This window comes from Frankia sp. CpI1-P (assembly GCF_001421075.1).
GTDB lineage: Bacteria > Actinomycetota > Actinomycetes > Frankiales > Frankiaceae > Frankia > Frankia torreyi.
Genome location: NZ_LJJX01000011.1, coordinates 113,137 through 169,139 on the forward strand (window position 1 = coordinate 113,137; position 56,003 = coordinate 169,139).

Here is a 56,003-nt window from a genome sequence, read left to right on the forward strand (position 1 = left end):
CCGCCGCCCGGCTGGGGATCCGTGCGGGTGAGATCCATTCCGGCAATGTCACCGAGTGGGACGAGGTCTACGCGGCGTTGCGCGCCGGCGACCTCGACGTGCTGCTCGTCGGGCCGGAACGGCTGAACAACCCGACGTTCCGCGACGACTATCTGCCCGAGCTCGCCGCGACCACCGGCCTGCTCGTGGTCGACGAGGCGCACTGCATCTCCGACTGGGGGCACGACTTCCGCCCGGACTACCGTCGGCTGCGGACCCTGATCGCCGGGTTGCGCCCGCAGGTCCCGGTCCTCGCCACCACCGCGACCGCCAACCAGCGGGTGGTCGAGGACGTCAGCGAGCAGCTTGGTGCCGGTGCCGGTGCCGGTGCCGGGGCGGGGGCCGGGTTGGAGTCGGAGCCAGGGACAACCCCGGGCACGCTGGTACTGCGCGGGTCGCTCGACCGCGAGAGCCTGCGGCTCGCCGTCGTCGACCTGCCCCGGGCCGAGCACCGCTTCGGTTGGCTCGCCGAACGGCTGGGTGAGTTGCCCGGCTCCGGGATCGTCTACACGCTGACCAAGGCGGCGGCGGAGGAGCTGACCGCCTTCCTGCGCGGCGAGGGGTACCCGGTCGCCTGTTACCACGGGGGCACCGAGGCCGCCGAACGCATCGCCGCGGAGGAGGACCTGCTCGCGAACCGGGTCAAGGCGCTCGTCGCCACCAGCGCGCTCGGGATGGGCTTCGACAAGCCCGATCTGGGCTTCGTCGCGCACGTCGGGGCGCCGTCGTCGCCGATCTCCTACTACCAGNAGATCGGCCGGGCCGGCCGGGCCGTCGAGACCGCCGAGGTCGTTCTCCTGCCGGCGGCGGAGGACCGCGCCATCTGGCGCTACTTCACCGACACCTCCTTCCCGCCCGAGCGCGTGGTCCGTGCGGTTCTCGGGGTGCTCGCCGACGCCGGCCGGCCGATGTCCACCCAGGCGCTGCTGGCCGCCGTCGACCTCGGCCCCANCCGACTCGACCAGATGCTGAAGGTCCTCGACACCGACGGCGCGGTCCGCCGGGTCAAGGGCGGCTGGACGGCGACCGGAGCGCCATGGTTCTACGACGAGGCGCGCTACCGGCGGGTCGCTGCCGCGCGGGCCGCCGAGCAGCAGGCGATGCTCGACTACATCGCCACCCCCGATTGCCGGATGGAGTTCCTGCGCCGCCAGCTCGACGATCCCCACGCCGCCCCCTGCGGGCGGTGCGACCGATGCACCGGCCGCACGTGGCCGTCAGCCGTCTCGACGGCGGCCAGCACGCGGGCCCGTGAGGAGCTGATGCGCCCGGGGGTGGTCATCGAGCCGCGCCGGATGTGGCCGACCGGCATGAACCGGCTGGGCATCAGCCTGTCCGGCCGCATCCCGCCGACGGCCGGCGCCGAACCCGGACGCGTGGTGGCGCGGCTCGGCGACATCGGCTGGGGCAACCGCCTGCGGCCGATGTTCGCCGCCGGACCGGCATCCGGCCCCGACTCGGGGCCCACCGGCGGCCCCGGGCGCGATGCCGGGCTCGACAGCGGGGCCGGGCTCGACAGCGGGGGCGACGGCCCGTTGCCCGCGGAGCTGGTGGAGGCGGTCGTGGGCACGCTCGCCCACTGGGACTGGACGCGCCGGCCGGCCGCGGTGATCGCGATCCCTTCGCGCAGTCGGCCCCGGCTGGTGGCCAGCCTCGCCGAACGCATCGCCGCCATCGGCCGGCTGCCGCTGCTCGGCCAGTTGGACCGGGTCGGCGGCGGCCCGCACGCGGGCCAGGTCCACAACAGCGCCCACCGGCTTGCCGGTCTGTGGGAGGCGTTCGCCGTCCCGCCGGGCCTGCACGGCGCGCTCGGCGCGGTCGACGGCCCGATCCTGCTCGTCGACGACCGGATCGTCACCGGCTGGACGATGACGGTGGCCGCCCGCCTGCTGCGCAAGGCGGGGGCGCCCGCGGTGCTGCCGTTCGCACTCGCCGTCGACACCACCTGACGACGCCCTGGCCCCCCGGCGGGCAGCATCGCGCGGGGCGGCAATCGGGTCGGAGACCGGCGCAAAGGGAATGTTCCCACCAATGACGTTTCGGCAGCCGGTTTGGCACGCTGTGCGCACACCGAACATCACGCCGGCAAACGGTGTGACATCGAGGTGAAATCGGCCGGCTGACCATGGACATCCCCGGTATTCGTCCTAGCCTTGGCTCGCGGGGATTTCGGGACCGGCCGATCGGTGGGCGGACGAGACGGAGAGNGGGCACTGATCAAAATGTGGGAAGGCGACCGTTGCACCGCGATGGTGATGGGGGGCGGGCGGGGCTACGTCGCCCACCGGTGTGGCAAACGAGCGATCGGGAAGGACCCGGACGGGCTGTGCCGGACCCATCGCCTGGAGCGGGCGGGCGCGCAGGACACCGACGTCGGCGAGCGGAACTGGCTGCGGGACAGGGAGACCGAGCGGCGGCTGAATGAGCTCGCCCGCCACCTCGACGACTTCTACAGCCTGCCCGTCCGGCTGGAATACGCCGATTCCTCGCCGACCCGCCCGCCGACAGGGCGACTCCTGATCGATGCCGACGATCTGCTCCGGGTGCTACGCGCCCAGGACCTGATGCCGCGCCGCGCCGTCTGACCCGTACCTGCCAGCTCCGGCAGAACACGGGGAAACGTGAAGGCTCCCGGGAATCTGGCGGTGGATCGCGGATTTCCCGCGCGCGCCGGTCTCGGTCGATCAGAGGCGGCGGAACAGCAGGGCCCGCTTGACCTCCTGGATCGCCTTGGTGACCTGGATACCCCGCGGGCAGGCATCCGTGCAGTTGAAGGTGGTCCGGCAGCGCCAGACGCCCTCACGCTCGTTGAGGATCTCCAGCCGCTCGTCGGCGCCGGCGTCGCGGCTGTCGAAGATGAAGCGGTGCGCGGCGACGATNGCCTGCGGCCCGAAGTAGTCCCCGTCGTTCCAGAACACCGGGCACGACGTCGTGNAGGCCGCGCACATGATGCACTTGGTGGTGTCGTCGAAGCGTGCCCGGTCCTCGGGGGACTGAAGCCGTTCCCGGGTCGGCTCGTGGTCATCCGTGATCAGGTAGGGCTTCACCGCCCGGAAGGCGTCGAAGAACGGTTCCATGTCGACGATCAGGTCCTTCTCGACCGGCAGGCCCTTGATCGGTTCGATGGTGATCTCGGGCCCGAGGTCCTTCACGAGCACCTTGCAGGCGAGCCGGTTCACGCCGTTCACCCNCATCGCGTCCGACCCGCACACNCCGTGGGCGCAGGAGCGGCGCAACGCCAGCGAGCCGTCGACGTTCCACTTCACCCACATGATCGCGTCGAGCAGGCGATCGCTGGGATCGAACGGCACCTGGTAGCTCTCCCAGCGTGCCTCCGCGGCGAACTCCGGATCGAAGCGACGGATCTTGAGCGTGACGGTCACGGGCGCCGGTCCGGTCGCGGCCGGACCCGGGGCCGCGGCGGGCCGGGAGTCGACGACGGTCATCAGTACTTGCGCTCCATCGGCTCGTAGCGGGTGACGACGACCGGCTTGTAGTCCAGCCGGATGTCCGCCTCCGGCGAGGCGGCGGCCAGCGGTCCCGACCGGTAGGCCATCGTGTGACGCAGGAAGTTGACGTCGTCCCGGTTCGGGTAGTCCTCCCGCGAGTGGCCGCCGCGGGACTCGTTGCGCGCCAGCGCCCCCACCACCAGAACCTCGGCGAGGTCGAGCAGGAAGCCGAGCTCGACCGCCTCCAACAGCTCGGTGTTGTAACGGCGGCCCCGGTCGGACACGCCGACCTGCTGGTAGCGGATCTTCAGCGCGGCAATGTCGCTGAGCGCCTGCTTGAGCGTCGCCTCGGTGCGGTAGACCGACGCGTTGACGTCCATCGACTCCTGCAGCTCGGCGCGGATCGCGGCGGCGTTCTCGGTGCCGGCACCCGCGCGCAGCCGGCCCAGCATGTCGTCCACGAACGACGCCGGGTTCGTCGGCAGGTCGACGTGGTGCGGGGTGGCGCCTGCGTACTCGGCGGCGGCGATGCCCGCCCGCCGGCCGAACACGTTGATGTCGAGCAGCGAGTTGGTCCCCAGGCGGTTCGCGCCGTGCACGGACACGCAAGCCACTTCGCCGGCGGCGTACAGGCCGGGGACGACGGTGTCGTTGTCCGCGAGGACCTGCGCGTCGATGGTCGTCGGGATGCCGCCCATCGCGTAGTGCGCCGTCGGCTGGATCGGAATCGGGTCGTCGTACGGTTCGATGCCGAGGTAGGTGCGGGCGAACTCGGTGATGTCCGGCAGCTTCGCGTCGAGCTGCTCCGGCGGCAGGTGGGTGAGGTCGAGGTACACGTGGTCNGCGTCGGGGCCACAGCCCCGGCCGGCGCGGATCTCGGTGTAGATGGCCCGGGCCACCATGTCGCGGGGGGCGAGGTCCTTGATGGTCGGCGCGTAGCGCTCCATGAACCGTTCGCCGTCGCGGTTGCGCAGGATTCCGCCCTCGCCGCGGGCGCCCTCGGTGAGCAGGATGCCCATCTTCCAGATGCCCGTCGGGTGGAACTGGAAGAACTCCATGTCCTCCAGCGGAATGCCGCGGCGAAACGCCAGGCCCATGCCGTCACCGGTCAGTGTGTGCGCATTCGACGTGACCTTGAACACCTTGCCGAACCCGCCCGTGGCGAAGACCACCGACTTGGCCTGGAAGACGTGAATCTCGCCGGTCTTCAGCTCGTAGGCGACCACGCCGGCCGCCGCGCCATCCTGCAGCAGCAGGTCGAGGACGTAGAACTCGTTGTAGAACTCGATGTCGTGTCGGACGCACTGTTGGTAGAGCGTCTGAAGGATCATGTGGCCGGTGCGGTCGGCCGCGTAGCAGGACCGGCGGACCGGCGCCTTGCCGTGGTCGCGGGTGTGGCCGCCGAAGCGGCGCTGGTCGATGCGACCCTCCGGGGTGCGGTTGAACGGCAGCCCCATCTTCTCCAGGTCGAGGACGGCGTCGATGGCCTCCTTCGCCATGATCTCGGCGGCGTCCTGGTCGACCAGGTAGTCACCGCCCTTGATCGTGTCGAAGGTGTGCCACTCCCAGTTGTCCTCCTCGACGTTGGCCAGCGCGGCGCACATGCCGCCCTGGGCCGCGCCGGTGTGCGACCGGGTCGGGTAGAGCTTGGTGAGCACGGCCGTCCGGCAGCGCTGCCCCGCCTCGAGGGCGGCGCGCATGCCGGCTCCGCCCGCGCCGACGATGACCACGTCGTACCTGTGGAGCTGCACGCCTACCTCCTTACAGGTCCGGGGTCACAGATCGGGGTCGAAGGTGAAGATGACCAGCGTGCCGAGGGTGACGACCAGGAACGCCGAGGTGTAAAGCAGCATCTTCAGCCAGAATCGGGTCTGTGCCCGTTCGGCGTAGTCGTTGATGACGGTCCGCAGGCCGTTGGTGCCGTGCAGCTCCGCGAGCAGCAGCATCACCAGGTCCCACGTGCGCCAGAACGGTGATGCCCAGCGGCCCGCGACGAAACCGAAGTTCACCCGCTGCACGCCGCCGTCGAGAACGTTCATGATGAACAGGTGGCCGAGCACCAGGAAGAACAGCAGCAGGCCGCTGATCCGCATGAACACCCAGGCGTAGAGCTCGAAGTTGCTGCGGGCCTTCGCGGCGCCCGGCTTCGTCCGCCGCCGCGGCGAGCGCGGGGTGGCCAGCTCCGGCGCGCCCCGCTCCGCCGGCACCGCCGTCGTCGCCATCAGGTCGCGCTCCCGAACAGCGTCTCGGCGGTGTGCAGCAGCATCCGGTAGGCCGCGGGGACGAGCAGCACCACGAACAGCACGAGTTCGATGTACAGCATCTGCTTCTGGTACTTCGGTCCGGACTCCCAGAAGTCGATCAGGATGATCCGTATGCCGTTGAGNGCGTGGAACAGCACGGCGGCGACCAGGCCGACCTCGAGCAGGTTCACGATCGGGCTCTTGTAGACCTCGATCACCTCGTTGTACGACGAGGGCNAGACCCTGACGAGTGCCGTGTCAAGCACGTGCGCGAACAGGAAGAAGAAGACGAGGACGCCCGTGATCCGGTGGGCGACCCAGGACCACATTCCCTCTCGACCGCGGTACAGCGTGCCCGCTGGTGCCTTCGGCAATGAAAGCTCCTCCGGATCGGCCCAGCCGCTCGGCCAGAAAAGATCACGTCAGCGACGCCCGCGGCGCCTCGGGGTCGGCGATGCGTCGCCGGGACGGCACCGCGCGCCTTCGGCCGATGCTAGTGCCGGGCCTGGTCAGCGGCGGGTCCGGGCCCGGCGCCGGCGGGTGAACTATGCCACAGCGCGCCCGGTCGCCGCCGTCACTACGCCGCCGGTGGCGGGCCGGTCGACGGCGGCGGTGCCGGTGCGGTGGCCGGCGGTGTCCTGACGGGCGGGGTCGTCGCGGGGGTGGTCGGCGCCGGCTTGGTCGGGGGCGGCGTCGTCGGCGGCGGCTGCTGCTGGGTCGGCGACGGCGTCGGTGTGGGCGCGGCGGTGCTCGGCTGCGCGCTCGGTGGGGCCTCGGTCGCTGGGGGCGTCGTCGACCGCGGGCGAGGGGAGCGGTGCGGCGTCCCCGGGGCCACCACCGTGGGGGAGGTGAACTCCGGGGTCGTCGCCGGTGGCGAGGTGGGCACGGCGGTCGCGGGCGGGGCGGTCGTCTTCGGCGCCGTCACGTCGGTCGGCTTGGCCGGCGAGCTACCCCCGGACAGGCCCAGGGTCAGGGCGATCGCCGCGCCGGCCAGGACGACGACCGCAGCGGCCGCGATCGCGATGGTCCGTCGCCGCCGCTCCCCGTCGCCGCCGGCTCCCCGGCCGTGGCCGTTGCCGTCGGGACCGCGCTGGTGCGCCGCCTCGGAGCGTCGGCGGGCCTCGTCGAGCGGGACGAGTCCGGCGGCATGATCGTCGTCGAACAGCCCGAGGCTGGCCGTCGACGCCACGACGGGCACGACGCCGATGCGGGTCTCGTCGTCGTCCCCACCGTGCGTCGGCCCTGTCGCCTGGGCAGGCGGCCCGATCCTGGTCTGGGCATCGTGATCGGCCTGGGGTCGGGTCCGGTTCGGCGCAGTGGGTCGGACCGGCTCGTGCCGGGGTGGTCGGGGGCCACCACCGGTGGCGGGCGAGATGGCGGTCTCGTCCAGCGCCCCGAGGACGGGATCCGCGGTGATCTCGCCGTCGGCGGACTCGGCTGGCCCGCGGGACGAGATGGGGCCGCCGACGGGCGGTACCGGACCACCCGTGGTGCGTGGGCCGGTGCCGCTGGGCTGGCCGGACGCGGCGGCGCCCGCCAACGGCCCGCTCCACGTCGAGGGCCCGGTCCGGCCGCCGGGACGCCCCGCTGCCGACCCGCCGCCGTCGATCGAGGCCGAGGGCGGCGGGGCCGCCGGTTCGTCGAGGTTCTCCAGACCGACGTCGGCAGCGCTCGCACCCGCGTCGTCGTCCTCGGAGCGCGGCCGGGCGTGCATGACGGAGGCCGGCACCGGGTTGGCGTTGCGGGCCACGGGAATCAGCCGCCGGCGGATCTCCGTGACGTCCGGGCGTTCCTCCGCCGGACGGTCCATCAGGTCGCTGAGCAGGTTGCGCAGGGGACCCGCCAGCCGGAAGGCGCGGCGGCGGCCCTCGACCACGGCGGTCAGCACCGCGTAGGTCTCCGGGCCCTCGAACGGCGGCTGGCCCTCGACCGCCGAGTACAGGGTCGCGCCGAGGCCCCACAGATCGCTCGCCGGGCTGCCCGAGGAGCCGCGGACCCGTTCGGGGGCGATGTAGGCGGGGGAGCCGACGAGCGCGCCGGTCCCCGTCAGGGTCACATCACCCTCGGTCGCGGCGATGCCGAAGTCGGTGAGCCGGACCCGGCCATCCCGGCCGAGCAGGACGTTGCCGGGCTTGACGTCGCGGTGCAGCACGCCGGCGGAGTGCGCCGCGGCGAGTGCGTCGGTCAGCGCCAGCCCGATCGCCGCGACCTGGTCGAAGGGCAGCGGGCCGTGGGTACGGATCACGTCGCCGAGGCTGTCCGCGTCGACGAGCTCCATGATGATCCAGTGCCGCTGGTGCTCCTCGACCACGTCGTACACGGAGACGATGGCGGGGCTGTGCAGGCGGGCCAGCGCGCGGGCCTCCCGCAGCACCCGCGCCCGGATCGCGTCGCGCTCGTTCTGCGCCCCGGCCATCGGGACGAGGATCTCCTTGATGGCCACCGGCCGCTGGAGTAGTTCGTCCTCACCGCGCCAGACGACGCCGGCTCCACCACGCCCAATGGGCGTGTCGAGACGGTAGCGCTGAGCTACGTAACGAGGCGTGCCGTGCCGAGAGGTGTCCGGGGGCACGCTTGCCGATTTGGCCATCGTGTCAAGTCTGACAGACGGATGGATCCGCGCGCCCGACGGTCGGCGTGTTTCCGGCCGCCGGGAGAGTCGGAAACCCGACGAATGCTGACATCACGGACCGGGCCGGAAGGCGCCGAAGAGCTGGTGCATCAATGCTTGATCCTGCAACCACAGATCCTCCCGGGTATGCCAGTAGAGGGCATATCCGTGGCCGTTGCGAATCNCGCCCCGGTTGAGCACATGCACCATGACCCCGTCCGACCTGCGATACCCGAACTCCCAGTCGGCCTGCTCGGTGCCGTCCCCACCGTCGCTGGGAGCCAGCCGTACGCGCCGATAGTCCTGCACACTCCGAACGAAACCGGCCTCGTTGTGTTGCCAGTCACCGATCGCGGAGGTGTTTGCCCGACTGACGCTACCGACCCGCAGGAACGCTCTGGTAGCCGGGTCCACGAAATCGACGTTTCCGGGGCCGCCGGGGCCCTGCTGGCGCTGCCAGGTCGACGGGTAGGCCACCGACCAGCCGCCCTCGGGATCCACATAGGAGACCCAGCCCGGGGGTGCGGTGGCCGGGGTGGTGTCCCGGGCCACCGGATCGGCGGCTCCGGCCGGCGGGTCGGCCGGGCGGACGCTGGCCGCGCCGCTCGCCGCCGCGGTCCCCCGGCCTCCGGGTGTCCCGGCGGTGGCGCCGGGGCCCGGACCGGTCGACCCCACGGGTGCGCCGGCCCCGCCGCGCCCGGCGGCGACACCGGTGGCCCCGGAGCTCCCCCCGCCGCTGATCAGGACCAGGATCGCGATGATGATCGCCGCGGCCAGCACGGCGAGCGCCGACACAGCGACGAGGCGGCGGCGCGGATCGGCTTCGCGGCCCGCAGTCCGACTGCCACCCGCCGGCCCTGCCGGCGTGGACTGCCCGTCGCCCGGGTCGCCCGCCCTGCCGGCCGCGGGGCTGCCGGGAGACGCGGGGCTGCTGGGAGACGCGGGGCTGCCGGGAGACGACGGCGCCGCGGGGACGGCCGGCGCCGCGGGGGAGACCGGCGCCGCGGGGGAGACCGGCGCCGCGGGGGAGACCGGCCTGATCCGCTGCGGGATGCCTCCGCCGGCCGTGCGGGTCCCGACCCCCTCTGCGGCGCCGGCCGGCCCCACCGGCCTGATCGGAGCAGCGGGCCGGGCGGTCGTCGGGGCCGTCTGGGCGCCGCGCCGCGCCGCCGCCGCGGGGGGCGCGGAATCGGTCGCGAGGGCGGCGGGGCCGGCCGCGGTGCGCGGTCGGGTCCACGGCTGGCCGAACCGTCCGCGGCGCGTCGCGGCGACGGGTGCGGTCGGAGCCGTCGCCGCCCGGCCTGCGCCCGCGTTCCCGGCGGCCGCGCCGTCGGACGTCGTCGCAGCCGCGAGGCCAAGGCCCGGGGAGGTCGAGAGCGGATCATCACTCGCGCCGGGCGTACCACCGGCGGCAGCGGCGGTGTCCCAGGGTTCCTCGTGTCCGGCCTCGGCCCCACCAGCGGACTCAGTGCCGGCCCCGGCACCGCGACCGACCAGTCGCGCCCGCGCCGGGATCCCGCCGAGCGCCCGCATCCGGTCCATCGAACGCATGCGCTCGAGCGGGCTGGTCAGGCGAGTCCGCATCGGCTGCGCGCGCACGGGTGCGGGGGAGGCGGCCGCCACAGGTCCCGGCAGCGGTCCCACCGACTGCACCGGGGCCGCCGCTGGTGGGGGATCCTCGGCCGGACCGGGCGTCGGCGCCTGCCCGGCGGCGCCGGGCGGTAGCGTCCCGGCTGAGCCCGAGGGGTCGGCGTCGAGCGCAGGCCGGGTCGCCGGGACCTCCGCCGGTCCGGTCTCGGCTGGTCCGGTTCCGGCCGTGTCGGTCGGTGGTCCCGTGTCGGTCCGTCCCGCCTCGGTCCGTCCCGCCTCGGTCCGTCCCGCCTCGGTCGGGGCTGCGCCGGTCCGGGTTGTCTCAGTCCCGGCTGTCCAGACCTCGGCGAAGCCGGTTCCGACGGGCTTCAGCCCGTGGGTCCCGCTCGCGAAGGTCCCGCTCGCGAAGGTCCCGCTCGCGAAGGTCCCGCTCGCGAAGGTCCCGCTCGCGAAGGCCTCGGTCGCGAAGGTCTCGGCCGGAACGGTGTCCGTGCCTGCGCCGGGCGGGTCGGCGGTGCCGCCCGCAGGCGCGGAGAGCGGCACGGCGGCCGATTCGATGATTCCCGCGGAGGAGACCGTCGGTACGCCGATCACCGATGCCGGGGGCGCCGATGCCGCGGCCGTCAGTTCGGAATACCCGGGGACGGTGGCGCCGGTCGAGGATCTCACGGGCGTCACGGTCGAGGCGGGCGCGATGGATTCCGCGACATCGGGGNGTTTCGTGGCCTGCGTCTCGCCAATCTCGTCCCGATGGCTTTCGGCCGCGCCGTGTTGCTCGACTGCGATGCTTTCATCGTCAGTGCTGTGTTTTTTGGTTGCTTTCGATCGTTCGCGAGGGGGACCGGTGTCCTTGCCGGGAGGGTGGGGCGGGTCGTCGCCGGGAGCCTCGTCGATCAGCGGCCGCGAGCCGTGGCCGGGTGAATCATCGCCGTCACCCGGCTCATCCAGGGCGCGTGCATCGTCCCCGTCGTGGGCATGACCCGCATCATCGGGATCGGCTCGGCGGTGCGGATCGTCCGTGCCCTGCGGGATGGTCTCCTCGCGGAGTCCGTCGACCGTGTCGACGGACTCGCGACGGTCGGCCGGGTCGGGCGGCGTGGGCAATAGCGGCGTGGTGGGGGCGGTGCGGGCCGGTGGGCGCGGCCGGGCGGGGCGCGTCGGCCGGCCTGTCCGGGAGGAGCGCCGCTCGCCGCCGCGCTCCAGGATTTCGCGCAGCCGCTTGCGCACGATGGACAGCGGGGGACGGCTCAGCCCGTGCGGCGCCATCAGATCGTCGATCACCGGCGCCAGCGGGCCGGCGAGGCGGAAGGGCTGGCGCCGTCCCTGCATGAGCGCGGCGAGCACCGAGATCGGGTCGCCGCCGGCGAAGGGTGGACAGCCCTCGACCGTGGTGAACAGCGTGGCGCCCAGCCCCCACCGGTCACCGGCGGCGTTGCCCGCGTCCCCGCGGGCCCNTTCGGGCGGCAGGTAGGCCGGCGAGCCGAGCACCATCCCGGTGCTGGTGAGCCGGGGATCACCGTGGCTGACCGCGATCCCGAAGTCCGTCAGCCGGGCCCGACCGTCGGGGGTGACCAGCACGTTGCTGGGCTTGACATCCCGGTGGACGATCCCGAGTCGGTGCGCCGCCTCCAGCGCGTAGGCCAGACTGATGCCGATTCGGCAGGCCTCTTCGACCGGCCTCGGGCCGTGGTCCGCGATGATCCGCGACAGGGACTGACCCTCTACGTATTCCATGACGATCCACGGCAGGTCGCCGTCGTCGATGACGTCGAGCACGGAAACCGCCCCCGGGTGGTGCAGCCGTCCGGCGGCGCGCGCCTCGCGCAGCACCCGTTCCCGCGCTCGGTCGCGTTCCAGACCACTCTCGGTGATCGGTAGCCGGACCTCCTTGACCGCGACAACCCGCTGGAGCAGCTCGTCAGTGGCCCGGTGCACGACGCCGAAGCCGCCCTGCCCGAGGACGCCGTCGAGCCGGTAGCGCCCTCCGACGAGGGCTACCGCCTCGGCCGGACCTGGGTCGTCCGGGGACTCGCCTGCCATCCCTTCGTCCCTTCCCGATCGCCAGTGAGGCTCGCGTCCATGGGATCACACAGGTGCCGGCCCGCGAAGGTCGGGCATGNTGGCGTCAGCGCCCGATCGGACCACGGACTCCGACGAGAACACGAGGTGGCGAGATCAAGGGGTGCGGCGAGACCGAGGGATGTCGCGAGACCGAGGGGTGTGTCGAGACCGAGGGGTGCAGGGACATGGGGTGGAGTGTGGACGACAGAAGCTGGGAACGGCTGCGGAACGCCGCTGTCCGTGTCGCGCAGAGTGCCTACGCTCCGTATTCGGGCCTGCGGGTCGGCGCCGCCGCGCTGGTCGTCGACCGCCCGGACGCCGACGGCCGCACCACCGGGGACGAGCCGTGGATGGTGGTCGGCTGCAACGTCGAGAACGCCTCGTACGGCCTCACGCTGTGCGCCGAGTGCGGCCTCGTCTCGGCGTTGCACGCTCGGGGCGGCGGCCGCCTGTTGGCGTTCGCGTGCGTCGACGCGGACGGGCGGCCGCTGGCGCCCTGCGGTCGCTGCCGTCAGCTCCTCTACGAGCACGGCGGTCCGGATCTGCTGGTGGCCACCGCCGGCGGGATACGCCGGCTGGCCGAACTACTTCCCGGCGCGTTCGGTCCGCTCGACCTGCCGGACCCGCCCGATCTGCCGGACCCGCCCGATCTGCCCGACCCGCCCGACCTGCCCGACCCGCCGGAGCCCGCGACCGCGGCCGACGCGCCACCGCAGGCCGGCTCCCCCGCCGGTGCCACCCCGTTCGGCGGATCGGGGGCGTCGTGAGCGCCGACTTCGACGTCGTCGACCTCATCCGGGCCAAGCGTGATGGCCGCTCGCTGCCGCTCGAGGCCGTTGACTGGCTCATCGACGCCTACACCCACGGCTGGGTCGCGGACGAGCAGATGTCGGCCTACCTGATGGCGGTGGTGTGGCGCGGGATGTCCCCGGCCGAGCTCGATCGCTGGACCGCCGCGATGATCGCTAGCGGCGAGCGGCTGGACCTGACGGGGGTCGGCCGTCCCACCGTGGACAAGCACTCGACCGGCGGGGTCGGCGACAAGGTCTCGCTGGTGCTGGTTCCGCTGGTCGCCGCGTGCGGCGTCGCCGTCCCGCAACTGTCGGGACGGGGCCTCGGGCACACCGGCGGGACGCTGGACAAGATGGAGTCGATCCCGGGCTGGCGTGCCGACCTGCCGGTCGAACGGATGCGCCGCCAGCTTGCCGAGGTGGGCGCGGTGATCTGCGCCGCCGGGGCCGGGCTGGCTCCCGCCGATCGCCGGCTCTACGCGTTGCGTGACGTCACCGGGACGGTCGAGTCGATCCCGCTCATCGCCTCGTCGATCATGAGCAAGAAGATCGCCGAGGGAACGTCCGCGCTGGTCCTCGACGTGAAGGTCGGCTCGGGTGCGTTCATGACCTCGCTGGACGACGCCCGGGAGCTGGCGCGGACCATGGTCGGGCTCGGCGCGGCCGCCGGCGTCCGGACCGAGGCGGTGCTGACCCGCATGGACCACCCGCTGGGGCGCACCGCCGGCAACGCGCTGGAGGTCACCGAGGCGGTCGACACGCTGCGCGGCGGCGGGCCGAAGGACCTGGTGGAGGTCACCGTCGCCCTGGCTCGGGTGATGATCGAGCTGGCCGGCGCGAGGCGGGCGGACGGAGCCGGCGGGGCGCCGACGGCCCGTGATCCGGCCGAGGTGCGGGCGGCCCGCGATCCGGCCGAGGTGCTGGCGGCCGGGGACGCCTACCCGGTGTGGCGGGCGATGGTCGCGGCGCAGGGCGGCGATCCCGACGCGGTCCTGCCGCGGGCGACCCACGTCGAGACCGTGCCCGCACCCGCGTCCGGCTACCTGGCGAATCTGGACGCCCGGGCGGTCGGCATCGCGGCCTGGCGGCTGGGCGCGGGGCGGGCCCGCAAGGAGGACGCGGTGTCCGCGGCGGCGGGCGTGCGCTGGCGGGCGGGCATCGGCGACCGGGTCACCGCCGGGGAGCCGCTGCTGGAGCTGCACACCGACGATCCGAAGACCCTCGGCCGCGCGCTGGCCGCACTCGCCGGCGCGGTGACGGTCACCCCGCAGCCGCCGCCTCCCACCCCGCTCGTCCTCGACCACCTCCCCGCCTGAGCACGTCGGCGGAGGCGGAGGCGACCCGGCCAACGCGGCGTCGCGGTTCTGTCGGACCCGTGGCCTACGGTCGGCGCAGGAGACGGAGGAGCCGATGACGAACGACGCACCGCCCGGCCCGATCACGGTCGACGAGATCCNCCGGGTGCCGAAGGTCCTGCTGCACGACCACCTCGACGGCGGGCTGCGGCCGGCCACGGTGGTCGAGCTCGCCGACGAGACCGGCTACCGGGACCTGCCGTCCACGGACGCGCACGCGCTGAGCACCTGGCTGCGGGGAGGGGCGCACAGCGGCTCGCTGGTGCGCTACCTGGAGACCTTCAGTCACACCGTCGGCGTGATGCAGACCCAGGAGGCGATCCGGCGGGTGGCGCGCGAGTGCGCCGAGGACCTCGCGGCCGACGGTGTCGTCTACGCCGAGGTGCGGTTCGCTCCCGAGCTGCACGTCGAGCGGGGCCTGTCGCTGGACGCGGTCGTCGAGGCCGTCCTCGACGGCTTCCGCGCGGGCGCCGCCGGTACGCCGCTGCGCATCCGCGCGCTGCTCACCGCGATGCGTCACCAGGCCCGTTCGCTGGAGATCGCCGAGCTTGCGGTGCGCTGGCGGGACGCCGGGGTGGTCGGTTTCGACATCGCCGGCGCCGAGGCGGGCAACCCGCCGACCCGGCACCTTGACGCCTTCCAGTACATCCAGCGGGCGAACGGGCACTACACCATCCATGCGGGCGAGGCGTTCGGGCTGCCGTCGATCTGGGAGGCGGTCCAGTGGTGCAACGCCGACCGGCTCGGCCACGGGGTGCGCATCGTCGACGACATCACGGTCGATCCGGACGGTAAGGCGATCCTCGGGGATCTCGCCAACTACGTGCGCGACGTCCGGGTACCGCTGGAGATGTGCCCCACCTCGAACGTGCACACGGGCGCCGCGCCGAGCATCGAGCGCCATCCCATCGCCCTGCTGCGTCGGCTGNACTTCCGGGTCACGGTGAACACGGACAACCGGCTCATGAGCGACGTGTCGCTGTCGAGCGAGTTCGCGACGCTCGTCGACGTCCACGGCTACGACTGGTCGGACATCCGCTGGCTCACCCTGAACGCGATGAAGTCGGCCTTCCTGCCCTTCGACGAACGTCTCGACCTGATCAACGATGTCATCAAGCCCGGCTACGCGCCCTACGTCCGTGAGGAGCTCGCCCGATGAGCACGAGCGTGGCAGGAACCGAGCCGCCCGGCACCCAGGCGGCGCCGGCCGGCCCGATCCCGAACCGGCCCGCCCCCGCGGCCCCCGCGGCCCCCGCCGCCCCCGTGGCCGCCGTGGCCGGAGCCGACGGCCGGGCGCGTTGCCCGTGGGGCCTGTCGGCGCCGGAGTACGTCGAGTACCACGACCAGGAGTGGGGCCGCCCGGTCCGGGACACGGTGGGCCTGTTCGAACGCCTCACCCTCGAGGCGTTCCAGTCCGGGCTGTCGTGGTTGACGATCCTGCGCAAGCGGCCGGCGTTCCGGTCGGCCTTCGCCGGGTTCGACCCGGGGGTGGTCGCCGGGTTCGGGGCCGCCGACGTCGAGCGGCTGCTCGGCGACGCCGGCATCGTGCGTAACCGCCGCAAGATCGAGGCCACGATCGTCAACGCCCGGGCGGTGCTCGCCCTCGACCGGCCGCTGCCCGAGCTGATCTGGTCGCACCGGCCGCCGCGGCGAGCCAGGCCGGCCACCCTCGCCGACGTCCCGGCGAAGTCCGCCGAGTCGGTGGCGCTGGCGAAGGGGCTGCGCGCGGCCGGCTTCGTGTTCGTCGGCCCGACCACCGCCTACGCGCTCATGCAGGCCTGCGGTCTCGTCGACGATCACCTGGCGGACTGCTGGGTGCCGCACGTGCCCGAGTAACCACATCTCGGGGTGGGGTCGGCCCGGGTCGGATCAGGTGGGGAAGCCGGCGAGGACGTCGGCGGAGGCGGACAGCCCGAGGCGGGTCGCGCCGGCCTCGATCATGGCCATCGCCTTCTCCGCCGTCCGGATGCCACCGGAGGCCTTGATCCCGAGGCGTCCCCCCACCGCTTCGGCCATCGCCCGCACCGCCCGCACGCTGGCTCCCCCGGNCGGGTGGAATCCGGTCGACGTCTTGACGAACTCGGCCCCGCCGGCCTCCGCCGCCCGGCAGGCCGCGATGATGTTCGCATCGGGCAGCAGCGCCGTCTCCAGGATCACCTTGAGGATCACGTGCGGCGGCACCGACAGGCGGACCTCGGAGATCTCGGTCTCGATCGCCCGCCAGTTCTCGTCCATCGCGTTGGCGATGTCGATGACCATGTCGATCTCGGTCGCGCCGTCCGCGACGGCCCGACGGGCCTCCTCGGCCTTGATGACGGTGAGATGCGTGCCGTGCGGAAAACCGATCACCGAGGCGACGGCGAAGGCGGGCTCGGCTTCGCGGCTGCCGCGGTACGTGCTCGCCGCGGCGAGGTAGACGTGGGTCGGGGCCACACAGACCGCGCCGACGCCCAGCTTGGCGGCCTCGGCGCACAGCGCGAGCACCTCCTCGTCGGTCGCGGCCGGGGCCAGCAGCGTGTGGTCGATCAGCCGGGCGACCTCGGCCCGCCGCAGGGTGGGCCGGGCGCCCTCGGCCGAGGTGGGGGAGCCGTCCCCCGGTTCCTCGGCGGGACGGTCGGGTCCGGCGGGATCGGTTGTCATACGTTGCATCATTGCCGATCCCGTCCCGCGCTCGAGGAGTCAGTCCGTGCATCTGCACGTCGTGGACCATCCCCTGGCGGCCTCGTCGCTCACCGTGCTCCGTGACGAGCGCACGCCGCGCTCCCGTTTCCGGCCGACCCTGCACGACCTCGCCACGATGCTGGTCTACGAGGCGACGCGGGCGCTGCCGACCATGCCCGTGACGGTGACGACGCCGCTGGCGNCGACGACCGGGGTGCGGCTGGCCGCCGAGGTGGTCCTCGCCCCGGTGCTGCGCGCCGGCCTCGGCATGCTGCCCGCGGCGCTCGACCTGCTCCCCGACGCCCACACCGCCTTCATCGGCCTGGCCCGGGACGAGACCACGCACCGACCCGCCGTCTACCTGGAGGCGGTGCCCGCCGACCTGACCGGCCGGCCCGTGCTGCTGCTCGACCCGATGCTCGCCACCGGCGGTTCGGCGTTGCACTGCCTGCGGCTGCTGCTCGACCGCGGGGCGCGGGGCATCACGGTCGTCGCGGTCGTCGCGGCGCCGGAGGGGCTGGCGGCGCTGGAGTCCGGCCTGCCGGCCGCGGCGGCGGCGGAACTGACGGTGGTGACCGCGGCCGTCGACGAGCGGTTGAACGACACCGCCTACATCGTCCCCGGGCTCGGCGACGCCGGCGACCGGATCTACGGCGAGATGTGAGGCGCTGTCGGCGGTCGGCCTGGGAGCGCGATGCGCGGTCCGGCGGTTATCCGAGGCGGGCGATCAGATCATCGATGGCAACGGTCAGCTCGGCCAGCCGGGACCGGGCCCGCTCGCGGGCCGCCGCGACGGCGGTGGCCGCGCCGGCCGCCACCGGCTCGACAACCTCGAGATACACCTTCAGCTTCGGTTCGGTCCCGCTCGGCCGGAAGGTCACCCGGTCGTCGCCGAGGAACAGGACGAAGACATCGGCCGCCGGCAGGACGCCCTCCGCCGGCAGGACGCCCTCCGCCGGCAGGACGCCGTCGCTGAGCAGGTCGCGCCGGCCCGTCACCGCGCGGTCCGCGAGCCGCGGCGGGGGCTGCGAGCGCAGCCTCCGCATCGCCGTGGCGATCCGGGTGACGTCGGTGAAGCGGACCGAGCGCTGCCCGGTCTCGTGCACGCCGATCCGCGCCGCCAGCTCGTCGAGAAGATCCAGCAGGGTCCGGCCGCGCCGCTTCGCGGCGGTGGCGATCAGCGCGACGGCCAGCGCCGCGGTGATGCCATCCTTGTCCCGCACCAGATCCGGGACGAGGGCGTAGCCGAGCGCCTCCTCGTAACCGAAGACGAGCTCCGGATCCGCTCGCATGATCCACTTGAAGCCGGTGAGCGTCTCGCGGTAGGTGACACCGGCGCACCGCGCCAGCGCGCGCAGGCCGGACGAGCTGACCAGGGTGGTCGCCACCGGGCCGGGCCGGCGGCGGAGCACCTGATCGGCGAGGAGCAGGCCGATCTCGTCGCCGGTGAGCAGCCGTCCGCCCACCGCGACGGCGCAGCGGTCCGCGTCGGGGTCGGTCGCCAGCACCAGATCCGCGCCGATGCGTTCACCGAGAGCCAGCGCCCGGTCCATCGCGCCCGCCTCCTCCGGATTCGGCCAGGGGACGGTCGGGAAGTCCGGATCGGGCGCGGCCTGCTCGTCGACGAGTGTGGCAGCCGCGAGCCCGGCGGCGGCGAAGACGGCGGCGAGGGTCTGGGCGCCGACCCCGTGCAGCGGGGTGTACGCGACGATCGCCTGCACGGGTTCGGGCTCACCCGGGTCGGCCGTCGGCGCCGAGTCGGCCGTCGGTGCCAGGTCGAGGACCGCCGCCACGGCGGCGTGGACGTAGTCCTCGACGATCCGTCCGTCGAGCCGGCGCCAGGTCTCGGCCAGCGGGATCGCGGCGGCCGGACCGGCGGCGGCGATGCGCCGTTCGATGTCGGCGTCGGCAGGGGCGACGAGTTGCGCGCCGCGTCCCGGGTCCGGTTCGGCGCCGCCCAGGTACACCTTGTAGCCGTTGTCGGCGGCCGGATTGTGGCTGGCGGTGACCATCACACCGGCGTCGGCCCGCAGGTGACGCACGGCGAAGGCCAGTACCGGTGTGGGCAGCGGCCCGGGCAGGACCAGGGCCCGCAACCCGGCCCCGGCGACGACCCGCGCGCTGTCCAACGCGAACGCCTCGCTGCGGTGCCGGGCGTCATAGCCGATGACGACCAGGGCAGCCGCGGCCGGGTTGCCGCCCCCCGCCCCTGGCCCCGAGCCCGTCGCCGCCCCTGAGCCCGCCGCCGTGGCACGCAGCCAGGCGGCCAGGCCTGCGGCGGCCCGGCGCACCACGGCCGTGTTCATTCCGCCGGGCCCGGCGCGCAGCGGCCCGCGCAGCCCCGCCGTCCCGAACCGCAATGGCGCCCGAAACCGGTCGTCGAGTTCGTCGAGCGCCGCCGGGTCGCGGACGGCCTCGGCGCACAGCCGGGTCAACTCGGCCCGGTCCGCGGCGTCCGGGTCGTCGGCGAGCCAGGCCCGGACCCGTCCGGCCAGCGGATCGGGCAACTCCGGCGGCAGGGCGGTGGCCGGCACCGTCACGATCTCGCCGTCCCTAGAGGCGGGCAGCGACGTCGGCGAGCAGGACCCCCATGCGCTCCGCCGCAGCCGCCCCGGCGGCCAGCACCTCCAGGTGGTTCAGCGGCTCCCCGGTCATGCCCGCCGCGAGGTTGGTCACCAGTGACACGCCCAACACCTCGGCGCCGGCGGCCCGGGCGGCGATCGTCTCGTGCACCGTCGACATGCCCACCAGGTCGGCGCCCAGCACCCGCAGCATCCTGATCTCCGCGGGCGTCTCGAAGTGTGGTCCGGGCAGGCCGGCGTAGACGCCCTCGGTCAGCGACGGGTCGACCTCGCGGGCCAGGGCGCGCAGCCGTGGCGAGTAGGCGTCGGTCAGATCGGTGAAGGCGGGTCCCACCAGCGGTGACCGCCCGGTGAGGTTGAGATGGTCGGCGATGAGGACCGGCTGGCCGATGGTCATGTCGGCGCGCAGCCCGCCGGCCGCGTTCGTCAGCACGATCGTCGACGCGCCCGCGGCGCAGGCCAGCCGCACTGCGTGCACCACCCGCGACAGTCCGTGGCCCTCGTACGCATGTACCCGGCCCAGGTAGACGAGCAGCCGGCGGCCGTCGAGGCGCAGCGAGTGGGCGACCGCCCGATGACCGGGCACCTCGGTGCCCGGGGGGAAGCCCCCGAGCTCGGCGAAGGTGACCTCGGTGACCTTCTCCGCCCGCCGCGCGAGCACGTCCGCGGCCGGGCGCCACCCCGAGCCCAGCAGAATCGCCACGTCGTGCCGCCCGGCCCCGGTCAGCTCCGCCAGCCGCGCGGCCGAGGCCGCCGCGTTCGGTTCCTCCGCCTGCTCCCGCACCCGGCGACTGTACGGGGTGCGTGGGGGAGACTGGCCTCCGTGCCCCTGTTGCCGTCCCACCGCCGGCTCCCGTCCGTGCCGCTGGAGTCCGGTGAGTTCACCGAGGTCGTGTTGCGTGGACGGCTGACCGACCCCGGCGGGCCGGGGCGGCTGACGTCGAAGGTGGAGACCTTCGTCGGCCACCGGGTCGGCGCCTCCCGGTGGATCGTGCTCACCGACAGGCGGCTCCTCGTCGTCGCGCCGTTCCCGCGAGAGGGCGACTGGTTCGACGTCGTGTTCGACCGTCGCGAGGTGAGCGCCTCCCGCGGGGTCAAGCATGGCGACGTCATCACGGTGGAACTCAGCACGCCCCGCGGACGCCAGGTCCTGCGCGTCCCGGCTCGGCTGCGGACCGAGGCCGGCCGCTTCATCCGCGCGCTGCGTCGCTAGTCGGTGGTTGCGCGTGCCGGACGACCGGGACCACCTTCTCGCGTGGGTGCGCGACCTGACGCGAGGCGCGGCGGCCTGACCGGACCGTGGCGACGCAGCGGCCGATAGGGTCGGGACGGGATCCCGCGGCGGGCGTGACGATATCGCCACAGCACAGGCGTGACACCGCGCCCGGTGGGCCGAACCGGACAGCGATGGGAACAACGGACCGATGACTACAACCCAGCCGGCCACCGGCAAGCTACCGATCCCGGAGCCGGGGGTCTCCGCGGCCAGTGGGCAGCGTACGGCCATGCGCACCCACCTGTGCGCTGACCTGCGGGCGGATCACGTCGGCCGGACCGTGTCGGTGTGCGGCTGGGTGGCGCACCGCCGCCAGCACGGGCAGTCGCTGACCTTCGTCGACCTGCGAGACCACTCCGGCCTCCTCCAGGTCGTCGTCGACGGATCCGTCGACGTCCGCTCCGAGTACGTGCTGCGCGTCACCGGCACGGTGGCCATCCGGCCGGAGGGCACGGCGAACCCGGCGCTGGCGACCGGGGAGGTCGAGCTGCGCGACTGCGCGGTCGAGGTCCTGTCGGTCGCCACCCCGCCGCCGTTCCCCCTCGACGACCGGGCCGACGCCGTCGACGAGTCCACCCGGCTGGCCTACCGCTACCTCGACCTGCGCCGGGAGCGGATGCAGCGCAACCTGCGGACGCGCTCCGCGGTGCTGGGCGCGATGCGCACCGTCCTGGCGCCACTCGACTTCGTCGAGGTGGAGACGCCGCTGCTGATGCCGTCGACGCCGGAGGGCGCCCGGGAGTTCATCGTCCCGTCCCGGCAGTTCCCGGGGAGCTTCTACGCCCTGCCGCAGTCGCCGCAGTTGTTCAAGCAGTTGCTCATGGTGGGCGGGACCGACCGCTACTTCCAGTTCGCGCGTTGCCTGCGGGACGAGGACCTGCGCGCCGACCGGCAGTACGAGTTCACCCAGCTCGACCTCGAGATGAGCTTCGTCGACCAGGACGACGTGCTCGACGTGATCTCCGCCGCGGTGCTGGCCGCGGCGCGGGCGGTGCGGACCGACGCCGTGCCGCCGATCGAACGGATCACCTGGCACGAGTCGATGAACCGCTTCGGTGTCGACAAGCCGGACCTGCGGTTCGACCTGGAGCTCGTCGAGCTCACCGCGATCTTCGCCGGCAGCGGCTTCAAGGCGTTCGCCGGCGCCGAGGCGATCAAGGGCATCCGGGTGCCCGGTGGCTCGGCCGCGCACAACCGGCGCCGATTGGACGATCTCACCACGCGGGCCAAGTCGCTGGGGGCCAAGGGCCTGGTGTGGATGCGGGTGGGCGCCGGTGGCGCGCTGGAGTCGCCGGTGGCGAAGTTCCTCTCGGCGGACGAACTCGCCGGGATCGTCGCCGCGACCGACGCCGTCGAGGGCGACCTGCTGCTGCTGGTCGCCGACGAGTGGGCGACCACCTGCGAGGTGCTCGGGCAGCTCCGCAACGACCTTGGCCGCCCGCCGGCCGGGCAGGGGCCGCTGCGGTTCGTGTGGGTGGTGGACTTCCCGCTGTTCGTCGGCATCGACCCGGCCACCGGGCGGCCGAAGCCCGGGCACCACCCCTTCACCCGCCCGCATCCCGACGACATCGCGAAGCTCGAGAGCGAACCGCTCGCGGTGCGCAGCCGCGCCTACGATCTGGTGCTCAACGGCTGGGAACTCGGGTCCGGTTCGATCNGGATCCACGAGAGCGCCCTGCAGCAGCGCATCTTCGGCCTGCTCGGGATCACCCCCGAGGAGGCGAACGCACGGTTCGGCTTCTTCCTCACCCCCTTCGGCTACGGCGCGCCGCCGCACGGCGGTTTCGCGGTCGGCATCGACCGGTTGGTCGCCATCCTGGCGGGTGAGGAGAACATCCGTGAGGTCATCGCCTTCCCGAAGACCCAGTCCGGTCTCGACCCCCTGACCGGGGCTCCCACCCAGGTGACCGACCGTCAGCTTCGTGAGCTGGGCGTACGGGTGATTACCCCGGCCACCCCGGCCACCCCGGCCACCCCGGCCACCCCGGGCGGTGATCGGGGGTAGGAACGGCTCGAATGGGTAATCAGCTCCTGCTGTCCGTGAGCCGAGCGGAACGGTGACGGCTGCCCGACACCGGCATCGGCCCCGATCCGAGGAGCCCAGGTGCAGATTCCCTTCTCGTCCTCGACGAGCTCCAGTCTCGGCATCGAGTGGGAACTGCAGCTCGTCGACCAACAGTCCCGCGAGCTGCGCGGGGAGGCCACCGTCATCCTCGACGAGCTGCGGGCGAAGGCCGGCGAGCGGGAGGCGGCGAAGGCGAAGCACGAGCTGTTCGAGTCGACCGTCGAGGTCATCACCGGAGTCTGCGGATCGGTGGGGGAGGCGACCGCCGACCTGGCCGGCACGGTGTCGCTGCTGCGCGACCTGGCGGAGCGGCGCGGGGTCGGCCTGATGTGCAGCGGTACCCACCCCATCAGTGACTACGCCGGGCAGCGCATCACCGACGACAACCGGTACTCGCGGCTGGTCAGCCAGATGCAGTGGCTGGCCCGCCGGCTGCTCATCTTCGGCGTCCACGTCCACGTCGGGGTCCGGTCCCCGGACAAGGCCATGCCGATCATGAACGCCCTGATGGTGTACATCCCGCACTTCCTCGCCCTGTCCGCGTCGTCGCCGTTCTGGCTGGGCGGGGACACGGGCCTGGCCTCGTCGCGATCCCAGGTGTTCGCCAGCCTGCCCACCGCGGGCCTGCCCTACCCGCTGGAGGACTGGCCGCGGTTCGAGTCCTTCATGGAGACGCTCATCGCGGCGGGGACGATCGAGACGATCCGGGAGGNCTGGTGGGACATCCGGCCACATCCCAACTTCGGCACCGTCGAACTGCGGATCTGTGACGGGCTGCCGACGCTGCTGGAGGTCGGGGCCGTTGCCGCCCTCGCGCAGTGCCTCGTCGACCGGATGAACACCCAGATCGACCGCGGGTACCGGCTTCCCACGCCGCAGCGGTGGCTGGTGCAGGAGAACAAGTGGCGGGCGGCCCGTTACGGCCTCGACGCGCAGATCCTGATCGACGGTCGCGGCGGGGTGCGGTCGGTCCGCGACGACCTCGTGGACCTCGTGGAGGATCTGCTCCCGGTCGCCCACCGGCTGGGCTGCGCGCAGCAGCTCGCCGACGTCCTGGTGATCCTCGAGACCGGGGCGAGCTACACCCGGCAGCGGGCGGTGGCCCGGCGGGCCGATGGAGATCTCACCCGAGTCGTCGATACCCTGCTGGAAGAGATGAATACCGGCCGTCCGGTCGTTGACCGCTAGGTGCGTCGGCGCGGCCCCGACGGCCCGGTATCCGCACACGGCGCGCGTCAGGGCCCGCGCGACGCCCGCAGGGAGGAGCCCGGCCGGCAGATGGAGGCCAACGAGACCGCGGCGGTCGCCCGCTGGGTGACCGCGCATGAATCCGAGCTGGTCGCGTTGCGCCGTGACCTGCACGCCCATCCCGAGCTCGGCCGGCAGGAACAGCGTACGGCCGGGCAGGTGGAGGCGAGGCTGCGCGCCGCGGGGTTGTCCCCGCAGCGGTTGCCGGACGTGCCCGGGCTGTGGTGTGACATCGGGGTCGGGGCGGACCGCGATCCGGCGGCCCCGGTGGTGGTCGTCCGGGCCGACCTGGACGCGCTTCCGCTGCCGGACGTCAAGGACGTCGCGTACCGCTCGACGGTGCCAGGNGTGGCCCACGCCTGCGGGCATGACGTGCACACCACCGTGGTGTTGGGCGTCGGTCTGGCCCTCGCCGAGTACACGCGCACGACCGCGCTGCCGGGCACCGTGCGTCTCGTCTTCCAGCCGGCCGAGGAGCTCATGCCCGGCGGGGCCCTGGACGTGATCGACGCCGGCGTGCTGAAGCCCGCCTCGGCGGCGATCGCCGTGNACTGCGATCCCGCGCTGGACGTGGGCACCATCGGGCTGCGAACCGGGCCGATCACCTCCGCGGCCGACGCCATCGAGATCACGATGGCGGGGCCGGGTGGCCACACCTCGCGACCGCAGAACACGGTCGACCTGGTGTATGCCCTCGCCCGGCTGGCTGCCGACATGCCGGCCGCGCTCGGCCGGCTGGTCGATCCACGGTCGGCGTTGTCCCTCGTCTGGGGGCAGGTGCAGGCCGGCACCGTCGCCAACGCCATCCCCCGTACCGGGCAGCTACGCGGGACCATCCGCACGCTGTCCCGGGAGACCTGGGAGTCCGTTCCCGCCCTCGTGACCCGGGTCGCCGAGCAGCTCGTCGCCCCCTACGGCGCGCAGATCGTGGTCGACTACCGGCGCGGTGTGCCTCCCGTCGTCAACAGCGCGGACGTCGTCGACGTGTTCCAGAGCGTCGTCGACCGCACCCTCGGCCACGGCGCGTCCACCACCGTCGCCCAGTCCCTGGGCGGGGAGGATTTCGGCTGGTATCTCAACCACGTGCCCGGCGCGCTGGCCCGGTTGGGTACCCGCGTTCCGGGGGGCCCCACCTACGATCTTCACCAGGGTGCCTTCGACGTCGACGAGCGCGCTGTCGGCATCGGGGTGCGGCTGCTGGCCGGCGCCGCCCTGGAGCTGCTACGCCGCCCACCGGCCTCCTCCTGACCGCGCTCTGCCGGCTAGGCCGTCGGCCGGGAGCGGAGCTCCTTGACGTAGTCGGCGGGAGCCCCTGCCTTCTCGGCGGAATCGGCGATCATGTCGAGGTACCACCGGGAGGGCAGGCCACCCTCGTAGGAGTTCAGCACATAGGTCCAGGCGAGAGCCTCGCCGTCCAGAGTGGACACCCTGACGCGGATGCGGGTGTACAGGCCGGTGTCCGCGCCCTCCCACACGTCGAGCCGCTCCAGGTCATAGCGGTCGAGGTCGTACAGCAGCACGTACGCATGGCTGCCGGGGGACTCGACGATCGTGGCCAGCGCCCCGTCCCAGCCCACGTTCTCACCGCCGAAGGTCAGGCGCCAACCGTTGATCCATCCAGTGCCGGTGACGGGCGAGTGGGGGGCCCNCTCCTTCATCTGCGCCGGGTCGAGATTGCCGGCGTACGCCGCGTACAAGGTCATCGTCGTCTCTCGGGGTGACGGTGCGTGGCTATAGCTGCTATTTCCGTTTCAAAGTCGGAAGAAGGGTGTCTCGTGGACTTCGCGCCTGTCGGCATCCGTCTGTGATCCTACGGAGCTCTCCGCACCGGGAGGAGCGCAGCCGTCGGGGCGGGGGAAGATGAAAGGAGAAGATGTCGGATCGGGAGGGCACGTGACGCGCATCGTCATTCTCGGTGGAGGGCCTGGCGGCTATGAAGCGGCGCTCGTGGCAGCGTCGCTGGGCGCGACGGTCACGGTCATCGACTCGGATGGGATCGGCGGCGCCTGTGTGCTCACCGACTGTGTTCCTTCCAAGACGCTGATCGCGACGTCGGAGACTATGACCAATCTCGCACTGGCGCCGGGGCTCGGTATCCGCCCGCACGGACTTGGTGCGGGGACCGAACCGGTGCTGCCCGCGGTGGCGTGGGGCATGCGAAGCGGCCTGGACGCGGGTGTCCCCCCGCTCACGCCGCCGGAGGTCGTCAGCGTCGATCCGGAACAGGTGTACGAAAGGGTCCGGGAACTCGCCAAGGCGCAGTCCCTGGACATCGAACGCCGCCTCGAGCGGGAAAAGGTCGAAGTGGTGCACGCGGCCGGCCGGCTGGTCGGGCCNCATGCGATCGAGACGAACACCGGTGAGACCTTCGTGGGCGACGTGATTCTTATCGCAACGGGGGCGAGCCCACGGGATCTTCCGACCGCCCGCCCGGACGGTGAACGCATCCTCACCTGGCGCCATCTCTACGATCTCAAGGAGATTCCGGAGCATCTGGTCGTCGTCGGCTCCGGCGTCACCGGCGCCGAGTTCGNCAGCGCCTACCGGGCGATGGGCGCCGAGGTCACCCTCGTCTCGTCCCGCGAACGGGTCCTGCCCGGCGAGGACCCGGACGCGGCGCGCGTCATCGAGGATGTGTTCGTGCGGCGCGGCATCGAGGTGCTCAACCGCTCGCGCGCCGCCTCGGTCCGCCGCATCGGCGACGGCGTGATCGTTGAGCTCACCGACGGCCGCACCGTCACGGGAAGCCACGCTCTGATGGCAGTCGGGTCCGTTCCCCGCACGAAGGGGCTCGGCCTGACCGATGTCGGTGTTCGCCTCGGTCCCGGCGGGCACGTGAACGTCGATCGAATGTCGCGCACCTCCGTGCCCGGCGTGTATGCGGCAGGCGACTGCACCGGCGTTCTGCCGCTCGCGTCGGTAGCCGCGATGCAGGGCCGGATAGCAATGTGGCATGCCCTCGGGGAGGCGGTGAGCCCGCTGCGACTCGGGACCGTCTCCTCCAACATCTTCACCGAGCCGGAGATCGCCACGGTCGGAGTCACCCAGGTGATGAAGGACACGGGTGCCGTCGCGGCAGAGGTGACCACTGTGCCACTCTCGCGTAATCCTCGCGCGAAGATGATGGGGATCGAGGACGGTTTCGTCAAACTGTTCTGCCGGCCGGGTAGCGGCAGTGTCCTCGGTGGTGTGATTGTCGCCCCGCGCGCGTCGGAGCTCATCCTTTCTGTCTCGCTAGCGGTCGAACATGGTCTCACCGTCGACCAGATCGCACATACCTTCTCCATCTACCCCTCNTTGTCCGGCTCGATCACCGAGGCCGCCAGGGTTCTGCGTCCTCGGGACTTCTTCGCGGGCTTCGACAGCGCAGGGTGAAACCGACCTCGGCCGGCGTCGACCTTCGGTGGAGTGATGGCCGCGGCGGCTCCGGCCGGCGCGTCATCGGCCGGCGCGTCACCGGCCTGCGTCAGCCGTGCTTCCGGCGAGCTACCCGTGGCAGGTGGCGCAGTGTATTCGTTTGCTGAATTCTGGAAGGCGAATGATCCGGGCGGAGGATCCGGCGGGGCAAAGGACGCTGATGCCCCGGATCCGGCTGCCGCGGCTGCGGCTGCGGGCGTGCCGAGGCCGGCATACTGGAATCGCCGTTCGTGCCCTGGGTGGCGGATCTCGACGCGAGTGACTGCCTACGGCTCGACGTACAGATCGCGCGGGAGATCGCGCGCTGGGAGGCCGCCCGGCTGGTCATCCGGGCGAGCCCGGAAGGGCGCACATATCAGGTCGGCCCGGAGCNCCATGACCAGGAATGATCAGTTGCGGGCGCCGATCAGGCGGGGAACCGAGCGGCGTCGATGGCTACTCGTCATCTTCCTCATCGTGCGGCGGAAACACCGGTGGGAAGCCGTGTTGCTCCAGCCGCCGGTTCCGGAAGAATCCGCTGGTGGCGAAGCCCAGCCCCGCCCCGGCGACCAGGAGGAACGCGACCGTCGCCGCGCGGACGACCGCCCCGCCCGGAAGCAGGGCGAAGATCACGGCAAACGGCAGCATCAGAACGAAGGGGCGTGCCGCCTGCCGCATCCGCCAACCAGGGCCGGTCAGATCCCGGGAGATCCACGCGTTGTAGGTGGGAGGAAGCGTCCCACCGAGGAGATAGTGGACACGGCCCGTCAGCGGTGGCTGTTGCGCCACCGCCGGCGGCGCTGCCGTCCCCGTGTCCTGTCCGCGCACCGTTGCGCTGTCTTCACCGCCGTCCATACCCGCAGCTTACGAAGTCGACGGCCGGCAGGAAGACAGCCGACGGGCGGAGAGCCAGATCAGTCCTTGATCTCACAGAGGACGGCACCACTTGTGACCACCGCACCTACGGCAGCGGCCAGACCGGTGACAGTGCCGCCGCGGTGAGCGTTGATCGGCTGCTCCATCTTCATCGCTTCCAGCACGATGATGAGGTCGCCGGCGGCGACCGTGTCGCCGTCGGCGACAGCAACCTTCACGATGGTGCCCTGCATGGGACTGGTCAGGGCGTCACCGGTCACCTTGGCGGCCGCTGCGCCGCGGGCCGACCGTTTGGGCGCGGCGCCACGCGACGCGGTCGACGTCGAAGTGGCGCCGAGCCCGGCCGGCAGCACGACCTCGAGACGCTTGCCGCCCACCTCGACGATGACCGCCTCCCGCGGCTCGGGGGTGGTGTCGACGTCCGTGCCGCCGCTGAAGGCGGGGATGGTGTTGTCGAACTCGGTCTCGATCCAACGGTTGTGGATGCGGAACGGCTCCGCGGCGTCGTCGGGAGCGAAGGCCGGGTCCCGCACGACCGCACGATGGAACGGCAGCGCCGTGGCCATGCCGTCGACAACCATCTCGTCCAGCGCGCGCCGGGCACGCTCCAGCGCCTCCTGGCGGGTGGCGCCGGTGACGATGAGCTTGGCGAGCAGGGAGTCGAAGGCGCCCCCGATCACGCTGCCGCTCTCGACTCCGGAGTCGAGACGCACGCCCGGACCGGCCGGTGAGACGAACGTGGTCACCGTTCCCGGAGCAGGAAGGAAGTTGCGGCCCGGGTCCTCACCGTTGATCCGGAACTCGATGGCGTGGCCGCGGGGAGCGGGGTCGGTGAAGTCGAGTGNCTCACCCTCCGCGATCCGGAACTGCGCGCGGACGAGGTCCACGCCGGACACCTCTTCGGTCACCGGGTGCTCGACCTGGAGCCGGGTGTTCACCTCGAGGAANCTGATCATGCCGTCGCGGGCGACCAGGAATTCCACGGTCCCGGCGCCGACGTAGCCGGCCTTCTTGCAGATCGCCTTGGACGCCTCGTAGAGGGAGGTGAGCTGCTCCGCGGAGAGGAACGGCGCCGGCGCCTCCTCGACGAGCTTCTGGTACCGCCGCTGCAGCGAGCAGTCACGGGTGCCGACGACGACGACGTTGCCGTGGCTGTCCGCGAGGACCTGCGTCTCCACGTGCCGGGGCTGGTCGAGGTAACGCTCCACGAAGCATTCGCCCCGGCCGAAGGCGGCGACCGCCTCCCGGACCGCGCTGTCGAACAGTTCGGGCAGTTCCTCCGTGGTCCAGGCGACCTTGAGCCCGCGGCCACCGCCGCCGAACGCGGCCTTGATGGCGACCGGCAGGCCGTACTGCTCGGCGAAGGCGACGACTTCATCGACGCCGGCGACGGGATCCGCGGTGCCCGGTGCGAGCGGCGCGCCGACGGCCAGCGCGATGTGGCGGGCCGCGGTCTTGTCCCCGAGGCGGCGAATGGCTTCGGGCGGCGGACCGATCCAGGTGAGGCCGGCACCGATCACAGCCTCGGCGAAATCCGCGTTCTCCGAGAGGAAGCCATAACCAGGATGAACCGCATCGGCCCCGGACGACTTGCAGGCATCGAGTATCTTGTCGATGCGTAGATAGGAGTCGCCAGGGGTCGTACCACCCAGCGCGAATGCCTCGTCGGCGACGCGCACGTGCAGTGCGTCGATGTCCGGTTCGGCGTATACTGCGACGCTCGTGTATCCGGCGTCGCGGCATGCACGGGCCACCCGAACCGCAATCTCTCCCCGGTTAGCAATGAGGATCTTACGCACGTTGCTCCCGTCCTCGTCCGGCCTGCCTGAAGTCTAGGCGAGTCGGGCCGCACAGTTCGCTCTCGTTGTGCCCGGATGTGATGCCACAGACATCCCGGCGTCATCTATCTGTTCGGTTACCAGCCAGCCCGGGTGCGTACACCCGGGCTCATCCCGGAGCGTCGCCACGAACCCGCTCCGGTGGCGAGTGGGCGACGCAGTGCCTGAGTGGGATCCGCCCAGGCCGAGCGGACGGGAGACGGACTTTCCACCGGGACCGCGCGNGCTGCCAGAAGCGCGACCACCGCGGCAATCTCTTCGGGTGTCGCGTTCCCACGGATCAAACGCAGCCGGGGCGGGCTGGCCTGTCCGTCGTCGTCCTGGGTCACGGTCCTCTCCTCACTCGACTTCCGGCCACGCGCCGTGCGCGGCCTGCCGTCCATCGTCGTCCCTCGTCGCTCGTCGCGTCGCTCGTCCAGCGGGTGCGCACGTGGGAAGCGGACCGACTGCGTGCCGGCGAGAGTCCGGGGCCGAACTACAGCGGGATGTTGNCGTGCTTCTTCGGCGGCAGGGACTCGCGCTTGGTACNCAGCAGGCGCAGGGCCCGAATGATCTCTCGGCGAGTCTCGGACGGGTTGATCACCGCGTCGAGGTACCCACGTTCCGNCGCGATGTACGGAGTCGCGAAGTGATCGTTGTAGTCCTGGATGAGCTCCGCCCGGCGGCTTTCCGGGGACTCGGCCTTGGCCAGGTCGCGCCGGTAGATGATGTTCACAGCCCCGCGGGCACCCATGACGGCGATCTCGGCGGTCGGCCAGGCGAGGTTGATGTCGGCCCGTAGATGCTTCGACCCCATCACGTCGTACGCGCCGCCATACGCCTTCCGGGTAATGACGGTGACCTTGGGAACGGTCGCCTCGGCGTAGGCATAGATCAGCTTGGCGCCTCGACGGATGATCCCGTTCCATTCCTGGGAGGTACCGGGCAGGAAGCCGGGCACGTCGACCAGGGTCAGCACCGGGATGTTGAAGGCGTCGCAGGTCCGGACGAAACGGGCGGCCTTCTCGCTGGCGTCGATGTCGAGGGTGCCGGCGAACTGCATCGGCTGGTTCNCCACGACCCCGACCGATCGGCCGTCCACCCGCCCGAAGCCGACGATCAGGTTCTGGGCGAACTGAGCGTGGACCTCGAGGAAGTCCCCGTCGTCGACCAGACGCTCGATGATCTGGTGCATGTCGTACGGGGTGTTCGGAGAGTCCGGGATGAAGGTGTCGAGCTCGGGATCGATCTCGGCGGCCGGATCGTCCACCTCGTCGTAGCTCGGGGCGTCGTCGAGGTTGTTCGACGGCAGGAACGACAGCAGCGCCCGCGCGAGCTCCAGGCACTCCGTCTCGTCGGCGGCCTGGAAGTGCGCGACTCCGCTGCGTGAGTTGTGGGTGGCGGCGCCACCCAGCTCCTCCATCCCGACGTCCTCGCCGGTGACCTCTTTGATGACGTCCGGGCCGGTGATGAACATGTGGCTGGTCTGGTCGACCATCAGCGTGAAGTCCGTGATCGCCGGGGAGTACACGGCGCCGCCGGCGCACGGGCCCATGATCAGAGAAAGCTGTGGGACGACGCCCGAGGCCATGACGTTCCGATAGAAGATCTCGCCGTAGAGGCCGAGCGAGACGACGCCCTCCTGGATGCGAGCCCCGCCGGAGTCGTTGATGCCGACGACCGGGCAGCCGGTCTTCAGCGCCAGATCCATGATCTTGACGATCTTCTCGCCGAAGACCTCGCCGAGGCTCCCCCCGAAGACCGTGAAGTCCTGGCTGAACACGCAGATCTGGCGGCCGTCGACCGTGCCGTACCCGGTCACCACGCCGTCGCCGTACGGACGGTTGGCCTGGACGCCGAAGTCGTGCGCCCGGTGCCGCGCGAACGCGTCGGTCTCCACGAACGAGCCCGGGTCGAGGAAGGCCTCGATCCGCTCACGCGCGGTCATCTTGCCCTTGGCGTGCTGGGCGTCTACCGCCCGCTNAGACCCGGCATGGACCGCGTCTTCGTTCACGCGCCGCAGTTGAGCAAGTCGCCCTGCGGTGGTGTGCGGGTCGGGAGCAGAATCCTCGGCGGACGCGGGAAGAGCCATAGGCCGCAGCGTACGACCCCTGTGGGCTCACGTGCGCGACTGTTGTGGAGTTGATCTCATCGATTCGCCGGAATCTGGGGCTCGCCTCCGGTGGGCCGTATCGAAGGTCACAGCACCCCACTTCTGGTACCCCCGGTCGGGTAGTCGGAGCGCCCAGCACGTCGTCGCACTGGCCGACTCGTGGCATCCGGCGCAGATCGGNCGGAGTGAGCTTCGTCTCGCATCGTCCGGACCACAGTGGTGCCGATGCGCGCCCGGCGCCTGCGCGAGCGGGGCGGACCGCTCTGGCAGGCTGTCTGGCGTGAGCTCGACGCCGGACTCCGCTTCCGCGCAACCGCCCCAGAATTCAGCCGTGCCAGCCGTCGATGCCTTCCGAGGCCGGTCACCGAGCGCGGCTGGCGACCGGGGTCCCCTCGATGCCGCGCGGCTGACGGCCGCCGCGGCGGCGGCCGGGCTGGACCTGACCGTGATCCAGGAGATCGACTCGACCAACGCGGCCCTGGCCCGGATCGCGCGGGGGGAGACCAGCGATCCGGCTCTGGTCGGGCTCTCGCGGCAGTGGCGCGAGAGCCCGGGGCCCGGCCTCGCCCCCCTCGGTCGCGCCCCCCTCGGTCGCGGTCTGGTCCTCGCCGCGGAACGGCAGACCGCCGGGCGTGGGCGTCTCGACCGCTCCTGGGTGTCCCGACCAGGCGCCGGTCTGACCGTCTCCCTGCTCATCCGGCCGCGGACCGCGGTTTCCCGGCTCGGCTGGCTGCCGATGGTCGTCGGGACGTCGCTGGTTTCCACGGTCCGAGCCGTCGCCGGAGTGCCCGCCGTTCTCAAGTGGCCCAACGACGTCCTGGCCGAGGGCGGGAAGCTTGCCGGCATTCTGGTGGAGGTCGTTCCGGTGCCGGCGTCCGCGCCCTCGGTGGTCATCGGATTCGGGCTCAACGTCAACGCGGAACCGGACGAGTTGCCCGACCGGTCCACGAGCCTGCTGCTCACCGGCGCACACCCGGCCGCCCTGGACCGGACCGAGCTACTCGCGCGGATCCTCGACGGGCTCGTCAACGCGCTCGCCGCCTGGGAGGCCGATCCCCAGGCGGCCCGCGCCGCCTACCTGGCGGTGTGCGCGACGATCGGCCGGGAGGTCCGCGTCGAGCTCCCGGACGGCTCGGCCGACACCGGCAGGGCAACGGATGTCGATCTCGAGGGACGGCTTGTGGTGGCCGGTCGTGCTTACAGCGCCGGGGACGTCGTCCACCTGCGGTGACCGGCGAGGAGGGCGTGTTCCGACCGCCTGCCGACGGCCGGTGACGGACCCGGGTGTGGCCTGTCGGTGCCGGATGCGACGATCGTCACCGTGGCGTTCCCCGACGACATCCTCACCCAGGACGAAGAGGTTGTCCTGCATCTGCACCCGCACTGGGTCAGCCTGATCGTTCCGGCGCTCTGGACGGTGGTGGCTCTCGTCTTCGCGGTGCTGGGCGTCTTCTTCGCGCCCGGTGGCGTGCTGCAGAAACCCGTCCAGTACCTGGTGCTGCTCCTCNCTCTCGGCGCGATCGCCTACCTCGGGGCGCTGCCCTGGCTGCGCCAGCTCACCACCCACTACGTCGTCACCAGCCACCGGCTCGTGATCCGGGAAGGCCTGATCACCCGCGCCGGGCGGGACATCCCGNTCGCCTGGCTGGTCGGTGCGACGGTGCAGCAGAACGTCATCGACCGCATGCTGGGGTCGGGCAGTCTGATCGTCGAGACGGCCGGTCAGCGCGGCCGGGTCGTTCTGGCGTGCATGCCGCACGCGGAGCGGGTCCAGGAGACCCTCGCGGAGCTCTCGGCGCCGTACCGGCCGCGGAGCTACCCCGACTACTGAGACCACCTCGCCGACCACCTCGCCACAGGTGTTCCTCAGATCGGGTCGTACTCGCGCCACCAGGCCAGGAGCCGGCCCGCATCGGGATCCTCGGTGGCGAAGCCGATCAGCTCGTCGTCCACGGTCCAGAACACCGCGAACCGGCCCGCTGCGGCCGAGCAGAGGAAGGTGCCGCGGCGCCGCGCGCTGTGGGCCCAGCGTTCGACGCTGGTCTGACCCCGGGCGCAGTCCCCGGCGTCGGTGAGCTCCGCCGACCGACGTGCGACGTCGCCCCGCAGCGCAGCGGCGTCCCGGTACCGGAGGACCGACAGCCGTGCCGGCGCCGGGGCCTCGGTTGCGACCCCGGGTGCGCAGGTCAGCGCCGCCGCCACCCCGTCGCCGTCACGGGAGGCGGCCCGGCAGTCGGTGACCGCGAACGGCCGTAGCGAGGCCAGCAACCGGGCGTCCGCCGGATCGAGCGTCACGCTCGGCGCCGGGCTCCCGACCGTGCCGCCGCCGGAGCGGCCGGAACTCGAACCGGCGGTGCTCGGGGCGGGCCGGACGGTCGTGGCGTGATCCGAGCCGCCGCTCACCAGCAGCCCGACGGCGACGCCCGCACCGATGACGATCGCGCCGGCGAGGCCGCCCACAACGGCTCGCCGCCGGCCGCCACCGGTGCCCGCAGCGCGGTGATCCCCGCCCTCGACCGGCGCCCCCCCCGGGTCGTCGACCGGTTCCGGCGAGGTGCTCTCGTCGGAATCCTGCATGCGGCCCGCCCTCCCGAACCCTGTCACTCGGCGACGCTGTCAATCAGCGGCGCAGCGGGTCGAACGAGTGCCACCAGTCGTTCATGCGGGCAGCCGTCGGATCGTCGGCGGAGAAGGCGATGAGGTGGTCGTCGTACGTCCAGAACTCGTAGAACCGGTTCGCGAAGAAGTAGCAGAGGCGGTTGCCGCCGGTGGCCTCGGCCGGCGAGCTCCACCGTTCCGAGCTCTGCTGCCCGTCGTCGCAGTTTCCCTCGTCGGTGTAGAACGTCTCCCGGGCACCGATCTGTCGGTCCAGTGCGGAACGGTTCGGGAAGTGGAATGCGGTGACCTCCATCCCCGAAGGCGTCTTGCAGAGGAGGGTGGCGTCAGCGTAGGCGCTGTCGCTGCGCCCCGGATCGGCGCAACCGGTCATGACGGCGGGATTGAGCAGCGACCGCAGGACGTCCCGCGGATTGCCCCCGGCCCGGCCCGCCGTGCCCGGTGCGGCGGTGGCCGTCCCGGCGCCCGCGGGGCGTCCCTGGGCGGCGGCGGTGACCGACTCGCCGCCGCTGCCCTTGCCCCCGGTGAAGGCGAGGACTCCGAACACGATCACCAGGGCCAGCAGTAACCCGCCGCCCCCGATCAGCAGACGCCGGTCGACCAGCACCTTGTTCCGGTCGGCGTTCCGGTCGGCTCCGGTCCGGTCGGCTCCGGTCCGGAGGGCGCCCTCCCCGGCCCCGCTGGTCGCAGGCTCGGAGCTGTCGGCGCCCTGCGGCGGCAGTCCGGGCAACAGACCCGGCAGGGACGCCGAACGACCCCTGTCCGGGGCCGGCGCGGTGAGGGCGTTGGGAACGGGAAGGGCGTCATCGCGGCCGGGTGCCGCGACCGGGGGAAACCCGTTCGTACCGGCTTCCGCCGGGAACGGGCCGAACGACGCGGGACGGTGGCCTGGCACCGGACGGTACCCGCCGCCAGCCGGCGGCGGGTACCCGCTGATCGGCCCGGGCGGGGGAAAGCCGCCCGGGGGACCGCCGCCGCCCCAGGCAGCGCCGGCGGTCCTGGAAGCGTCGAACGCGCTCGCCTCAGGAACCACCGTCCCGGCAGCGCTGGGCGCCCCCGGGGCGGGGCCTGGGCCGGCCGGCGTGTCGTGGGCGCCGCCGGTGGGTTCGGTGGCCCCACCTCGAGCCCCGAACGGCCCGAGAAAGGCCGTGTCGCCGTCGCCGCCCGGGCGCCCCCCAGGAGCGTTTACCAGGGGGACGGGCCCGGGCTGGGGGCCGGCGGGCGGCCGGACGCCGGGGCGTCCGGGGGAGGTCGAGCCGGGTGGGGTCAGACGGTAGGCGAGGTCGCTGTCGCCCTCCCAGGGCGGGGCCGCGCCACCGGGACCGGGCCCTGGCGGAGCGCCGGCAGGGCCCGGTCCGCCAGGGCCGGAGGCTGGTGCGGGGGCGGCTCCGGGGCCGGCGGGGAACGGCCGTGCCGTGAAGGCGGGATCGGCCGGCGAGGTGGGGCTCCCGGGAAAGCCGACCGGCGGGGGGCCGGGCGTGGACGTCCCGGGCGCCCCTGCCGTGCCGGGTGGGATGGAACCGGGCCTGATCGGTGGAGCGTAGTAGAGCGGACCGGGTGGTCCGGCCAGGCCGCCGGGCGGACCCGGGGGAGCCGGTGGCCCGGGCGGGGGGAAGTCTGTCGGGGCGACCGGCCCGGCCGGACCGGTCCGGGGTGGGGCGGCGGGCGGACCCGGCGGCGACGGCCAGGCGGAGGCTGCGGAGGTCGGCGGACCCGGTGGACCGCCCGGACCGGTCAGGCCACCGAACCGGGGCGGTGCCGACGGGATGGGCGGGCCGGGAGGTTGGACCGGCCCGCGCGTGACGCTGTCGGCTGCTGGGCCGCCGAGCGGAGAGCCGGGCCCCGTGTAGGGCGGCGGCCATGAGACATGCCCGGGCCCGGGGCCCTGCTGCAGCGGGTCCGGGGCCGCGCCCGGCCGGCCCGCGCCGCTCGCCGGGTCGGCCCCGAAGCGGTCGCCGGGTCCCGCCAGGGGAAGCTGCCCGGGAGGGAGGGTGAGTTCGGCGTCGTCGAGGTCCGGGCCCGGGTCCGGACCGTCGCCGAGGCGCGGCCCCGGCGGCGACTGCTCGGGTGAGCGCGGCGTCTCGTCGTCGCCAAAGCCGGGGCTCGGCACGGTTCCTCCCGAGATGGGTGACGGGTGCGGTCCCCAGAGTAGGCGTACCACCCTGCGAATACCGGTGGTATTGGGCTACTGCGCAACAAATGCGGCCCTATCGCTACCCGCCCGGACGCGCGGCAGCAGGCTTGCGGCGCGACGGGGGATCCCGTCAACCGGCCACGCCACGTGCCGTGCTCCGGACACCCCGTTCACGGCCGCCCTCACCGGCGGTCTGAGCTGGGTATACGTCCCGGCCGGATCAGCTCTGCGGCACCGGGTCGAAGCCGCTCCACCATTCATACAAAGCGACGCCGTCGGTTCCGGTCGCCATGAACGAGACCAGCTTGTCGTCGTAGGACCAGAAGATGAAGTGGCTGCTCTGCCGGACTGTGCAGACGGCGGTGCCCTGGGTCTTTCCCTGGTCGAAGTTCCAGGTGAAGACCTCGCTGCCACCGTCCTTGCACGTGCCGCTCGGCGTGGTGACCAGCGCCTTGCGGACATCGACGTCGCTGGTGAGGTCGCCGGCGGTGGCGTAGGCGTAGGCGGCGACGACCTTGCCGTCGTCGGAGTCGCAGTACAGCGCGGCCACGATGCGGTCGCTCTCCGCGTCGCTGTTGGGCTTGCAGTCGGTCATCGCCGACGAGTCGAGCTTGGCGAGCAGCTCGTTCTCGGCCGGGGTGAGCGCTGCGGAGGCGCTCGGTGACGGGCTCGCCGAGGACGTGGCGGACGGGCTCGCCGGCGCGGTCGGCCGGGCGCTGGGAGAGACCGAGGCGGCCGCCGCCGGCTTCCCGTCGTCGGATCCGCCGGTGAGCAGCACGACCGGGATGACGATGAGGAGCAGCACGGCGACGACGGCCGCGCCGATGATGATCGCCCGTCGGCGACCGGAGCCGCCGGGCCGAGGCCCACCCGCGGGTCCGCTACCAGGAGGCGAGTATGCCCCGTACGCCCCGGCCGGCGGGTAGCCCTGCTGGTAGCCACCGGGCGTCGGATAACCCTGTTGCTGGTAGCCCTGCTGTTGGTTGCCGGGCCCCGGGTAGCCCTGCTGTTGGTAGCCGGGCCCCGGGTAGCCCTGCTGCTGGTAGCCCTGGTCGTAGCCCGCAGTCGGTTGCGGGTAGCCGCCTGGCGGCGGGTAGCCGGTGGGCGGGTAGTCCGGTGAACCACCGTAGCTGCTGCTGGCCGGACCGCTCGGGCCGCCGGCCCCCGGCGCCGCGCCGTATCCCCCCGCCGGCGGATAGGCGGCGGTCGGCGGGTACTCCTCCGGACCCGGGTTCCGGCTCTGCCCGCCGGACGTTCCGGGCGGGTATCCACTGCCCGCACCGTCGGGAAGTATCCGCGTCTGCACCTCCTCGCCGTATTGGTCCCCGCCGCCATAGGGACCGCTGCGACCGTAGGGGTCCGCGCCACCGTAGGAATCGTCACGTCCGTAGGGATCCGCCTGGCTGCGGGGATCTGCCTGGCTGTAGGGAGCCGTCTGGCTGTAGGGGGCAGCCTGGCCATAGGGATCCGCCTGGCCGTAGGGATCGTTGAGCGGCCGGCTCGCCACGACGGGCGGGAATCCCGGGCCCGCGGGCGGCTGGCCGACCGCTGGCCAACCACCGGCCTGGCCCGGTCGTCGGTTGCCGGCATCGTCGCCGACCAGGCGGGTTCGCTCCGCGTTGTCGTACGGCTCGGCGCTGCCCGGGTCGACCGGGTCCGGGCGGGAAGCGGCCGGTGTGCCGTGCACCCGTTGGGTTTCGGCGTCCGGGTCCTGGGGGCCTGGGCCCGGTGACTGCATGAGGTCCTCCTGTGCCGCGCGAAGGCGCCCCTGCCGCCGCGCCCCGTCCCTGCCCGCCCGGTGGCCGGGACGGCCTTGCGGTGGCGGGTCGCCCCGCTCCGCCCGCGCCCGGGACTGGATAAACCGCGTCTTCCGTCCCAGATCGGGCCCGCTGCTGATGGTAGGGCCTTTGCTGCTGGAAGGAAGGGGGGGTCGCCTTCTCGACACGCCTGCGGGGTCGGATCATCGCGTCCGACCCCCGCGGCCGCGGTTGCCGCCGGCGGCAGTCCGCCCGGCCGCGGGGCTCCGCACCGGTCCACACCGGCCGGCCGGTGTGGACCGGCGGTGCCGGCGGAGCCATCGCGCGTTGCGGGGGGGGGGGGGGGGGGGGGGGGGGGGGGGGGGGGGGGGGGGGGGGGGGGGGGGGGGGGGGGGGATCAGGCGGCGTAGCGGATGACGATGTCGTCCACGATCGATTCCAGGAACACCCGGTCGATGGGTTCGCCGGTGAGCAGTACGCGCTGCAGGATGATGGCGGTGCCGATCTCCATGAGTATCGCGTGATCGACGTCCGGGCGGANTTCCCCACGAGCGATCGCGTGCTCGACGATGGCGTGGGAACTCGTCTCGCGTTGCGTCCAGAGCCCGCCACGCAGCGCGTCCCGCAGATCAGGATTGCGGGGCATCTCCGAGATCAACTCAGCGATGATCCGCCCGCGGCCGCCCCGGATGGCCTCGTGAAAGGAAGTCAGGAACTCGATGATGTCCAGGCGCAGTGAGCCCGTGTCCGGAGTCGGCATGCGTTCCTCGGCGAAGGCGTTGATCGCGTCCATCACCATCGCCAGTTTCGACGGCCAGCGCCGATAGATCGTGGCCTTGCCGGCGCGGGCGCGGGCGGCCACCCGGTCCATCGTCACGCCGTCGTAGCCGAGTTCGGCGAGCAGATCCAGGGTGGCCGATCGGATCGCGTGATCCCGGCTCTCGTCGCGAGGCCGGCCGCCCGGGCGCGGCGACGCGAGCGAGGGCTGGGTCACGAAGCATTCTCCCGACGGCTGCGGGGCGGCCGGCGCCTNCCGCGTGCGTTCCGGGAGTCGAGGAGTGACGCACGGTGGATGACCGCGAACGCGTAGCACCGGTTGGGCCCGCAGAGCGTAACTCACCGGGGATACTTCGAGTACGGGTTGGCATGTGAGCGGATAGAGCTTCCCGGTGTCCGGACGGGACCAGACGCGCCCACCACACGGGCGGCCAGCCTGCGACGTTCATACGTTTATGGGGCCGACCGGACGCGCGGGTGGGCTGCGTCGGCGCTGATGAGGCGGGTCCGGATTGGGGTGCCCATCGGTGTGCCGTCCTGGGCCGAGCCGGCGGCCCGGAGCCGAGCCGGGGTTGTCCCGCCGCGACGCGTCCGGCGGGCGGCGGAGATCCTCGCCGTGATCAACTCTGGCCGGCGGCGCCAGGTCACGGGCGGCCCGTGGGGCGCCGCGGTCCTGGCGGTGACGCCTGGCTGCCGCCCCGGGGGCAGGCTGGATGTCGCGGCGGGACGACGGTCAGATCCGGCCGGCGTGCTCCGGGATCGGACGGTGGTTCTCCTGGCTGGCACCGGTGTTCACGACGGCCTTGGGGTCGTCGGGGTGCAGGAACACCCACTTCTTGTAGGCCCAGAAGCGGAACACCGTGCCCAGCCCGGTGCCGATGACGTTGCCGAACAGGTTGAAGGCGAGCACGCCTCGCAGGTCCAGCACGTAGCGGGCGAACCCGAGGCAGCCGAGCGCGATCAGCAGGCCGACGGTATTCAGGATCACGAAGAGGGTGTACTCGCGGCGCAGACCGGTCCGGGCGCGGTGGTTGAAAGACCACTGCCGGTTTCCGATGTACGAAAAGGTGGCCGCAACCACCGTGGAGACGGTCTTCGCGCTGAGCGGACCCATTCCGAGGAGCGTGTGACACAGGTTCGAAACCAGAAAGTCGATGGCATAGCAGACGCCGCCGACCAGCCCGAACTTACCCATCTCGTGGATGAGTACCTGCATCGGCGAGCGTGTCTGCCGGTGCCTCACCACACGCGACCTCGTTCGATTCTTACCACTCGTGGAGAGTACCGGCTGCCTCCGCCCCGGCTCGGGGCCACCCCCTCGGATGGGGCTGGCGGTGCGATCGCTGCCGCAACCGGGGCCGAGACCTCGACTGCGGGCAGTAATGTAAATCTTACCGAGGTGTGGTCGGGTCACCGGGGAGGTGTTCCCCGATCTACGATGAGTGATGCGACCGTTCCGTTGCGGCCGGCAACGTGAGTGGCGCAACCTAGCCGAATGTGGGGAACATCGACGAAGGTGGGTAGGGGGGCGGCATCCNGACAACACGGGAGCCGACAACGCGGGAGCACGGTCACCATCGAACGGGAGGATGGACCACCATGATCTCCTTCACCAGTCGGTCGGGCGGCTGATGTCGACGTCGACCGAGTACCAGAGCCCGGCCGAGGCGGCCGCCGACGCGCACGCCGACCGGGTCCGCCCGGCGGGGCCGGTGGGCAGCACGGCCACCGTGACGGAGCTGCTGCTGACCCATGCGGCCGGTAACCCGGCCCGACGGCAGGAGGCCGGGCTGCCCGCCTCCCCGGCCGCGCGGCCGCGCCTGGGTGTCGCGGTCGTCGCATGCATGGATGCCCGGATCAACGTCGAGTCGCTGTTCGGCCTGACCGAGGGGGACGCGCACATCCTGCGCAACGCCGGCGGCGTCATCACCACGGACGTCGTGCGCTCGCTTGCGGTCAGCCAGAATGTGCTCGGCACCACGGAGATCATCCTCCTGCACCACACCTCGTGNGGTCTGGAGCAGATCACCGACGACGGCTTCCGCGACCAGTTGGAGCGGGACACCGGCGTGCGTCCCGAGTGGTCGGTCCAGGCGTTCGCCAACGTGGAGGACGACGTGCGCCTGTCGCTGCGCATCCTGCGCTCCTCGCCGTTCCTGCAGGCCACGACCTCGGTGCGCGGCTTTGTCTACCAGGTCGAGACGGGTGGGCTGGTGGAGGTCCGGGCCTGACCGATCGGTGCGGCCGCACCGATCGATGCGGTGTGGTCGATCGGTGCGGTGTGGTCGACCGTTGGAGGCGATCGATCGGGGCGAAGTGATCGGCCGGTACGAGGCGATCGGCCACGGTCATCGCCGCGGCCGGCCCAGGGCCCGGTAGGTCCAGCCGGCCGTCCGCCACCGCTGGGGATCGAGGGCGCCGCGGCCGTCGATGACGATGGGCCGCGCGACGTGTGGTCGCAGCACGGCCGGATCGAGCTCCCGGAACTCGTGCCACTCGGTGAGCACGAGCACGACCTCGGCGCCGGCCACCGCGCCGACCACCGAGTCGGCGAAGCACAGGTTCGGGTGACAGGCCCGCGCGTTCTCCGCCGCGGCCGGATCGTAGACCGACACGTGGGCCCCGGCCCGGCGCAGCGCCTCGGCCACCTCCAGGGCGGGCGAGTCGCGGATGTCGTCGGAGTTGGGTTTGAACGCGGCCCCGAGCACACCCACCGTCCGGTTCGCCGGTGAGCCGCCCAGAGCCTCCCGGGCCAGCGCCACCGCGCGCGCCCGCGCCCGGATGTTGACGGCGTCGACCTCGCCGAGGAACGTCAGGGCCCGGCCGACCCCCAGCTCGTCCGCGCGGGCCTGGAACGCCCGGATGTCCTTGGGCAGGCAACCACCGCCGAATCCGATGCCGGCCTGGAGGAAGCGGCGCCCGATCCGAGCATCATGTGCCAGTGCGCTGGCCAGTTCGACGACATCGCCGCCGGTCGCCTCGCACACCTCGGCCATGGCGTTGATGAAGGAGATCTTGGTGGCGAGGAAGGCGTTCGCGGCGACCTTGACGAGCTCGGCGGTGGTGTGGTCGGTGACGACGACCGGGACACCGTCGCCGATCATCTGGGCGTAGACCGCCCGCAGCCGCCGCTCCGCCGTGCCCTCCGGGGCGACCCCGAAGACCAGCCGGTCCGGCCGCAGGGTGTCGTCGACGGCGAAGCCCTCCCGGAGGAACTCGGGGTTCCAGGCGAGCTCCGCGCCGGGCACGCCCGCGGCGAGCTTCGCCGCGAGGCGGGTGGCCGTGCCCGCGGGCACCGTCGACTTGCCGACCACGAGGTCGCCCGGGCCGAGCCCGGCCGTGATCAGCCCGCTCACCGCCGCCTCGACGTGGCGCAGGTCCGCCGCGCCGCTGTCGGGCTGCTGGGGCGTGCCGACACAGACGAAGTGCACGTCGGCCCGCTCGACCGCCTCGGCCAGCGAGCCGGTGAACGTGAGCCGGCCGGNCTCGAGGTTCTTACGCAGCAGTGCCTCGAGACCAGGCTCGTAGAACGGCACCTCCCCGGCGGACAACCGCCGGATCCGGCCGGCGTCGATGTCGACGCCGGTGACGTCGAAACCCAGCTCGGCCATGCACACGGCGTGGGTCGCGCCGAGGTAACCCGTGCCGATGACGCTGATCCGCGGATCGGTGGACCTGCTCACGATCGGCACCTCCGCTGCGCAGGGGATCGGCGTGGATCCCCTGCGCCCCGTCGCCGCGCACCGGGAGCCACCGGCTTGGCGAGAGTAGTCACTACCCTCCGGCGTCGGCTGCCACGTCGGCCCGATCGGGCATCACCCGAGGCGGGGGAGGCGCAGCGTCCGCACGCCCGGGCCCGCGAGCGCGAGCGGGTCGACCGCGTCGTTGGCCGCGTCGTTGGCGGCGTCGTCACTGCCCGTCGCACCCGGTCCGCCGGCCGCAGCGGGCGCGGCGGCGATGGCGGTGATCCGCTCGGCCTCGATCCGGCGGGTGAGCGCCCCGGGGTCGAGATGGCGGCAGAGCACCATCGACGCGCCGGCCACCAGCGGGGCGAGCAGCCCACCGAGGAGCCCCTCGGCCGTCGCCGGCGGCGCGGTGGACAGGACCCGGTCCGCGGGCCCCAGTCCCCAGGCCGCAGCGACCCGCGCGCCGGCCCGCAGCAGCTCGACCTGCTCGGGCGGGGGCGGCGGCGGGGTGAACCGGTCGCCGTGCGGGGGGACCTCGGCGGAGTAGTCCAGCACGCCGGGAACGGGCCGCAGCATCCGGCCGCCCAGCGGGCGCAGCGACAGGGCCACCGTCTCGTCGACAACCAGCTCGGCGGTCGCGTCGAGCCGGTCCTCAGCCACGAACAACGCGCCGAGGCGGGTCGTCGGTGGCAGCGTCGAGCCCGCGGCCACGGCGAGCGCGCCGGCACCGCCGTTCTCGCCGGCGTCGGCGAGGACGACCTCCAGCCCCGCCAACCAGCCGGCGAGCGGGATGACCAGGCCCAGCCAGTGGGTCGGCAGGTCGACCCCGATGCGGTCGCCGGCACCGAGCCCGAGGGTGTCGACGAGCATGTTCGCGGTCTTGGCGATCCAGTTGTTCAGCGTGGTGGCAGAGAACTCCACCCGCTCGCCGGTCGCGTCGTCGTAGAAGGTCACCAGCGGCCGGGCCGGGTCGGTGGCGAGCCGGCGGGCGAGCAGACCGGCGATACCCCGCAGTCCCGCGGGAACGTCGCCGTCCGGCGCGCCGCCCGCGCCCGCCGGTCCCAGCAGTCGGACCGCGGGTACCAGCCGCGGCGGCACCCCGGTCACGGCGTGCAGGAGGTGTCAGCGGGCATCGGCGTGGCCGTACCGACCGCGCCGGTGCCCGTCGCCGTGGCACCCGTCGCCGTCGTGGTGGTGCCCGTCTCCACGGCCGACGAGGTGGCGATGCCCGCCGTGCCGCCCGTCGCGGTGGTGGCGATGGCCGTCGACGGTTCGCCGGCTGGACCTGCCGCCGCGCCTGGACCTGCCGCCGCGCCTGGACCGGGGGCGGCCGCCAGGCCGGCGAACGCGGTGCCGAGGACGACGACGAGTCCGTCCCCCGTCCGGGCGGGGTCCTCGACGGGCAGTCCGCCGGGCAGCCGGGCGGCCAGGGCACGTGCCGCGGCCTGCTGGCCCGGGGGATAGTGGATCTCGGTCAGTTCCTGACCGGTCGTCGTCGCCGTCGTCATCGCTCCAGTGAATCCGAGCGACCNCAGCGCGTCGACCGTGGCGGCGGCGAGCCCCGTCCGCCCCGAGGCGTTGCGGACGGCGGCGACGCTGACATCGGCGCGTCCGACCGTGGTTCCGGCGGGCTCGGGGGGCGCCGCGGCCGGCCGGGCGGTGCCCGCGGGCCGCAGCGGCGCCAGCACCTGGGCGAGGCCGGCCTGGTCGGCGACCAGCACGGCGCCGTGCGGCGGGATCGTCCCCATTCCGTCGACGGCGCCGTCGACGGGCAGGGCCACCCTGGTGGGGACCGTGACGAAGCGGATTCCGCCCGAGCTCAGCCCGCTGGCCCGCTTCGCGAGGGTGAGTAGCGCGGTCTGGTCGAGTCCCTGGTCCACCCTGAGTGCTCCGCCGACCGCGCCGAGCAGCGCGGTGATCTTCGCCGGATTGGTGAGCACGCCCGCGCCGGTCGCCGTCGCCAGGAGCTTGGCGAGGAACTGCTGCTGGCGTAGGACGCGCAGCCGTTCGTCACCGAGGGCGTAGCGGGTGCGGACGAAGGCAAGCGCCTGATCGCCGTTCAGGCGGTTCTCCCCGAGGTGGCCGTTCCAGCCGGACATCGTGTCGTGCAGGTTGCGGGTGCTCCCGTCGGGCAACGGCGTCACGCAGACGGTGACGCCGCCCACTGCGTCCGTCATCGTGCGGAAACCGGCGAGATTGATCGAGATCGTGTGATCGATCTTCAGGCCGGTGAGCGACTCCAGCGTGCTGACAAGGCCGGGCACGTCGGCGAGCTGGAGCACCTCGGTCAGCTTCGCGCGGCCGTCCCNGGCCGCGGCCCGCTCGGGGGGCACGACGCGCACGAGCATGTCGCGGGGGAAGGACAGCAGGGTCGCGGAGCCGTCCCGGGCGAAGTGGGCGATGATCGTCGTGTCCGACCGCACCCCGTCGACGACGCCGTACTCCCCGCCGGTGCCCTCCCGGCTGTCGTCGCCGAGCAGCAGGATGTTCTGCTCGCCGGCCGCGCCCGCCGGCCGGGCACCGTCGATGTTCCAGTCCACCCGGGTGATGGCGCCGTCGAAGTGCCGGTAGGCGGCCCAGCCCAACGAGCTCAGCGCCAGGACGAACACGGACAGCAGCCCGGTGGCGGTGAGCGACAGCCGACGCAGGAACGAGCGGTGCCGGCGCGGCCGGCGGGGATCGAGCTCGGGCGGCAGCGGCAGCGGCCGCTGCCGTGTGGGCCGGCCGCGTGGGCTGTTCGGGCGGTACAGCCCGTCCGGCCGGACTGGGCGCGGCGGTGCTGGCTGCGGCGGTGCTGTGCGCGGCGGTGCTGGCCGTCGCGGCCGAGCGGGCGCCGCGCGTGGTTCCGGCGCCGGTGCTCTCTCGCGCCAGTGCCACAGGTCGGGCGGAGTACTCGGGGTAGGTGGCGTCGACGCCGGACGGGCGTGGGGGCTCACGGGGTCGCGGACCCTCCTCGGTCAGGCGGTCCTCGTCGTTGATGCCGTCGGAATGCGCACCGCGGCCGTTGCAGGTGATGCGGCCGTTGCAGGTCATGTGGTCGCTGCAGGTCATGTGGTCGTTGTGGTGATGGCGTGTGGTGATGGGGATCGGTGCCGTTTCCATCTGTTAAGACGTCCGCGGCGCGCGGGACGTTGCCAGGGTGAACACCAGTGGGCCCGACAGGGGGAGGAGTGCGGGGCCGCACGTACTCCGGGTCGTACGTGGTCCGGGCCCGCGCACGGCGACCGACGGTCGGCCGCCGAGCCGAGGACCAGGGCGGCGATGNCCGGGGCCGTCGGGACCGGCCGGCGAGGTCGTTATCCTGGCGTCAATCATGGATGAGCCGGAGACGACGACCACCGAGAGCACCGACACCGCCGAGCCGGCCGTCGACGCGGCCGGCCAGACGCCGGTGGAGATCCGTCCCGTCCCGTCCCAGCCTCGCCCGTCGCGCGAGTCCCGGCTGCCCGAGCACCCGTCCCCGGCAGCCGGGACCGGGCCCGTGACACCCGGGATCAAGTCCGCGGCACCCGGGATCGAGTCCGCGGTGGCGGGAACGGTGGGCGGCGGCGGGCGCCTCGCCCGCCGGGTGCGGCGGGGGCCGCTGCTGCTGGTGCTCATCACCGCGGTCCACCTGGCGATGTTGCTCAGCTACGCCTTCGTGTACCCCACCTGGACGGGCTACGACGAGGCCCAGCACGTCGACATGGTCTATGGACTGCAGCACGGCGCCGGCTGGCCCGCCCCCGGTGAGAAGATGATCGCCACCGGGGTGGCGGCGACCTCGGACGACTTCGATCGCGGCCGCTATCAGGACATGTTCCAGGCCGGGGGAAAGCGGCGCGGGGCCGCGCCGTTCGCGGAGATCGACCCGACACCGCGCGACCAGCGGAGGTCCTTCAACGCCCTCGGCGGCCCGACGCCGGTCGACGACGGGCGCCTGTCCAACCAGATGGTGCAGCACCCACCCCTGATCTACGCGGCTGGGGCGGTGCTGTTGCGCGCCCTGCCCGGCTCCGGCGACTGGGCCTATGACCAGCAGGTCTTCGTGCTGCGTCTGCTGAACATCCTGGTCGTCGCGCCGCTGCCGCTGCTGGCCTGGCTCGCCGCCCGCCGCTTCGGTCTCGGCGAGCCCTCGGCGTTCGCCGCGGCCGCCCTGCCGCTGGCGATCCCCGGGTTCACCCGGGTCGGCGCCACCTTCAACAACGACGGCATCCTCATGCTCGCCACCGGTGGGCTCACCGTGGTCCTGGCCGGGGTGCTGCGGGGCGACCTGCGTCGGCGCACCGCGCTGTGGGCCGGGCTGTGGCTGGGGCTCGCGCTGCTGTCCAAGGCGTTCGCGCTCACCCTGCCAGTCATGATCGTCGCCGCTTACCTGGTCGGATGGTGGCGCCGTCGTGCGTTCGGCGCGACGGCGCCCGGCGTGCCCGGGTGGCGTCGACTGCGGACCGCCGTCGCCTCCCTGCCGTGGGTTCCCGCGGTGCTGGCGGTCGGCCTCGGTCTCGCCCTCGGTGGCTGGTGGTGGGTCCGTAACTACCTGCTGTACGACGCCGTCCAGCCAAACGGCTGGGCGACCAACCCACCGCGGCGGGAGCCGCTGCTGCTCCCCGACTCGTTCCTGACCTGGTTCTGGTACTTCTTCCGCACGATGATCTCGCGGTTCTGGGGCGGCCTCGGGATGTTCGAGCCGCCGCAGCTCTCCCCGATCGCGATCGTGCTCGCCACCGTCGCCGTCGTCGGGCTGAGCGTGACGGCGATCGTCGGCCGCCGCCGAGCCGGGCGGCCCGAGCGATGGTCGCTCGCGGCCGGGGTGATGGTCCTGCTCCTGCCAGTCGCGTTCGCGTACCTCGAGGTCGGCCAGCGTAGTTGGGCGGAGTACCAGCAGTACACCCGCGGGATCGCCGTNCAGGGTCGTTACCTCTACCTCGGTCTGGTCGGGCTGGGGGTCGTGGTCGCCCTCGGCCTGCGCCGGGCGCTGCCCGNCCGCGAACGGCTGGCTCCGCTGATCCTGCTGGTCGGTGCGCTGCTCATGCAGGGCGCGGCGCTGCTCGCGATCTGCTCCTACTACTGGTTGCCGCGCCGGGTCTCGTTCACCCCGGCGCGGATTCCGGACGTGGTGTCGGCGATCGGCCGTTGGGCGCCGTTCCCGGTCGGGGTGACGATCATCGTGTTCGTCCTGGCCGCGCTGCTGTTCGCCGGGACCATCGCTGCCGCCGGAGTCCAGGCCCGGCGTCAGCCGGCCGTGGCCGCCGGCCCCGCCACGGCCGCCGGCCCTGAGCCGGCCGCCGGCCCTGAGCCGGCCGCCGGTGCCGAGCCGGCCGCCGGTGCCGTGCCGGTCACCCCCGCGCAGTCGTCGGCTGCCACGGTCGACCCGGCCGCAGCGACCCCGGGTGGTCCTGTCACGGCGCGTTCGGGCGCGCAGGACTAGGGCCCCCGGTCAGGACCCCTGGTCCCGGGGCTCCGCTCGGCCGCTGACGGGGTCAGGCTCCCGTCGTGGCGACCGAGACGCGGGAGTGGTCGCCCAGCATGAGCCGGTGCGCCTTGGGCAGGGCGGCCGAGGGCACGACCTCGACGTCCCGGCCGATCAGCGAGTCCTCGATGCGCCCGATCCCGCGGATGGTCGCCCGCTCCAGGACGATCGAGTACTCGATCTCGGTTCGTTCGATCGTGCAGGAATGGAAGATCGAGGTGAACGGGCCCACGTAGGTGTCGACCAGGGTGGTTCCGCGCCCGATGATGGCCGGGCCGCGCACGNTGGAGCGGACCAGCGAGGCGCCGTCCTCGATCACGACCCGGCCCACGATCGAGCTGTCGGCGTCCACGGTGCCGTGGATCGCCGGCTCGATCGACTCCAGCAGGTGCCGGTTGGTCTCCAGCATGTCGGCCAGCCGGCCGGTGTCCTTCCAGTAGCCCTCGACGAGGTGGGAGGCGACCTCGTAGCCGCCGTCGACCAGCCACTGGATGGCCTCGGTGATCTCCAGCTCACCTCGGGTCGACGGTTTGATCGACCGCACCGCCTCGTGCACGGCGGTGCCGAACATGTAGACGCCGACGAGCNCGAGATCGCTCGGCGGGATCAGCGGCTTCTCGACGAGCCGGACGATGCGGCCCTCCGCGCCGAGTTCCGCGACGCCGAAGGAGGAGGGGTTGTCCACCTTCGTGAGGAGAATCAGCGCGTCCGGAGTGGTTCGCCGGAACTCCGTCACCAGGCTGGCGATGCCGCCGATGATGAGGTTGTCCCCGAGGTACATGACGAACGGTTCGTCGGCGAGGAAGTCGCGGGCGATGAGCACCGCGTGCGCGAGCCCGAGGGGCGCGTCCTGGTGGATGTAGGTCACGCGGAGCCCGAACGCCGAGCCGTCGCCGACCGCCGTCTCGATCTCGGCAGCCGTCTCACCGACGATGATTCCGACGTCGACGATCCCGGCGTCCCGGATGGCCTCGAGGCCGTAGAAGAGCACCGGTTTGTTCGCCACGGGGACCAACTGCTTGGCGGACGTGTGCGTGATCGGCCGCAGACGCGTTCCTGAGCCACCGGCGAGGACGAGGGCCTTCATGATCCGTAACTCTATCGCGCCGCTTTGAACTGACCGAAAGTAACAACAGGTGTGGCGGCTGTTATCGGATTGGACCGATCCCCTTTGCCGGGATGACGGGTTGTCTGTCCCCCTCGGTGGCCCGTCTTTCCTACGGCATCGGGTTGGTGACGGGTGCGCGCCACCCGATACGGGTACGTTGAGTAGTCGAAGGGTTCGCTACGGCCAGCCCGGCCGGGACGCTGACCGGCCGGCCGATCGTGCCACGACCGCGAGACATTTCCGGCCGCCTGGGAGGGGGACACGGTGACCGAGGCGCCGCCGCGTCCACCGGGCGATCCGCAGGCGAGGGGTCGTGCCGGGCGGTCCTCTCGTCGGCGGACCCACGCCCGCCGCCCCCCGGGGGCTCGCCGGGCCGCGTTGGCGGGACACATCGTGCACGACGCCCGGCGTGAGCGCTCACCGCTGGGTCGGCTGGTGATCCTGCTCGCCGCCGTGCTTTCGGCACTGATCCTGGTGACCACGGTGGGCGGCTGGACCGCCTACGAGTACTTCGGCGCGCAGATCCACCGCATCCGGCTCGGTCTCGGCGACGACCGGCCGGCGGACGCCGCCTCCGGAACCCGCAACTTCCTGCTGGTCGGTTCGGACAGCCGGGCCGGCACCGGCGGCGAGTACGAAAGCCAGGGCGCGGTGACCGACGAGCGGTCGGACACCACCATGCTGGCGCATCTCGACGCTGACGGGACGACGACGATGGTCTCGTTTCCCCGCGACACCCTGGTGCGCATCCCCGGGCACGGCCGCGGCAAGATCAACTCGGCGATCACCATCGGCGGCCCCAGCCTGTTGATCAGGACGATCGAGAACCTCACCGACATCAAGATCGATCATTACGTCTCGATCGATCTCGCCGGCTTCAAGGCGATGACCGATGCCGTCGGCGGGGTCACCGTCTGCGTCAGGCCGTTGCCCGGCGGGGGCCGGTCGAACCTGTACGACCCGTGGTCGCAGTGGCGTGGCCGGGTCGGCGAGAACCGGCTGTCGGGGGAGCAGGCGCTGGCGTTCGTGCGCCAGCGCCACGGCCTGCCGGACAACGACTTCGATCGCATCCGCCGTCAGCAGCAGTTCATCGGCGCGGTGTTCACGCAGGCGACCTCCTCCGGCGTGCTCACCAACCCGGTGCGGCTGGAGAACCTGCTGCACGCGGCGACGAAGGCGCTCACCGTCGACGACGGGACGAGCATGAATGATCTGCGCGCGCTCGCGACGCGGCTGCGTGGCATGTCCGCCGACCAGATCCGGTTCGAGACGATCCCGGTGCACGCGCCCACCCCCGCCGAGGGCGGTAACGCCCTCGGCGAGCTGCCCCGCTTCGGCTCCGTGCAGCTCTACGAGCCCATCACGCTGGAGAAGTTCCTCGCTCCGCTGCGCGGCCGGCCCAGCCGGGCGGCGGCGCCGGCGGTGAGCCCGTCGCCGACGGTGCCCCCGGCGAAGGTGACCGTCGACGTCTACAACGGCGCCGGGGTCAGCGGTCTGGCCACCTCGGCCGCCGCCGCGCTGGACCGCGCCGGCTTCCAGGTCGGGCCGGCGCGGACCTGGCGCGCCGGCGTCCAGCGCACCACGCAGGTGCGGTACCACCCGGGTGCGGTGCAGGCCGCGCGGACGGTCCAGGCCGCCGTGCCCGGCAGCACGCTGCAGCAGGACGCCACAGTTCCCGCCGGCCGGGTGAGCCTCGTTCTCGGCACCGCCTTCGAGGTGGACACGATCACCGCTGCGCCGACGCCCGCGGGCGCGGCCGCGGGCGCGGCCGCGGGGCCGACCACCGCGGGCTCACCGGCGGGCGCGTCCGTGGGCGCCGCCTCCGGTGGGGCCACCGCGCCGGCCACCCCCGCCCCCGCTTCGACCCCCGCCCCCGCCACGACCGCCGCGGAGCTCACCTCGCGTTGCACCTACTAGCCCGGCTGCACCTACTAGCCCGGCCTGATCGCCTGCTGGTGCGGCACGGCGGAGGCTGCCGCGATGGACGCAGGTTGATCTGCCAGACTCGGGCCGTGCGCGTTCTCGTGACCGGTGCCGCCGGACAGCTCGGCGCCGACCTGTGCCACCTGCTCGAGGCTCGGATGGCCGAACCGGACTCCCCCGTGCGGGCCTGGGCGGGTCTCGGCCGGGCCGAGCTGGACATCACCGACCCCGCGCGGGTCCGCGCCGTCCTGCGTGACCAGGCCCGGCCGGCGAAGATCCAGGGCGGCCTGGTTGTGATCAACACCGCCGCCTGGACGGACGTGGACGGCGCGGAGGCCGACGAGGCCGGGGCCTACGCGGTCAACGCCACCGGACCCGCGCACCTCGCCGCCGCCTGCGCCGAGGTCGACGCCACGCTGGTGCAGCTCTCGACCGACTACGTCTTCGACGGCCAGGCGACGAAGCCGTACGAGACCGGGGACGAGACCGGCCCGGCCGGCGCATACGGCCGCACCAAGCTCGCGGGAGAACAGGCTGTGCGGGCGCTGCTGCCGGCGTCCTCCTACGTCGTCCGGACCGCCTGGGTGTACGGCCGGACGGGTCGTAACTTCGTCAAGACGATCAGTCGGCTGGCCCGGGAGCGCGGGGCGGTCTCGGTCGTCGCCGACCAGACCGGCTCGCCGACCTGGTCGGCCGATCTGGCCGCCGGCCTGCTCGACCTCGTCGCCTCGCCGGCGCCGCCCGGGGTCTACCACTGCACGAACACCGGCGAGACGACCTGGTACGGATTCGCCCGCCGGATCATGACCGAGATCGGGCTGGACCCGGCCACGGTCAGCGCGACGACCACGGACGCCTTCCCTCGGGCCGCCGCGCGGCCGGCCTACTCCGTGCTGTCCACGCGATCGTGGGCGGACGCGGGTCTCACCCCGCTGCGTCCCTGGGACCAGGCGTTGCAGGCCGCCTTCGCCCTTGCCGGAGAGGACCTGCGCGGCTGAGTCCGCCCCTCGCCCCTCGCCCGTTCTCGGGCGGGCCTTGCCGAGTGGGGCCGCCGCCCGCGTCCTGAACCGGTGACGGACGCTGCCCTCACCGGCGGCGTGACCGGATCGGTGCGTCCACGACCGATCGGTGCGTCCATGAGGCTCGTCTGTGTGCGGTCCGTCACTCTGTAAAGAATTTTGCAGAGCGAGAATAATTTTAGGGACTACAAGGTTGTAGCTGCTGCAACCAGTGTGGCGTCGGGCGGGGGAGGGGACGATGACGACCCAGGCGGGCATGGAGCGGGCGCCTGTGGAGCCACCGGCCGAGGCCCGGCCGGCGGAGCTGGGCCTGCGGGAACGCAAGAAGCTGCGGACCCGCCGGGCCCTGCGGATGGCGGCCATCCGGCTCGTCGCCGAGCGCGGGCTGGACGGCGTCTCGGTCGACGAGATCGCCGCCGCGGCGGAGGTCTCCACCCGGACGTTCTTCAACTACTTCCCCACCAAGGACGACGCGATCGTCGGCATCGACCCGGAGGACATCCGCGAGATCACCGAGGCGCTCGCGGCCCGACCCGCCGGCGAGGAGCCGTTGGCCGCGGTGCGGGCGGTCATGTTGCAACGCGCCGCGCTCATCGCGCCCGAACAGGCCGACCTCTGGCGGACCCGCCTTGCGATCATCCGCCGGCATCCGCACCTGATGACGGCCAGCGCGGCGAGCTGGAGCTCCTACGAGAACGCGCTCGCCGAGGCCGTCGGCAGCCGCTGCGGCCTCGATCCGGCCCGGGATCCGTATCCCGCCGTGCTGGTCGCCGCGGTCCTGGCGATCGTGCGCATCCTGTCGGTGCGCTGGCAGGAGTCCCCGGGCGCGCCGCTGGCCGACCTGCTCGGCCAGGCCTTCGACAGCCTGGCGCGGGGCCTGCCGCCCCCACCGCCCCCACCACGTGCGGCATCGGCCTGACCGGCGCGGCCCGGACGCCGACACCGCCCCGTCCCCCGAAACGTTCCCGAGCATGTCCGCCGCACCAGCACCCTCCCCGAGGAAGCCGACACCGATGAAAACGACGGAACTCTGTACCGACAGCCACGATCACGAGGGGAGCTGATCATGACCCAGGCTCAGGCGTCCGCGCCCGGCGTCGAGGTCCCGGCCGACGCGTCCGCGGCGCAGGTCGCCGACAAGCGCCGGCTATGGATCATTATGGGAGCCCTGCTCCTGGGGATTCTGCTGGCCTCGCTGGACCAGACGATCGTGTCCACGGCGCTGCCGACGATCGTCGGTGATCTCGGCGGGGCGACCCACCTGTCGTGGGTGGTCACCGCCTACCTGCTCGCCTCGACGGTGTCGACGCCGGTGTGGGGCAAGCTCGGTGACCTGTACGGGCGAAAGATCCTTTTCCAGGTGTCGATCGTGCTGTTCCTGGTGGGGTCCGTCCTCGCCGGCGCCTGCACGTCGATGGGCCAGCTCATCGGCTTCCGTGCCCTGCAGGGCCTCGGCGGCGGCGGCCTGATGATCGGCGCGATGACCATCATCAGCGACCTGGTGCCGCCCCGCGACCGTGGCCGCTACCAGGGCCTGTTCGGCGCCGTGTTCGGCGTGTCGTCGGTGGTCGGCCCGCTGCTCGGCGGACTGTTCGTGGACCACCTGTCGTGGCGGTGGGTCTTCTACGTGAACCTGCCGGTCGGCGCGGTCGCCCTGGTGGCCACGGCGCTGGCTCTGCCGGCGACGACAAACCGGATCAAGCACGTGATCGACTATCTCGGCACCGTGCTGCTGGCCGGGGCGACCACCAGCCTGGTGCTGCTGACGAGCCTGGGCGGCACCACCTATGGCTGGGGTTCTCCGGAGATCGTCGGCATGGGGGTCGCGGGCGCCGTGCTGCTTGTCGCGTTCGTGTTCGCCGAGCGCCGGGCCGTCGAGCCGGTCCTGCCGCTGTCGTTGTTCCGCAACCGGGTGTTCTCGGCGGCCGGTGCGATCGGCTTCGTCGTCGGCTTCGCGATGTTCGGCGCGATCGTCTTCCTGCCGCTGTTCCTGCAGGTGGTCAAGGGCGTCGATCCGACCGAGTCCGGCCTGCAGATGCTGCCGGTCATGGGTGGCCTGCTGCTCAGCTCGATCACCTCCGGCCGGCTGATCAGCCAGTGGGGCCGCTACAAGGTCTTCCCGATCGTGGGCACCGCGGTGATGTCGANCGGCCTGTTCCTGCTGTCGTTCATCAGCCCCGACATCGCCACCTGGCAGCTCGCGCTGTCGATGTTCGTGCTCGGCGTGGGGATCGGCTCGGTGATGCAGGTGCTCGTCATCGCCGTGCAGAACTCCGTCGACCACCGGCAGATGGGCGTGGCGACCTCGGGTGCGACCTTCTTCCGCTCCATCGGTGGTTCGTTCGGTACGGCCGTCTTCGGCGCGATCTTCGCGAACGTGCTCGCCGGCAACATCAACGACCGGCTGGCGGGCCTGCCGCTGCCGCCCGGTCTCGCCGCCTCCGGGGCGAACATCAGCCCGAAGCTGCTCGCGACGCTGCCGCCGGACATCCGCTCCGGCTTCGTCCAGGCCTTCTCGGACTCGATGCAGACGGTCTTCCTGGTCGCGGTGCCGATCGGCCTGGTCGCCTTCGCCCTCACCTGGCTGCTTCCGGAGATCCGCATGCGCCACACCGTCGACACCGTCCCTCCGNCCGCTGACGACGCCGCAATCGATGCCACGTCGGCCGACGGGCCGAGCACGACCAGCGCCGAGTCTGTCGAGCGCCCGGCTGTGACGGGAACGGCGGGGCAATCCGCCGCCGATGGCCAGGGGCGTTCCTCTGGCCCGGTCGAGGCCACGGTGGTCATCGCCGCAGCAGATGACCTTCGAGCGGCCGACGTGACTGATGTCGGTAGGCGATAGCGCTAACCGGTGTCGGTAGGCGATAGCGCTAACCGGGTGCGATCGGCTGCGTGTGCGGGCGCGGCGGCGTCAGCTCACACTGCTGCCCTGCCGTGGATGCGGTAGCGACCGCCGGATCGTCGGGGGTGGCCCGGCTGTGGACTACGTCGACAGCCGGGCCGCTCCGGTCAATGTCGTGTCAGCGACCAGTTCGAGTCAGCTCGATGGTGATCGAGAGCGTGTCGCGGGCGCTGGTGATCCGGATGACTGTGTCCGGTGACCCTGGCGCATCGACGGGCGGCGGTGTGTCGAACGAGTCTCGCCGAGGTCCGCCACGCGATCGGGTGGCGGACGCGGCCAGCACCGCTCGAGCGATCTCTGCGAGAACCATCGAGATGACAAGGAAGTCCCGCGTCACGAGCACATAGGACCCGATGGCGAGGAGTACCGCCGTCGTCAGGGCGCGGGGCAATACCAGGAACTTTAGGTTCGGATCAGGACTGTGACCACGGTGGGCGGCGGTCCTGCGAGGTGCTT

General features: G+C 72.6%; 34 protein-coding genes and 44 pseudogenes (1 of these 78 running past the window's edge). 35 read left to right on the forward strand and 43 right to left on the reverse strand.

Annotation, left to right across the window (positions count from 1 at the left end; genetic code table 11):
• The 3 genes and pseudogenes from FF86_RS44980 to FF86_RS44990 all read left to right on the forward strand — a co-directional run.
• The coding region annotated (locus FF86_RS44980; RefSeq protein ID WP_242418502.1) for a DEAD/DEAH box helicase crosses the window boundary (this coding region is incomplete at its 3' end): on the forward strand, positions 1-788 show 788 of its 1,203 nt. The annotated region extends 415 nt beyond the left edge of the window.
• A 1-nt stretch (position 789) separates the two neighbouring features.
• Positions 790-990: pseudogene (locus tag FF86_RS44985) on the forward strand (hypothetical protein); the annotation flags it as partial.
• Between the two features lies 1 nt (position 991).
• A pseudogene (locus FF86_RS44990) lies at positions 992-1,988 on the forward strand (recombinase RecQ); the annotation flags it as partial.
• A gap of 735 nt (positions 1,989-2,723) precedes the next feature.
• On the opposite strand, the pseudogene FF86_RS44995 reads toward FF86_RS44990, so the two are convergent.
• The 13 genes and pseudogenes from FF86_RS44995 to FF86_RS45050 form a co-directional block, all read right to left on the reverse strand.
• A pseudogene (locus FF86_RS44995) lies at positions 2,724-2,918 on the reverse strand (succinate dehydrogenase iron-sulfur subunit); the annotation flags it as partial.
• Position 2,919: 1 nt separating this feature from the next.
• Positions 2,920-2,973 (reverse strand): annotated as a pseudogene (locus FF86_RS45000) (hypothetical protein); the annotation flags it as partial.
• 1 nt (position 2,974) lies between these two features.
• Positions 2,975-3,229: pseudogene (locus FF86_RS45005) on the reverse strand (2Fe-2S iron-sulfur cluster-binding protein); the annotation flags it as partial.
• 23 nt (positions 3,230-3,252) lie between these two features.
• Positions 3,253-3,485: pseudogene (locus FF86_RS45015) on the reverse strand (2Fe-2S iron-sulfur cluster-binding protein); the annotation flags it as partial.
• The coding region (locus FF86_RS45020) for an FAD-binding protein (RefSeq protein WP_242418483.1) at positions 3,485-4,330 on the reverse strand (846 nt) is incomplete at its 5' end. The pseudogene FF86_RS45015 and the gene FF86_RS45020, both read right to left, overlap by 1 nt.
• 1 nt (position 4,331) lies before the next feature.
• Positions 4,332-5,239, reverse strand: a pseudogene (locus tag FF86_RS45025) (FAD-dependent oxidoreductase); the annotation flags it as partial.
• 24 nt (positions 5,240-5,263) lie between these two features.
• Positions 5,264-5,710, reverse strand: a complete 447-nt coding sequence (locus FF86_RS10080; protein ID WP_044884264.1) for a succinate dehydrogenase hydrophobic membrane anchor subunit — start codon at positions 5,708-5,710, stop codon at positions 5,264-5,266.
• Positions 5,710-5,874 (reverse strand): annotated as a pseudogene (locus FF86_RS45030) (succinate dehydrogenase, cytochrome b556 subunit); the annotation flags it as partial. The pseudogene FF86_RS45030 and the gene FF86_RS10080, both read right to left, overlap by 1 nt.
• 1 nt (position 5,875) lies before the next feature.
• Positions 5,876-5,968, reverse strand: a pseudogene (locus tag FF86_RS45035) (succinate dehydrogenase, cytochrome b556 subunit); the annotation flags it as partial.
• A 1-nt stretch (position 5,969) separates the two neighbouring features.
• Positions 5,970-6,105: pseudogene (locus FF86_RS45040) on the reverse strand (succinate dehydrogenase, cytochrome b556 subunit); the annotation flags it as partial.
• A gap of 203 nt (positions 6,106-6,308) precedes the next feature.
• Entirely contained in the window at positions 6,309-8,321 is a 2,013-nt protein-coding gene (locus FF86_RS10090; protein WP_044884265.1) for a serine/threonine protein kinase, read from the reverse strand.
• 2,327 nt (positions 8,322-10,648) lie between these two features.
• A pseudogene (locus FF86_RS45045) lies at positions 10,649-11,386 on the reverse strand (serine/threonine protein kinase); the annotation flags it as partial.
• Between the two features lies 1 nt (position 11,387).
• Positions 11,388-11,972 (reverse strand): annotated as a pseudogene (locus tag FF86_RS45050) (serine/threonine-protein kinase); the annotation flags it as partial.
• Between the two features lie 206 nt (positions 11,973-12,178).
• Here FF86_RS45050 and FF86_RS10100 point away from each other — a divergent pair.
• The 5 genes and pseudogenes from FF86_RS10100 to FF86_RS10115 all read left to right on the forward strand — a co-directional run bounded on the left by FF86_RS10100 (position 12,179) and on the right by FF86_RS10115 (position 15,975).
• The gene (locus FF86_RS10100; RefSeq protein WP_044884267.1) at positions 12,179-12,760 is read left to right on the forward strand and encodes a cytidine deaminase; all 582 of its coding nucleotides are present in this window, start codon (positions 12,179-12,181) and stop codon (positions 12,758-12,760) included.
• Positions 12,757-14,100 carry a thymidine phosphorylase gene (locus tag FF86_RS10105; RefSeq protein WP_044884268.1) on the forward strand — a complete coding sequence of 448 codons (1,344 nt, stop codon included), beginning with the start codon at positions 12,757-12,759 and terminating at the stop codon, positions 14,098-14,100. Before FF86_RS10100 ends, FF86_RS10105 begins: the two co-directional genes overlap by 4 nt.
• Positions 14,101-14,241: 141 nt before the next feature.
• Positions 14,242-15,067, forward strand: a pseudogene (locus tag FF86_RS10110) (adenosine deaminase); the annotation flags it as partial.
• A gap of 1 nt (position 15,068) precedes the next feature.
• A pseudogene (locus FF86_RS45055) lies at positions 15,069-15,298 on the forward strand (adenosine deaminase); the annotation flags it as partial.
• Complete coding sequence (locus tag FF86_RS10115; protein WP_236705592.1) at positions 15,295-15,975, forward strand: DNA-3-methyladenine glycosylase I; 681 nt, start codon at positions 15,295-15,297, stop codon at positions 15,973-15,975. The pseudogene FF86_RS45055 and the gene FF86_RS10115, both read left to right, overlap by 4 nt.
• Positions 15,976-16,008: 33 nt before the next feature.
• Here the strand turns inward: FF86_RS10115 and FF86_RS45060 are convergent.
• Together FF86_RS45060 and deoC are read right to left on the reverse strand one after the other, a co-directional pair.
• Positions 16,009-16,187, reverse strand: a pseudogene (locus FF86_RS45060) (2-deoxyribose-5-phosphate aldolase); the annotation flags it as partial.
• Between the two features lies 1 nt (position 16,188).
• A pseudogene (gene deoC / locus FF86_RS10120) lies at positions 16,189-16,791 on the reverse strand (deoxyribose-phosphate aldolase); the annotation flags it as partial.
• 34 nt (positions 16,792-16,825) lie between these two features.
• On the opposite strand from deoC, the gene FF86_RS45065 reads away from it, so the two are divergent.
• A partial coding sequence (locus FF86_RS45065; protein WP_304438123.1) for a uracil phosphoribosyltransferase occupies positions 16,826-17,002 on the forward strand: 177 nt, incomplete at its 3' end.
• Position 17,003: 1 nt separating this feature from the next.
• Positions 17,004-17,464: pseudogene (gene upp, locus FF86_RS10125) on the forward strand (uracil phosphoribosyltransferase); the annotation flags it as partial.
• 46 nt (positions 17,465-17,510) lie between these two features.
• Here the strand turns inward: upp and FF86_RS10130 are convergent.
• Entirely contained in the window at positions 17,511-19,340 is a 1,830-nt protein-coding gene (locus tag FF86_RS10130) for a phospho-sugar mutase (RefSeq protein WP_044884272.1), read from the reverse strand.
• Between the two features lie 13 nt (positions 19,341-19,353).
• The gene (locus tag FF86_RS10135) at positions 19,354-20,166 is read right to left on the reverse strand and encodes a purine-nucleoside phosphorylase (RefSeq protein ID WP_044884273.1); all 813 of its coding nucleotides are present in this window, start codon (positions 20,164-20,166) and stop codon (positions 19,354-19,356) included.
• Positions 20,167-20,205: 39 nt separating this feature from the next.
• Between FF86_RS10135 and FF86_RS10140 the strand changes: the two genes are divergently transcribed.
• From FF86_RS10140 to FF86_RS45095, 8 genes and pseudogenes are all read left to right on the forward strand, one after another.
• Positions 20,206-20,595 (forward strand): hypothetical protein, encoded by a 390-nt coding sequence (locus FF86_RS10140; RefSeq protein ID WP_044884274.1) that lies wholly within the window; start codon positions 20,206-20,208, stop codon positions 20,593-20,595.
• Between the two features lie 211 nt (positions 20,596-20,806).
• On the forward strand, positions 20,807-22,315 hold a 1,509-nt coding region (aspS, locus tag FF86_RS10145), incomplete at its 3' end, for an aspartate--tRNA ligase (RefSeq protein ID WP_242418484.1).
• Position 22,316: 1 nt separating this feature from the next.
• Positions 22,317-22,663, forward strand: a pseudogene (locus tag FF86_RS45070) (amino acid--tRNA ligase-related protein); the annotation flags it as partial.
• 99 nt (positions 22,664-22,762) lie between these two features.
• Positions 22,763-23,435 (forward strand): YbdK family carboxylate-amine ligase (locus FF86_RS45075; protein ID WP_242418485.1); only part of this gene is annotated, 673 nt, incomplete at its 3' end.
• A gap of 1 nt (position 23,436) precedes the next feature.
• A pseudogene (locus FF86_RS45080) lies at positions 23,437-23,911 on the forward strand (glutamate-cysteine ligase family protein); the annotation flags it as partial.
• Between the two features lie 90 nt (positions 23,912-24,001).
• Positions 24,002-24,318, forward strand: a pseudogene (locus FF86_RS45085) (amidohydrolase); the annotation flags it as partial.
• 1 nt (position 24,319) lies between these two features.
• Positions 24,320-24,520, forward strand: a pseudogene (locus FF86_RS45090) (M20/M25/M40 family metallo-hydrolase); the annotation flags it as partial.
• A 1-nt stretch (position 24,521) separates the two neighbouring features.
• Positions 24,522-25,219: pseudogene (locus FF86_RS45095) on the forward strand (M20/M25/M40 family metallo-hydrolase); the annotation flags it as partial.
• A 14-nt stretch (positions 25,220-25,233) separates the two neighbouring features.
• Here the strand turns inward: FF86_RS45095 and FF86_RS10160 are convergent.
• On the reverse strand, positions 25,234-25,619 hold a 386-nt coding region (locus FF86_RS10160), incomplete at its 5' end, for a gamma-glutamylcyclotransferase (RefSeq protein ID WP_255355748.1).
• A gap of 245 nt (positions 25,620-25,864) precedes the next feature.
• Between FF86_RS10160 and FF86_RS45100 the strand changes: the two genes are divergently transcribed.
• From FF86_RS45100 to FF86_RS62125, 4 genes and pseudogenes are all read left to right on the forward strand, one after another.
• Positions 25,865-26,307 (forward strand): FAD-dependent oxidoreductase (locus tag FF86_RS45100; protein WP_242418486.1); only part of this gene is annotated, 443 nt, incomplete at its 3' end.
• Between the two features lies 1 nt (position 26,308).
• Positions 26,309-26,504, forward strand: a pseudogene (locus FF86_RS45105) (FAD-dependent oxidoreductase); the annotation flags it as partial.
• Between the two features lies 1 nt (position 26,505).
• Positions 26,506-27,267: pseudogene (locus FF86_RS45110) on the forward strand (FAD-dependent oxidoreductase); the annotation flags it as partial.
• A 1-nt stretch (position 27,268) separates the two neighbouring features.
• A pseudogene (locus FF86_RS62125) lies at positions 27,269-27,346 on the forward strand (hypothetical protein); the annotation flags it as partial.
• 477 nt (positions 27,347-27,823) lie between these two features.
• Here FF86_RS62125 and FF86_RS10170 read toward each other — a convergent pair.
• The 9 genes and pseudogenes from FF86_RS10170 to FF86_RS45150 all read right to left on the reverse strand — a co-directional run.
• Entirely contained in the window at positions 27,824-28,195 is a 372-nt protein-coding gene (locus FF86_RS10170; RefSeq protein ID WP_242418487.1) for a DUF5313 family protein, read from the reverse strand.
• 86 nt (positions 28,196-28,281) lie between these two features.
• Positions 28,282-29,087 (reverse strand): biotin/lipoyl-containing protein (locus FF86_RS45115; protein WP_242418488.1); only part of this gene is annotated, 806 nt, incomplete at its 5' end.
• 1 nt (position 29,088) lies between these two features.
• Positions 29,089-29,190 (reverse strand): annotated as a pseudogene (locus FF86_RS45120) (hypothetical protein); the annotation flags it as partial.
• Between the two features lies 1 nt (position 29,191).
• A pseudogene (locus tag FF86_RS45125) lies at positions 29,192-30,042 on the reverse strand (biotin carboxylase N-terminal domain-containing protein); the annotation flags it as partial.
• Between the two features lie 116 nt (positions 30,043-30,158).
• Positions 30,159-30,305: pseudogene (locus tag FF86_RS45130) on the reverse strand (acyl-CoA carboxylase subunit epsilon); the annotation flags it as partial.
• Position 30,306: 1 nt separating this feature from the next.
• Positions 30,307-30,464: pseudogene (locus tag FF86_RS45135) on the reverse strand (acyl-CoA carboxylase epsilon subunit); the annotation flags it as partial.
• Positions 30,465-30,610: 146 nt separating this feature from the next.
• Positions 30,611-30,687 (reverse strand): annotated as a pseudogene (locus FF86_RS45140) (hypothetical protein); the annotation flags it as partial.
• A 1-nt stretch (position 30,688) separates the two neighbouring features.
• Positions 30,689-31,133 (reverse strand): annotated as a pseudogene (locus FF86_RS45145) (carboxyl transferase domain-containing protein); the annotation flags it as partial.
• A 1-nt stretch (position 31,134) separates the two neighbouring features.
• Positions 31,135-32,043: pseudogene (locus tag FF86_RS45150) on the reverse strand (acyl-CoA carboxylase subunit beta); the annotation flags it as partial.
• A 461-nt stretch (positions 32,044-32,504) separates the two neighbouring features.
• Here FF86_RS45150 and FF86_RS10185 point away from each other — a divergent pair.
• The 4 genes and pseudogenes from FF86_RS10185 to FF86_RS45165 all read left to right on the forward strand — a co-directional run.
• The gene (locus tag FF86_RS10185; protein WP_044884283.1) at positions 32,505-33,404 is read left to right on the forward strand and encodes a biotin--[acetyl-CoA-carboxylase] ligase; all 900 of its coding nucleotides are present in this window, start codon (positions 32,505-32,507) and stop codon (positions 33,402-33,404) included.
• A 66-nt stretch (positions 33,405-33,470) separates the two neighbouring features.
• Positions 33,471-33,680: pseudogene (locus FF86_RS45155) on the forward strand (PH domain-containing protein); the annotation flags it as partial.
• 84 nt (positions 33,681-33,764) lie between these two features.
• Positions 33,765-33,809 (forward strand): hypothetical protein (locus FF86_RS65765; protein WP_396229828.1); only part of this gene is annotated, 45 nt, incomplete at its 3' end.
• A gap of 1 nt (position 33,810) precedes the next feature.
• A pseudogene (locus FF86_RS45165) lies at positions 33,811-34,004 on the forward strand (PH domain-containing protein); the annotation flags it as partial.
• A gap of 35 nt (positions 34,005-34,039) precedes the next feature.
• Here FF86_RS45165 and FF86_RS10195 read toward each other — a convergent pair.
• Both FF86_RS10195 and FF86_RS10200 read right to left on the reverse strand, forming a co-directional pair.
• On the reverse strand, positions 34,040-34,750 hold the full coding sequence (locus FF86_RS10195; protein ID WP_236705596.1) for a hypothetical protein: 711 nt from the start codon (positions 34,748-34,750) through the stop codon (positions 34,040-34,042).
• Positions 34,751-34,793: 43 nt separating this feature from the next.
• Positions 34,794-35,684 carry a hypothetical protein gene (locus tag FF86_RS10200; protein WP_044884284.1) on the reverse strand — a complete coding sequence of 297 codons (891 nt, stop codon included), beginning with the start codon at positions 35,682-35,684 and terminating at the stop codon, positions 34,794-34,796.
• A 972-nt stretch (positions 35,685-36,656) separates the two neighbouring features.
• On the opposite strand from FF86_RS10200, the gene FF86_RS10205 reads away from it, so the two are divergent.
• The gene (locus tag FF86_RS10205; protein WP_044884285.1) at positions 36,657-36,860 is read left to right on the forward strand and encodes a hypothetical protein; all 204 of its coding nucleotides are present in this window, start codon (positions 36,657-36,659) and stop codon (positions 36,858-36,860) included.
• Positions 36,861-37,143: 283 nt separating this feature from the next.
• Here the strand turns inward: FF86_RS10205 and FF86_RS10210 are convergent, their stop codons facing one another.
• The 4 genes and pseudogenes from FF86_RS10210 to FF86_RS10220 form a co-directional block, all read right to left on the reverse strand.
• Positions 37,144-38,661 (reverse strand): hypothetical protein, encoded by a 1,518-nt coding sequence (locus FF86_RS10210; RefSeq protein WP_044884286.1) that lies wholly within the window; start codon positions 38,659-38,661, stop codon positions 37,144-37,146.
• A 416-nt stretch (positions 38,662-39,077) separates the two neighbouring features.
• Positions 39,078-39,220 (reverse strand): annotated as a pseudogene (locus tag FF86_RS45170) (TetR/AcrR family transcriptional regulator C-terminal ligand-binding domain-containing protein); the annotation flags it as partial.
• Between the two features lies 1 nt (position 39,221).
• Positions 39,222-39,674, reverse strand: a pseudogene (locus tag FF86_RS45175) (TetR/AcrR family transcriptional regulator); the annotation flags it as partial.
• 516 nt (positions 39,675-40,190) lie between these two features.
• On the reverse strand, positions 40,191-40,673 hold the full coding sequence (locus tag FF86_RS10220) for a GtrA family protein (RefSeq protein WP_173667248.1): 483 nt from the start codon (positions 40,671-40,673) through the stop codon (positions 40,191-40,193).
• A gap of 415 nt (positions 40,674-41,088) precedes the next feature.
• On the opposite strand from FF86_RS10220, the gene FF86_RS45180 reads away from it, so the two are divergent.
• Together FF86_RS45180 and FF86_RS45185 are read left to right on the forward strand one after the other, a co-directional pair.
• The coding region (locus tag FF86_RS45180) for a carbonic anhydrase (protein WP_304438120.1) at positions 41,089-41,468 on the forward strand (380 nt) is incomplete at its 3' end.
• A 1-nt stretch (position 41,469) separates the two neighbouring features.
• Positions 41,470-41,688, forward strand: a pseudogene (locus FF86_RS45185) (carbonic anhydrase); the annotation flags it as partial.
• Positions 41,689-41,805: 117 nt separating this feature from the next.
• Here FF86_RS45185 and FF86_RS10230 read toward each other — a convergent pair.
• From FF86_RS10230 to FF86_RS64035, 6 genes and pseudogenes are all read right to left on the reverse strand, one after another.
• Positions 41,806-42,941, reverse strand: a 1,136-nt coding sequence (locus FF86_RS10230; protein WP_242418490.1) for a UDP-glucose/GDP-mannose dehydrogenase family protein, incomplete at its 5' end; no start/stop codon positions are given.
• 1 nt (position 42,942) lies between these two features.
• Positions 42,943-43,149: pseudogene (locus tag FF86_RS45190) on the reverse strand (UDP-glucose 6-dehydrogenase); the annotation flags it as partial.
• A 123-nt stretch (positions 43,150-43,272) separates the two neighbouring features.
• Positions 43,273-44,241, reverse strand: coding sequence for a TIGR03089 family protein (locus tag FF86_RS10235; protein ID WP_370657176.1), 969 nt, complete (start codon positions 44,239-44,241; stop codon positions 43,273-43,275).
• Between the two features lie 5 nt (positions 44,242-44,246).
• Positions 44,247-44,674, reverse strand: a 428-nt coding sequence (locus FF86_RS45195; RefSeq protein WP_242418491.1) for a LytR C-terminal domain-containing protein, incomplete at its 5' end; no start/stop codon positions are given.
• Between the two features lies 1 nt (position 44,675).
• A pseudogene (locus FF86_RS45200) lies at positions 44,676-45,451 on the reverse strand (LCP family protein); the annotation flags it as partial.
• Position 45,452: 1 nt separating this feature from the next.
• Positions 45,453-45,893 (reverse strand): annotated as a pseudogene (locus tag FF86_RS64035) (LytR family transcriptional regulator); the annotation flags it as partial.
• A 563-nt stretch (positions 45,894-46,456) separates the two neighbouring features.
• Between FF86_RS64035 and FF86_RS45210 the strand changes: the two are divergent.
• The coding region (locus tag FF86_RS45210) for a glycosyltransferase family 39 protein (protein WP_396229824.1) at positions 46,457-48,027 on the forward strand (1,571 nt) is incomplete at its 3' end.
• Between the two features lie 575 nt (positions 48,028-48,602).
• On the opposite strand, the pseudogene FF86_RS45220 reads toward FF86_RS45210, so the two are convergent.
• From FF86_RS45220 to FF86_RS45230, 3 pseudogenes are all read right to left on the reverse strand, one after another.
• A pseudogene (locus FF86_RS45220) lies at positions 48,603-48,876 on the reverse strand (glucose-1-phosphate thymidylyltransferase); the annotation flags it as partial.
• Between the two features lies 1 nt (position 48,877).
• A pseudogene (locus FF86_RS45225) lies at positions 48,878-49,179 on the reverse strand (sugar phosphate nucleotidyltransferase); the annotation flags it as partial.
• A gap of 1 nt (position 49,180) precedes the next feature.
• Positions 49,181-49,679 (reverse strand): annotated as a pseudogene (locus FF86_RS45230) (sugar phosphate nucleotidyltransferase); the annotation flags it as partial.
• Between the two features lie 414 nt (positions 49,680-50,093).
• On the opposite strand from FF86_RS45230, the gene FF86_RS10255 reads away from it, so the two are divergent.
• The 5 genes and pseudogenes from FF86_RS10255 to FF86_RS45240 all read left to right on the forward strand — a co-directional run.
• Positions 50,094-51,617, forward strand: coding sequence for an LCP family protein (locus FF86_RS10255; protein ID WP_052681003.1), 1,524 nt, complete (start codon positions 50,094-50,096; stop codon positions 51,615-51,617).
• 95 nt (positions 51,618-51,712) lie between these two features.
• Positions 51,713-52,621, forward strand: coding sequence for a dTDP-4-dehydrorhamnose reductase (gene rfbD, locus FF86_RS10260; protein ID WP_173667249.1), 909 nt, complete (start codon positions 51,713-51,715; stop codon positions 52,619-52,621).
• Positions 52,622-52,880: 259 nt separating this feature from the next.
• Positions 52,881-53,561 carry a TetR family transcriptional regulator gene (locus FF86_RS10265; RefSeq protein WP_052681000.1) on the forward strand — a complete coding sequence of 227 codons (681 nt, stop codon included), beginning with the start codon at positions 52,881-52,883 and terminating at the stop codon, positions 53,559-53,561.
• Positions 53,562-53,708: 147 nt separating this feature from the next.
• Positions 53,709-54,789 (forward strand): DHA2 family efflux MFS transporter permease subunit (locus FF86_RS45235; RefSeq protein ID WP_304438121.1); only part of this gene is annotated, 1,081 nt, incomplete at its 3' end.
• A 1-nt stretch (position 54,790) separates the two neighbouring features.
• Positions 54,791-55,274, forward strand: a pseudogene (locus tag FF86_RS45240) (EmrB/QacA family drug resistance transporter); the annotation flags it as partial.
• Positions 55,275-55,665: 391 nt separating this feature from the next.
• Here FF86_RS45240 and FF86_RS45245 read toward each other — a convergent pair.
• Positions 55,666-56,003, reverse strand: a 338-nt coding sequence (locus tag FF86_RS45245; RefSeq protein WP_242418492.1) for a hypothetical protein, incomplete at its 5' end; no start/stop codon positions are given.

Coding starts and splice junctions, on each gene's coding strand:
- FF86_RS10080 (WP_044884264.1), bottom strand. CDS start 5,710: ATGGCGACGACGGCGGTGCCGGCGGAGCGGGGCGCGCCGGAGCTGGCC.
- FF86_RS10090 (WP_044884265.1), bottom strand. CDS start 8,321: ATGGCCAAATCGGCAAGCGTGCCCCCGGACACCTCTCGGCACGGCACG.
- FF86_RS10100 (WP_044884267.1), top strand. CDS start 12,179: ATGGGGTGGAGTGTGGACGACAGAAGCTGGGAACGGCTGCGGAACGCC.
- FF86_RS10115 (WP_236705592.1), top strand. CDS start 15,295: ATGAGCACGAGCGTGGCAGGAACCGAGCCGCCCGGCACCCAGGCGGCG.
- FF86_RS10195 (WP_236705596.1), bottom strand. CDS start 34,750: ATGCAGGATTCCGACGAGAGCACCTCGCCGGAACCGGTCGACGACCCG.
- FF86_RS10205 (WP_044884285.1), top strand. CDS start 36,657: ATGCCCGGGCCCGGGGCCCTGCTGCAGCGGGTCCGGGGCCGCGCCCGG.
- FF86_RS10210 (WP_044884286.1), bottom strand. CDS start 38,661: ATGCAGTCACCGGGCCCAGGCCCCCAGGACCCGGACGCCGAAACCCAA.
- FF86_RS10220 (WP_173667248.1), bottom strand. CDS start 40,673: ATGCAGGTACTCATCCACGAGATGGGTAAGTTCGGGCTGGTCGGCGGC.
- FF86_RS10265 (WP_052681000.1), top strand. CDS start 52,881: ATGACGACCCAGGCGGGCATGGAGCGGGCGCCTGTGGAGCCACCGGCC.